Below are 56,333 nucleotides of genomic sequence, written 5' to 3'. Positions count from 1 at the left end.
TTGACCGCGTTCGTCTTGTCTCTGATGACACGATCGAAATTCGCTATACCGATGTTCCGCAACAAGGTGTTGTTTTGATGTATGGGCAAACGGGACAAATAGGTGATCCTAATGCCGCAGATGGTTCAGGTTTAGGTCGCACGCACGGTATGCGCGGGAATCTATGCGATACCGCAGGGAATAATGAAAAGATTTATGTGTCGGCAAGTGAACCGGAGTATCCGTTGCACAACTGGTGCTGGATGTTTACTGAAGATATGGGCGTAGGGAAATGAAAGAAATCCTTGGTCTGTATAAAGCGCAGTGCGTTACAGCTGATTCAGCATTGGCGCATATTCAACAGAATAATATGAGGTATCTTGGCATATACGGCAGACGCCAAGAAGCGTCGGTTAAAAAACGTCAAGTAAACAATAAGGGGGGCTTAATCAGTCCGGTTTACGAATATCAGTTGCAGGATATTGTATTTGGGAGGCATGTTTTTCATCCGATGGAGCATGCTCTAGTGGGGGCAGCGGTTATTTCCCGTGCGCATACGCTATAAAATCTGACTGGGCCGCCGTCAGCGGCCTTTTTCCTTGAGTGGAGATCGGCGCGAACAATCGTCGCTAGCGGAAGAACGAAGCAAGGTTCAATTCCGCCGGTCAATTTGTTAGGATCGCCTGACCTACATGACTATTGGTGCAGTACATTGAAAATTAAAGCGTTGTTATTTGTTGCGTTGGCCGCGTTGGCCGGCTGCAGCCAAGAGGGAACCTCGATGAATCAGCCCGCAAACGAGAAAGGCAGCCAAACGGAAGTGTTGCTGGTGAACAGTGCGCTGGTGGACTGCGTGGGCGTCGGCCCGATGAAGTGCATGCAGGTGCGCCGTTCCGCGCAGCAGCCGTGGGAGTTGTTCTATACCGGCATTGAAGGCTTTACCTTCGAGCCGGGTTATCAGTATCGGCTGAAGGTGCGCGTCACCCCGGTAGAGAACGTGCCGGCCGATGCCTCATCGCTGCGTTACACGCTGATCGAGCAGTTGGAAAAGAACAAGGCGTAATGATTATCAGGCCGGGCGAAGTGCGCCCGGCCTGCTGTTTTATAGCGTTAATCCCATCTCCGCTGCAACCTGCTCCAGCTGGTAGCGTGAGGTGCGCGTCAGCGAAGGTTCCTTATCGGCATAGTAGGCGTAAGCGATAACGCCAATCGACAGCGCCCAGGCGCGGCCGCGCCGCCAGGTCTCATCGTCCACCTTCACCGCCTGGCGGAAATGTTCGCGGGCTTCCGCTCCCATCAGGTTCCAGGCAACGATCATATCGACCGCAGGATCGCCGATGGCGATACCGCCCCAGTCGATCACCGCCGCCAGCTCACCGTTGTCGACCAGCAGATTGCCGGGCTGAATGTCCGTGTGCAGCCAGCATTCGCCGGCGGTGTTTTCCCGCACCTGGCTCACGCTGTCCCACGCTTGCAGCAGGGCGGCAGCGTCGAGGTGAGGGGCGCACTGGGCGATGGATTCGCGCGTGAGGGCGTCTCTGGCGCTGACCGGGCCGCCGCGATAAGCGCTGATCGCGTGGCCTGCGGTTGGGATGGCGTGGAGTGCGCGCACGAACTCACCCAATTGCGTCGCCAGCAGCGGGCTGCACTCGCCACTGGCGGGCGTGCGGCCGGTGATCCAGCGGCCGATGCTCCAGGCGAAAGGATAGTGGCCGTTCGGCTTGCCCTGGGCCAAGGGCGCGGAAATCGGCACTGGCAGATGAGGCGCCAGCAATGCCGGGTAGCGGTTCTCGCGCGCCAGCGCTTCGGCCGCCGAGGCGGTACGCGGCAGGCGAATGAACAGTTCGTCGCCGAGCCGCAGCATCACGTTGTCGGTGCCGCCGGTGGTGACGAGCTCGATGGGCCACGCCGCCCAGACCGGGAACTGTTCGGCGAGCATCGCTCGGACATGGGGGAGGGAAATCTCGGCCTCATCGGCATGTATTTTGGGAATGGCATTCACCCGGTACGGCTCCTTCACTGGCACGGGGTTGCGGCCCCGACTGGTCTGTTCACTGCGCTTGTTTTCGCACTTTCTTAAGTATATCGAGAAAATCAGGTATATTGTCCTTCGGTTTTTAGCTACCAAGAAAAAATTACTATGATTATCAAACCTAAAATTCGTGGTTTTATCTGCACCACCGCTCACCCGGCAGGCTGTGAAGCCAACGTCCGTGAGCAAATCGCCTACGTTAAGTCGCGCGGCGAACTGAAAAACGGGCCTAAAAAGGTGCTGGTCATTGGTGCATCCACCGGTTACGGTCTGGCCTCGCGCATCAACGCCGCTTTCGGCAGCGGTGCGGCCACCATCGGCGTATTTTTCGAGAAGCCTGGCAGCGAAGGCAAAACCGGTTCTGCCGGTTGGTACAACTCCGCCGGTTTCGACAAGGCAGCTAAAGAAGAAGGCCTGTACGCGAAAAGCATCAACGGCGACGCATTCTCCAACGAATGCCGTCAAACCGTGATCGATCTGATCAAAAAAGACCTGGGCCAGATTGACCTGGTGGTTTACTCGCTGGCTTCACCGGTGCGTAAAATGCCGGAAACCGGCGAAGTGGTGCGTTCCGCACTGAAGCCGATCGGCGAGCCGTACAAATCCGTCGCGTTGGACACCAACAAAGACGTGCTGGTTGAAGCCGTGGTCGAGCCGGCCAACGAGCAAGAAATCGCCGACACCGTGAAGGTGATGGGCGGCCAGGACTGGCAGCTGTGGATGGACGCGCTGGACGAAGCGGGCGTGCTGGCGGATAACGCGCAGTCTGTCGCTTACTCCTACATCGGTACCGATCTGACTTGGCCAATCTACTGGCACGGTACGCTGGGCAAGGCGAAAGAAGATCTGGATCGCGCGGCACACGCCATCAATCAGAAGCTGCAGGCCAAAGGCGGCGCGGCTTACGTTGCGGTGCTCAAGTCGGTGGTGACTCAGGCCTCCTCCGCCATTCCGGTCATGCCGCTGTATATCTCCATCGTGTTCAAGATCATGAAGGAGCAGGGCATTCACGAAGGCTGCATCGAGCAGATCCAGCGTCTGTTCGCCACCAAGCTGTTCAGCGGCGTGGCGCCGGACACCGACGAGAAACACCGTCTGCGTCTGGATGACTGGGAACTGCGCGACGCCGTGCAGGAAACCTGCCGTGAAATCTGGCAGCAGCTGAACGACAACAACATCAACGAACTGACGGATTACCAGGGCTACAAGGCAGAGTTCCTGCGCCTGTTCGGCTTTGGCCTCCAGGGCGTTGACTACGACGCCGATCTGAGCGGCGAAGCCAACTTCGACGTGATCGAACTGGTCTAAGCGCGTCGAGCGGTCAAACAAGGTCGGGTTATCCCGGCCTTTTTTATGCCTGCTATTTATCTGGCGGCGAACCAAAAATGTTTATTCCAGGTTAACAGATGAACCGAGAGATTAACATCGGCATCATGTCCATTAAATAATGGCGGTTTTTAAACTAAAGAAAGTCATTTTTTATTTACCCGCGCCGTCGGCTGCGGGTATTTTATTTCCTTTAAGGAGAAATCTATGACATGGCGTTGTTGGGTTCCGGTATCGTTATTTTTGTTGAGCGGCTGCGGCGCGATTCAGCCGACGTCGTCTTCCCCTGACTGGTCGCAGCCACAGCCTGCAACGCGGGAGCAGCGGCAGCGTATCATGGCGGGCGAGTCCGCTTCATCGGTATTAAATGAGGGCAACGTCGGCATTGGCGGCACTTTCGATTGGTCGAAAATATCAGATCGTTAAGCCGCTAAATATATTCTGCCAAATTAACGTGCTCGTTCTGTCTATATTGTCGGATGGTTTACCTTTCCTCCGTTATTCTGCTGTGGCCCGACTATTCTTGCGTTAACAAACAATTCGTTTTCCTTATAGGGAACTGCCGGTTTATTTCGGCGTAATTAAAGGAGTTGCCCATGGCGAAGGACATGGCCGCGATCTTTCTCTTGCTATTGCTGCCGGTGAGCCAACATGCCGGCGCGGCGCGCTACGACAGGCAGTGTGACGGGGTGTCGCCGGTGCTGTTTCAAAAACGGCTGAAAGCGCTGGCACAGGATCTGCGGCAGGAAATGAGCGAGGAAGCGCCGCCGACAGAGCGCGATGCGGAAGAGCTGGCGCGGCTGGCGGAGTGCGGCATTGAGCCCGGAAAAACGCCCGTCACCGGCGGGCAGCGTGAGCCGCGCTCGGAGGAAAAACCGGCGCCGAATGGCTGTTGAGGCGAGTTGGCACGGATTATAGCGATGTATAAGGAATCATTGATGAAAAGGATAGTGTTGGCCGGCGTGGCCCTGTGCTGCTCTTGTTTCGCACAGGCGCGGGTGGATTTGGAATACCACGCGGCGCCGCCGAAAGACAGTAAGGTCCCCGAGGAGTACCAAAAAAAGCGCGGTGCATTGCGCCACCAGGTGTGGAACGTCGATCACCTGACGCAGGCTAATGAACAGGCGCTGGCGCGAGAGCAGCAACGCGAGGCGGTAGAGAGCGCCAAGCGGCAGCAGCGTCATCTGGCGCAGCAGCAGAGAAAGCAGCACTGCCTGCGGATACACTCGAAGGATCCTCACCGCGAGGTGAAGTGTTACATTCCCAACTTCTAGTCTTCAACGTCCGGGCGCCGTCAGCGCCCGGCGTCGTTTATGCCGGGCGGCAGTGCTCTTTCAACATGGCGATCGCATCCGGTTTCAGCTGATACAAATAGACCGGCCGGCCGGTGGCGCCGTACAGAATGCGGGTGCCGAGAATGCCGCTCTCCGCCAGATAGATGAGGTATTTGCGGCAGGATACCCGTGAAATGCCGATGGCGTTGGCCAGGTTGTCGGTGGAGAACTCGCTGTCGCGCTGCTGTTCGATCCACTCGCAGACCGTGCTCAGGGTGATGCTGGTCAGCCCCTTCGGCAGCTTCTTGCTCTCCTGGCCGCCGGGCTGGCGGCGCAGCAGGCTATCGACGTCGGCCTGCGAAAACTCGCGCTGTGCTAGAATCTGCGACTGCTGCCGGTAGTGGCTCAGCGCCTCCTTGAAGCGGCTGAACTGGAACGGCTTGATCAGATAATCCACCACGCCGTAGTGCAGCGCTTTTTGCACCGTGTTCACGTCGCTGGCGGAGGAGATGATGATCACATCGGTTTTCTCGCCCAGCTCGCGCAGGCCGGGCAGCAGATCCAGCCCGTTCTCCTGCTGCATATAGATATCCAACAGCACCAGATCGATGCTGACGCTGGCGTCGGCCAGCAGGGCGCGCGCCTGGCTCAGGGTGGCGACCGTCGCCTGGCAGTGAAAACCGCTGACCTGGCTCAGGTAATACTTGTTCAGCTCTGCCACCATCGGGTCGTCGTCGACAATCAGTACGTTAATCATGGGTTCTGCTCTTGGCCTGATAGGGAAGGTGCACGAAAAATTGGGTCAGTTCGCCCGGTTCGGACTCGAAATCGATGCTGCCGCCCAGTTTCTCCAGATGGCTGCGGATCAGCGCCAGGCCGATGCCGCGTCCCGTTCCCTTGGTGGAAAATCCGTGTTCGAAGATGCGCGCGCCGATCGCCGGATCGATGCCGGGGCCGTCGTCGCTGACGATACAGTGTAATTGATCGTTGTGGTGATGGAAGCTCAGGCCGATCTCGTGGCCTTCAACGCCGTCGATGGCGTCGATGGCGTTTTCGATCAGATTGCCGAGCACGCTGATCAGCACGTGCGTGGTTTCTGCATCGTCGGTTTCCGGCAGCAGGCTGGTTTCCTCGATGGTCAGTTCGATGCCGGCTTCATGGGCGCGGCTGATCTTGCCGATGAAGAAGCCCGCCACTTCCGGCGAGTGGATCTTGCGCAGCAGCGCGCCGATCTCTTCCTGATAATTGCTGGCGGTGTTGATGATGTAGTTTTCCAACTGCTGATAGGCCTTCATGTGCAGCATGCCGAGTATCACGTGCAGCTTGTTCATAAATTCGTGCGACTGCACCCGCAGCGCGTCGGCATAGTGCGCCATGCCGCTCAGGCGTTGCAGCAGGCGGCTGACCTCGGTCTTGTCGCGGAAGGTGGCGATGGCGCCGGTCACCTGGCCGTTGACGATCACCGGCACGGTATTGGTCAGCAGTTCGCTGCCGTTGAAGCTGATCTGCCGATCGCGCAGCGGCTTGCCGCTGGCTAACACCTCCTCCAGGTGCAGCTGCGCCGGCCAATGTTTGCTGGCGGCTTCCAGCAGCAGGCTTTCCACCGGGCCGCTCTGGCGCAGCAGGCGCTTGGCCTCGTCGTTGACGATGGTGATGCGGGAATCATTATCGACCGCGATCACGCCTTCTTTAATCGATTGCAGCATGGCGTTGCGCTGCTCGAACAGGTTGGAGATTTCGTAAGGCTCGAAACCCAGCATGATGCGTTTGAGCGCGGAGACCAGGAAGAAGGTACCCAGGCTGCCGACCAACGCGGCGAAGGCGATGGTCCAATAGATGATCCAGCGGCTCTCCGCCACCACCCGCTGCACGGTGTCCAGCGCAATGCCGAGCGCCACCACGCCGATTTGTTGTTTCTGCGCGTCATACACAGGCACGAACACCCGCAGCGCCGGGGCCAGCGTGCCGCGGTTGATGGCGCTGTTGACGTTGCCCTGCAGCGCCGGTGCCAGATCGTCGCCGATAAAATGTTTGCCGATCAGCCAGGGTTTGGGGTGCGAATAGCGGATGCCCTGCATATCCACCACCACCACGAACAGCAGCTCGTTTTGATGGCGCACCTGCTCGGCGAAGCGCTGAATGGCACCGCTGTGATCGTGCTGCTGCAGGCCGTCGACCACGGTGCTGGAGAGCGCCAGCGTGTTGGCGACGGCGATGGCTTTCTGCTGCAGCTGATCTTGCCCCTCGCGGCTCATTTGCACGAAAAACAGCGCGAACACCACCAGCAGCACCGAAGCGATGATGGCGGACACCATCAGCGTGATGGAGGTGCTCAGCTTGAGCGGCACCCGTTGTTTTGGCATGGCGGTTCTCCGAATGGCGATATCACGGCGTATTCTAGCGAGGAATGAGGCAAGCTGCAGTTACCGGCAGCAGGTTATAGCATGCTGCCGGGGAACGGGGGGGTTATTTTAATTACAAAAGCGGGTCACTGCTGGTGGTAGATCTCCAGCGCCTGTTGGCCGCTGGCGCCCTGATGGATGATCGCCATCAGGGCGCGCACCACCTGCGACGGATTGCTGTGTTGATAGACGTTGCGGCCGTAGACCATGCCGGAGGCGCCCTGGGCCATCAGCGCGGCGGATTTCTCCAGCACCGGGCCCAGTTCCCCCTTGCCGCCGCCGCGCACCAGCGTCGGGCAGCGTGCCGCTTCCACCACGCGGTGGAAATCTTCCACCCGATCGGTCGGGTCGGCCTTGATGATGTCGGCGCCCAGTTCACGCGCCAGCCGCACCAGCGGCACGATCTTCTCCACATCGCCCAGGGAACCGTAGGCGGCGCCCTGGCCGGCCGGCGCCATCACCAGCGGTTCGATCATCAGCGGCATGGCGTATTGGTCGCAGGCGTGGCGCAGGCGGCCGATGTTCTCCACACACTGGCGGAAAATGCCGGGTTCATCCGGGATCATATACAAATTGACCACCACCGCGGCGGCGTCCATTTGCAGCGCCGCCAGGATCGGCGCTTCCGGGTTGTGCAGCACCGCCCACATTTCACGATGGCGCGCGGCGTTATACGCGTTGCCGACGTCGGTGCGCATTACCAGTGCCGGTTTTTCGCGCTGCGGCGCACGCTGCAGCAGATCCGCCTGGCCGTAGTTGACCTGAATGGCGTCGGGGCGCGCGGCGATCAGGTTGCCCATCACCCGTGCGATATCTTCCAGGCCGATTAAGAAATCCGGTTCGTTGGCGATGCCGTGATCGATCGCCACATCCAGGCACTTGCCGTTGTTGAACAGGCGGTTCATCCGCACCTTACTGCTGAGCTGCATGTCAGGTCCTCCTGAGATAGGGATATGTCCATTATTGCCGAGTAAGGATGGTCGGGAAACGCGGAAACCGCAAACTGCGCGCCCGTTCGCAGTTTTGCCGGCGCCCGGCGCGGCGCACGAAAGGGGGGCGCTCACCGGCGGCTTTCACTGCATTTGTTAGATCCGTGTCATGTTTTTGTTAATAAGCAATTCCAAAATGCATGTTTCGCTTGTTTGGGTTAAAAAGTTTCAATAATCTCAATTATGAAATAAACATTTAATAAAGCGATAAGGACGATGTCCGCCGCACCAGGGGTTTATTTCAATTAGTTGTTTTTAATCTGTTTTGAGATATCGATCAAAGTTTTGTTCACGGCCTTACTGCGGCGATAAAACGGTAAATTCGCCGTATCAAAGGGATAATACCGACCGTATTGTTGTTTGAATGTAAAAAATATTTTTCATTAGCTGTCAACCAACAGACCTCTTCATTCTAACGATTAAAGGGTAACGAACATGAAGCTGAAGAAACTGATCGCCGCCTCGGTACTGATGTGCATGCTGCCGGCCAGCGTGCTGGCGAAAGACATCAAGATCGGCGTTTCCATGGCTTATTTCGATGACAACTTCCTCACCATTCTGCGCCAGGCGATGCAGAGCAAAATGAAAGCCGACGGCAACGTCAGCGGCCAATTCGAAGACGCCAAGGGCGACATTGCACAGCAAATTCAACAAATCGAAAACTTCGTCAGCCAGGGCGTCGACGCCATCATCCTCAACCCGGTGGATACCCAGGGCGTCAAGCCGATGATCAAGCTGGCCGAGAACGCCAAGATCCCGCTGGTGTTCGTCAACCGCAAGCCGGAAGTGGCGCTGCCGGCCGGCATGGCCTACGTCGGCTCCGACTCCAAGCTGGCAGGCAAATTGCAGATGGAGGAGTTGGCCAGGCTGATGAACGGCAAGGGCAACGTGATGATCCTGATGGGGGAATTGTCGAATGAAGCGACCCGCGACCGTACCCGCGGCGTAGAAGAGGTGGCGGCCAAGTACCCCGGCATCAAGATCCTCGACAAGCAAACCGCCAAATGGGCGCGTAAAGATGCGGTCGATATCACCACCGACTGGGTGCTGACCGGCCAGCAGATCGACGCCATCGCCTCCAACAACGACGAAATGGCTATCGGCGCGATCCTGGCGCTCAAGCAGGCTAAAAAGCCCGGCGTGCTGGTGGCCGGCGTTGACGGTACGCCGGACGCGCTGGAGTTCATCAGAAAAGGCGATCTGGCGCTGAGCGTATTCCAGGACGCCAAAGGCCAGGGGGAAGGCGCGGTACAGACCGCTATCCAATTGGTGAAGGGCGAGAAAGTGGAGAGCAACGTGCTGATCCCTTATCAGCTGATCACCCAGGCCAATTACCAGCAATTCGCCGATAAAAACAAGAAATAAGCCTTGAAGCCTGCCGCGGGCGCCGGTGTGGCGCCCGCGGCAGAAAACGTGGGTCAGTGCGGAGGTAAGCGGTATGTACCCTTATGTTCTTGAGGCCGAAGGCATCAGCAAGCAGTTCCCCGGCGTCAAAGCGCTGGATAAGGTCTCGATTAAAATCAAACCCGGCAGCGTGCACGCGCTGATGGGGGAAAACGGCGCGGGTAAATCGACGCTGATGAAATGCCTGATCGGCATTTATCACCCGGATGAAGGTTCGATCAAAATCAAAGGTCGGCCGGTGTCCTTCAGCGATACGCTGCAGGCGTTGCATTCGGGCATTTCCATGATCCACCAGGAGCTGAACCTGGTGCCCTACATGACGGTGGCGGAAAACATCTGGCTGGGGCGTGAGCCGGCGCGGCTGGGATTCGTCAACCACGAGCAATTGAATGAGCAAACCCGCGAGCTGCTGGCGCGACTGAACATCAAACTGCAACCGGAAACGCTGGTGGGTGAGCTGAGCATCGCCAATCAGCAGATGGTGGAGATCGCCAAGGCGGTGTCCTACAACGCCGATGTGCTGATCATGGACGAGCCGACCTCGGCGTTGACCGAAGGCGAAGTGGTGCACCTGTTCGCCATCATTCGCGAACTGCGCCAGCAGGGCAAAGGCATCATCTATATCAGCCACAAGATGGACGAGATCTTCGCCATCACCGATGAAGTGAGCATCTTCCGCGACGGCACCTTCATCGCCTGCGACAAGACCGAAAACCTGACCAAGCAGTCGCTGATCACCATGATGGTGGGGCGCGAACTGACGCAGATGTTCCCCAAATTCAACAACAATATCGGCGAGGAAGTGCTGCGGGTGGCGGGGCTGCGCCGCAGCGGTTGGTTCCATGACGTGTCCTTCAGCGTCAAGCGCGGCGAGATCCTCGGCGTCGCCGGGTTGGTGGGGGCCGGGCGCAGCGAAGTAATGGAAAGCCTGTTCGGCATGCATCCGGCGGACGGCGGCGAGATCTTTATCGAAGGCAACGCGGTAAAGGTGGATTCCCCGGCCAAGGCGATCGAGAGCGGGCTGGCGTTCCTCACCGAAGACCGCAAAAAATCCGGCCTGTTTCTGGTGCTGTCGGTGGTCGAGAACATGAGCATCGTCAACCTGTCGGAATACATCGGCAAGAACGGTTTCGTCAGCCATGTGCAGATGGCCAAAGACTGCATGGAACAGATCAAGAAGCTCAACATCAAGACGCCGACCATGGATCAGATCATCAACAACCTCAGCGGCGGCAACCAGCAGAAAGTGCTGATCGCGCGCTGGCTGCTGGCGCAGCCGAAAATTCTGATCCTCGACGAGCCGACGCGCGGCATCGACGTGGGGGCAAAAGCGGAAATCTACCGCCTGATCAGCGAGCTGGCCAACCGCGGCGTCGCCATCATTCTGGTGTCCTCCGAGCTGCCGGAGATCCTCGGCATGAGCGACCGGGTGATGGTGATGCACGGCGGCCGCATCACCGGCATTTTGGACAAAGACGACGCGGACCAGGAAAAGATCCTGGCGCTGGCCTCGGAATAACGAAGGGTGAACATCATGAGTAACGTAAAGATTGAGAAGCCGCTCTCCGCCGATTCAACGGGCAAGGGAACGCTGTTTTCCGGGCTGAGCGGCAAAATGCCGAAGGATACCGGCATCTTCATCGTGATGATCGGCATCGCGCTGATCTTCGAAATTCTCGGCTGGTACATGCGCGATCAGTCGTTCCTGCTGAACCCGAACCGCCTGCTGCTGATCGTGCTGCAGGTAGCGATTATCGGCATCATCGCAGTGGGCGTCACCCAGGTGATCATCACCACCGGCATCGATCTCTCATCCGGCTCGCTGATTGCGCTGACCGCGGTGGTGGCGGCCAGCCTGGCGCAGACCTCGGACAGCATCTCGCCGATGTATCCAGGGCTGCTCGATCTGCCTGCGGCGATCCCGATCGGCGCGGGGATTGGGGTGGGCATCGTCTGCGGCTTTATCAACGGCTTCCTGATCACCCGCACCGGCATTCCACCGTTCATTGCCACGCTGGGGATGATGGTGTCGGCACGCGGTCTGGCGCAGTACTACACCAAGGGCAACCCGGTCAGCTTCCTGTCGGACGGTTTCACGGCGATCGGCCAGGGCGCGATGCCGGTGATTATCTTCCTGGTAATCGCGGTGATCTTCCATATCGCACTCAAGCACACCCGCTACGGCAAGTACATCTACGCCATCGGCGGCAACATGACCTCGGCGCGGGTCTCCGGCATCAACGTCAACAAGTATCTGGTAACGGTTTACACCATCGCCGGCGGCCTGGCAGGGTTGGCGGGCGTGGTACTGGCGGCGCGCGTAAGCAGTGGCCAGTCGAGCATGGGGATGTCCTATGAACTGGATGCCATCGCCGCGGCAGTGATCGGCGGCAGCAGCCTGATGGGCGGCGTCGGGCGTATCACCGGCACGCTGATCGGCGCGGTAATCCTCGGCCTGATCAAAAGCGGCTTCACCTTTATCGGCGTCGATTCTTACATTCAGGACATCATCAAAGGCGTGATTATCGTCGCCGCCGTGTCGATCGACATGCGGCGCAACCGCAAAAAACACTGATTGCCGTGAATTGCCGCCGGCGCCAGGTTGGCCGGCGGCGTTTTTTTATCCGGGGGACTCATCATGAACTACCTGAAAGGGCTGTGGCTGGCGGTGGCGCTGTGCGCGTCTACCCCGGCATGGGCGCAAACCATCGGCGTGTCGATGGCCTATTTCGACCAGAACTTCCTCACCATCATCCGCCAGGCGATCGACAAGGAAGCCAAGGCGCGCGGCATCACCGTGCAGTTCGAGGACGCACGTGGCGACGTCGGCCGCCAGACCGATCAGGTGCAGAGCTTTATCAGCGCCGGGGTGGACGCGATTATCGTCGATCCGGTCAACTCGGCCAGCACGCCGGTGATGACCAAAATGGTGCAGGCCGCCGGTGTGCCGCTGGTATACGTGAACCGCACGCCGGGCGACGCCAAATTGCCGCATGGCGTGGTGTTCGTCGGCTCCGACGAGCGGGAATCCGGTACGTTGCAGATGGAAGAGTTGGCGCGGTTGGCCAACTATCAGGGCAACGTGGCGGTGATGATCGGTAACCTGACTGACGCCGGCGCGCTGCAACGCACCAAAGACGTGGAGCAGGTGGTGGCCAAATACCCGAAGATGAAGGTGGTGCAGAAACAGAGCGCCAACTATTCACGCAGTGAAGGCATGGATCTGATGATGAACTGGCTGACCAACGGTGAAGCGATCGACATTGTTGCCGCCAACAACGACGAGATGGCGATCGGCGCGATCATGGCGCTGCAGCAGGCCGGCAAAGCGGACAAGAACGTGCTGATCGGCGGTATCGACGCCACGCCGGACGGCCTCAAGGCACTGGCCTCCGGCAAGATGCAGGTCACGGTGTTCCAGGACGCGGTCGGCCAGGGCAAAGCCTCGGTCGATGTGGCGCAGCGCATGATAAACGGTGAAAAGCCCGAGCCGTATTACTGGATCCCGTTCGAGCTGGTGACGCCGGCTAATAGCGCCAAATACGCGGCCAGGCCGTGAGGGCGTCACCGCATTCGCTTTGCCGAGGCGCTGCTTGCAGCGCCTTTCTTATTGGCGTCAGTTACATGTCCGCTTATGGCCAGCGCCGTACCGGGTCTTGCGTCACACTGGGTTTCTTTAAACCGTGTGAGGATGAGCGATGAACGCATTGAACGGCAAAGTGGCGGTGATCGGCGGCGCCAGTTCGGGGATCGGCAGAGCGGCGGCGTTGCTGTTCGCCCGGCAGGGTGCCGCGCTGGTGTTGGGCGCTCGGCGTGAGCGGCTGTTGGCTGAGCTGGTGGAGGACATTCGGCGCGAGGGCGGCCGGGCGCTCGCGGTGGCGGGCGACGTGCGCGACGAAGCCTTCGCTGAACGGCTGACGGCGACGGCGGTCGGCGAGTTCGGCGGGTTGGATATCGCCTTCAACAACGCCGGTACGCTGGGGCCGCTGGGGCCGTCGCTGGCGTTGAGTGCGCAAGAGTGGCGCGAGGTGCTGGAGACTAACCTGTCCAGCGCCTACTACGGCGCCAAATATCAAATCCCTGCCATGTTGGCGCGCGGCGCGGGTTCGGTGATCTTCACCTCCACCTTCGTCGGCCACACCGCGGCGTTTCCCGGCACGGCGGCCTATGCGGCCGGCAAATCGGGGCTGATCGGCCTGACGCAGGCGCTGGCGGTAGAGTTCGGCGGGCGCGGCATCCGGGTGAACGCGCTGCTGCCGGGCGGCACCGATACGGCGATGGGCCGGCAGATGAGCAATACCCCGGAAGCGTTGGCGCAGGTGGCCGATCTGCACGCGCTGAAGCGGCTGGCGATGCCGGAAGAGATCGCGCAGGCGGCGCTGTATTTGGCCTCTGACGCTTCCTCGTTCGTCACCGGCACCGCGATGCTGGTGGACGGCGGTGTTTCCATCCAACGCGGCTGAGAGCGTGGTGGCCCGTGGCCTGGCGCCACGGGTAGACGGGGGTGTTACCAGCCTTTGACGGCATCGCCCTTGTAGATGTCGGCGGCGCTGGCCGCCACTTCGTCGGTCTGATAGGCCTTGACCAGATCCTTCACTTTCTCGCTGTCTTTGTTGTCGATGCGGCTGGCGAAGATGTTGACGTACGGGGAGTTCTTGTCTTCGACAAACAGCCCGTCTTTGGCCGGCGACAGGCCGATCTGGCTGGAATAGTTGGTGTTGATGATCGCCAGCGTCACCTTTTGGTCGTCCAGCGCGTGCGGCAGCTGCGGTGCTTCAATCTCGACGATCTTCAGTTTTTTCGGGTTGCCGACGATGTCCAGCGTGGTCGGCAGCAGGCCGACGCCGTCTTTCAGGGTAATCAGCCCCTGTTTTTGCAACAGCAGCAGCGAACGACCCAGGTTGGTCGGATCGTTCGGCACCGCCACCTGCGCGCCGTCCGGCAGTTGGCTGAGTGAGGCTATCTTCTTCGAGTAGCCGGCGATCGGGTAGACGAAGGTGTTGCCTACCGCCGCCAGCTTGTAGCCGCGTTCCTGCATCTGTTTGTCCAGATACGGCTTGTGCTGGAAGGCATTGACGTCCAGATCGCCGTTGTTCAGCGCTTCGTTCGGCAGCACGTAGTCGTTGAAGGTCACCACTTCCACGTCCAGATCGTATTTCTGTTTGGCGACCTTTTGCACCACCGCCCACAGCGACTGATCGATGCCGGCGCTGATGCCGACCTTGATGTGGTGATCGTTCTGAGCGGTCGGGCCGCAGGCGGTCAGCAGCAGCGTGCCGGCGGCGGCCAGCGCCAGGGTGAGGCTTTTTAGCGTAAATGTCATTTTCCCAGGGTCCTTGTCAACATTGCCTGCTAATTTTGGCGGGCAGAATAGTGGCAGTGACTGTAGGTAATCGCTGGGCTAAAACAAAATACTGATTCACTATGACTAATAGCGATTGGCTATGAGCGGCCGCCGCCCGGCGCGGTGCGGATTGTTTTGACGGCGAATCGGCGGGCTTATTATGATAGCCGTTGGCCCGCGAGGGCAGACTGGGTACTGAAACGAAGGAAAAGACAATGCGATTGAACACTTGGAGCAAGGCGCTGCTGCCGCTGGTGGTGTTGGCCTGCGTCTCGGCGACTCAGGTTCGGGCGGCGGAGAGCGATACCGGACCGATCCCTAAACACCTGTTGGGCAACTGGCGCGTCAGCAAAATCTTGCCGACTCAGACCACCGGTTGCTGGGATCAGCAGCAGGCGCAGAGCCTGATCGGCGGCAAGATTAGCTACAAAGCGGATGCGTTCAGCTGGAACGGCACGGCGCTGAAAAGCGAAGGCGCCACCCTCAGCACCGTAGAAGCGCAGGAGTTCGTCGAGGATAACTCCGGCAGCTCCTCCTATATCGATTTTCCGATGCTGGGCATCAGCACGCCGTCGGTAGAGCGCGTGGCCATCCAGCACGCGGATACCCCCATCAAAGGCATCACCGATCAGGGCACCGATGGGGTGCCCGGCGATAACGTGCTGGTGAAAGACGCCAACACGCTGATCCTGTCGCTGTGCAACGTCTGGTTCGAGGCGCAGCGCGAGAAGTAATTTTTGCCTTCAGCCCCGGCGACGGGGCTTTTCCCCCGCTTCTACGCCCGCCGCGCGCGGCGTTTCTGAACTAAAATTAACCATAACGATATGACCCCGGCGTGATATCGGAGCCTCGGCTCAACCGAGTCCATGACAGGAGGCGCTATGTGTTACAACCATATTGTCATCGCCACCGATCTGAGCGATGACGGCAAACGGCTGGTCGAAAGGGGGGCGCTGCTGGCGGAAGCGCTGAAGGCCAAACTCTCGCTGATCTATGTGGACGTCCACTATGACACCTACCATGCGGCGATCGGCTTTTCGGAGCGCAGCTATGACGGCATGTCGTTCGAAGAAAAGATCCGCAAAGAGCTGGAGCCCACCACGCAAAACGTCAATTACCCGATCGCGGACGTGATAGTCGGGCGCGGTGGCTTCGTTGACGAGCTGCGCACGGCAATCGTGGATAAGGACATCGATCTGCTGGTACTCGGGCACCATCACGATCTGTGGAGCAAGCTGTTTTCGTCCACCCGCAACGCCATCAACCAACTGAGTATCGACGTGCTGGTGATCCCGATCCGTTCATAAACGCGGGCCACCGCCGGGCAGTGACGGCGGTGGCCGCTGGGGCTTATTGGGTGAAGAAATCGTTATACAGCATATACAGGTGCGCGGCGCTCCAGGAGAAGTTGGGCGCGCCTTGTTGTTTGCCGGTGAGCGGGTTGTAGTTCTCGCGGATTGGCCCGTCGGCGATCAGGCCGTCGGCGTGGCGGAAGAAGGCCTGCGCCATCGCCACTGCGTCGTCGCGATAGCCGTAGCGTTCCATCCCCTTGAGGCCGAAGTACAGTTGATCGACCCACACGCGGCCGCGCCAATAGATATCTGCACCGAACGCCGGGTTGGTTAGCGCCGCGGTGCCGAGCGGTACGTAGGTATTGAACTCGCGTGGATCCTTCATCACCTTGACCACTGCATCGGCGTGCGGCTGGCTGGCGGCGCCGTTGAACAGCGGCGACCAACCTTCCGGCCCTTTGCCGCGTTCGACGATCGGTTTACCGGCGCAGCCGTTGGCCAACGGCCGGCTTTCGATGCGGATGTCATAGAAGAAACCGCTCTGCCGATCGAACATGCAGGTGTTGATGTAGGCCGCCAGCTTATCGGCTTTGGCGCGGAAGGCGGCGGCTTCCGTGCCGTGGCCCAGAATATCGGCCATCTCCGCCAGGTAGCGGTTGTCGCTGTACATATAGCTGGCCTGATCCACCGATTCTTGCAGCAGCGAGTAGCCGAGCAGCGTGCCGTCCGGCGCGCGGTTTTCGGCGAATTTCACCTGCCAGTCTGCGCGTTTGCCGCCTTGCGCCACGTAGCGCGCCAATTGTTGCGGATCGATAAAACCGAACACCGCCGCGTCGTCGCGGCCCGACTCCCAGGAAGCGGCGGTCTGCGCCGGGATTTCGATACTGTCGTAATGCCCCTCGCGCACGATGCGATCGTAGTTGTCCAGTCCGGCCAGCGTTTGCTCGCGTTGCCCACGCTTGACGGTGAACAGCATGCGCCCGTCGGGGGTATTGTGCGCTTTGTCACGGGTGGCGCCGTACTCCGGCACGCCGTTGCCGTTGTGATCGCGGTTGCGCAGCCACCAGTCATGGTAGGTCACCAGCTTCGGGTACATCTCCGCCAGCCAACCTTTATCACCGGTGACGCGATACACCTCCATCACCGCCCAGGCCGCCAGGCTCGGCTTGGTGTTGCGTTCGTTCCAGTTGCCGCCGTCGCCGCCGCGCTCCGGGCTGGGGTTGTAGGCGATAAGATCGGGCAGAAAACCGGCGTCCCACGGGCGCAGGGCGTCGCCCGGTCGGATCTGGAAGGCGAACACCGCGCGAATGTTGTCCTTGGCCACGTCCGGGTTGAAGTGTGCCATGGCGTAGGCCTGTTTCCAGGTATCCCACGGCCAGGTCTGGTTGCCGGAGAACCAGCGCCCGGTGACCGACGGGGTGACCGAGTCGAACTTCATCGCCCCGGCGACGCCACGCCAGTTGCCGTTCAGCGTTTCCATCGCTTTGACCGCCACGCGGGTTTGTTCCGCCGTGGCGTGCGGGTTGTGGAGCCCGTCGGCGAGGTAGCGTTCCCAACGCTGCGCCGACGCGGCCATATAGCGCTGCGGGTGAGCGAGGATGTCGGCGATAGTGCGCTGTTCGCGCTGCACCTCTTCGGCGGTGAGCAGGTGCGAGTAGGTGGTATACAGGGTGGTGGAGCCGGCGATGTGCGCCGTAGCGCGGAAGCGGTGGCCGTCGACCGTGGTGCGCTGCGGCAGCGACTTGTGGATCTGATACTCGGACTGGCCGGAGGTCATCAGCTGCGACGGCGCTCGCACCTTGCCGAAGGTGACGCGCAGGCCGTCCGCCGTCGGCACCATGCGGCGCGTGTAGTCCGGGAACGCCTGATCGATGGTCGCCGGCGGCTGCGGCTGTTGCTCTTTGGCCGCGTAGCGCTCCAGCAGTTCACCGTCCCACACCAGCTCCAGCGGCGTGTCGGTCAGGATCTGGGTTTCCAGCAACGAGGTGCGCGCGCCGGCGAAGCGCAGCGTTAGGTTGACGGTCACGCCCGGCGCACTGAGCCTCTGCACCAGGGCACCGGGCAGGCTGTAGGCCGTCATGGTGAAATGCACCGGTTTGCCGTTGCGATAGATGCTGAGCCGATCGAAATTGTTGGCCATAAAGTTGATGTACTCTTCGGTCAGCAGCGCCGGGCCGGGGAAGCCGCCCATGCCTTCCGGCCCGCTCGGCAACAGGTGGCCGTGCCAGGCACCGAGATCGAAGAACGGATTGAAGCGTTGATGATCGTCGAAGTCGTAGTCGAGCATAAAATGCGGCGCGCCGCGGCGGTCGATGACGTTTTTATACTGTTCGGCCAGCGGGGCATCGGGCGCTTTCGGCGCGCAGCCCGCCAGCGTCAGCGCGAGGGTGAGGGCGGTGGCCAGCGGTGTCAGGGAAATCATGTTCATCGTAGGAGCCTCAACGGTTACCAATAGAAATATTGCATCAGAAACACCGAGTTGCTGGCGCCGGTGCTGTCGTTGCGCATAAAGAATTTGCTGTCCAGCGCGGTGGCCAGCTTGCCGCCGGCGTATTCGTACCAGACGCCGAACTGGGCGTATGAGGTAGCGGTATCCACCGCGCTGTCGCGCCGGTGGCGGGCGTAGCTGTAAGCGGTAGAGAGGTACAGCCCTTTGGCGGTTTCCGTCATCGCGCTGAGCATCAGGCCCGACTCGCTGCCGGGGTGGCCGCCGCTGTCGCCTTTGCCGGTGTGGTGCCAGACGCGGCCGGCCAAGTGCTTGCCGCGCAGCCCCAGCAGAAACAGCTGCCCCAGGCCGTCGGTCACTTCCAGACCGTTCAGCAGCGTCAGATTGTCCTGCAGATCGTACTGGGTGTAGCCGTTGATCATCGCCCGGTAGGTGTACTTATCGGAATAGCGGTCGTATTTGCCGAAGTGCAGCAGCGCCTTGCTCTCGCCGATGCGGCTTTCCGGTGCCGCCGTCACGCTGTAGCGAAAGCGCCCGGTCAGGTTTTGCAGCTTGGCGGCGTAGCTGAGATCGCGGGTGTTGGGGATCACGTAGCCGTACTCCGGCGTGAAGTCGCCCCACCATTGCAGATCGTCGAGCGACGAGTCGTTGCGCACGCTGAGCATCATCTCAGTGCCGTCGTCGGTGCGGTAACCGCCGTAAAAACGGTTCAGGCCGCCCTCGAAGCCGCCCCAGCTGTGCCCCGGCGTCCAGGCGTGGCCCTGGCTGTCCGCCTGAACGGTCCAGCCTTCGCCGTAAATCAGGCCGAACCAGTGGCCCTGTTTGATCTCAAGGCCACCTTCGATGTAGGTGCCGTCGCTGTATTTATGCTGATGTTCGCCGTTCAAATAGACGCTGCCGCCGATGCCGAGCTCGCCGTAAAACCGCAGGGCGGTCGCGGAGGCGGCGGGCAACGGCGGTGGCGGGAGCTGGTTGCGCTCCGCCGGGGTGACCGGCTCCTGGGCCGCACAGAGCGGCGCGCTGAGTGTCAGTAACAAGGGCAACAAGGCGTTATGGGTTATGAGTTTCATCGGGCATGTGCCTGGTGTTGGGTGGTTCGGAGCGTCAGCCGAGCGGCGGCTGACGCGAGGTCGCTCCCGGCTCCCTGGGAGAAGAGAAAAAGTCCGCCCTGACGGGGCGGTAAACGGCAGGTATATTAGTAAAATTTTTAGTAAAAAATACGCTTAAATCAGTAAATCGTTAACTTGATCACAGCGAGTGAAATGGGTATCTTTCGTTGTAGACGCCCGGCAACGGTGGGCATGAGCGTGCTCTGGCCCGGTCCGGGAAGGGGATGGCGCGGCGGCGCTGTACGCCGCGTCGCTATCCGATTAAGCTACCGTTTTTCGTCTGTGCATTGGGACTCTATGGCCACTCTGAAGGAAATTGCTGAAGCCGCTAATGTGTCCGTCGCTACCGTCTCGCGCGTGTTGAATGACGACCCCACCCTGAGCGTGAAGGCGCAAACCCGCCAGAAGATCCTGGAAGCGGCGGAGCGCCTCGAATACAAGATTGCGCCCTCTAAACGGCAAAGCGGGCATCGCCTGCATTTCGCCGCGCTGTTCACCTATACCCAGGGCGTGGAGATCAACGATCCCTATTACCTGGCGATGCGTTACGGCATTGAAACGCAGTGTGAAAAACTGGGTGTGGTGCTGACCGCCGGTTACGATTTCAACGGCGACAAGGCGCTGCCGGCGGCCGACGGCCTGCTGGTGATCGGCCGGCCACAGCCTGCGTTGTATGAGCAGCTCGGGCAGCAGGAGGCGCCGGTAGTGTTCATCGACGGCGTGGTGGACGACGAACGCTTCGACTGCGTCAATGTCGACCTGTACAAGATCAGCCGCAAGGTGATCGACTACTTCATCGGCCGCGGCTATCAACGCATCGGCTTTATCGGCGGGCGCGACGATCCGGCCGGTATCGACCAGCGCGAACAGGCGTTCGTCGAGTATGGTCGGCAGCAAAATGTGGTGCGGCCGCAGGATATTTACCACGGCGATTTCAGCAGCCAATCGGGCTATCTGTGCGCCAAAGCGATGTTGCAGAGCAAGGCCGGTTATCCGCCGGCGCTGCTGGTGGCGACCGACTCGATCGCTATCGGCGTGCTGCGCGCGCTGCACGAACACGGCATCCAGGTGCCGGGGCAGATCGCGCTGATCAGCGTCAACGACATTCCCACCGCCCGCTTTATTTTCCCCGCCTTGTCCACGGTGCGCATCCCTTCGGAAACCATGGGCGCACAGGCCGTCAACCTGTTGGCGGAGCGGCTGCGCGATGAGCGTGCCGTCCCGCTGTCGATCTTCGTTCCCAGCTCGCTGCAGCTGCGCGACACCACCGTCGCCTGACCGGCCCCCCGCCTCGGCGGGGGGCGTTGGCGCTCAAAATTAACGTCATGATTAAAAAAGGCATTTGAGATTTATTGTGATCCTGTCGTCATTTGGTAAATATCAGCTGTAGTTTTTACTAAATATTTACTATCGTTTCCGCATTGCACAGGTGTCGGGAGACGTGACGTGAATAATTGGGAAAACATTGAAAAACAGTCGGAGCATCGGTTGGCGCCGCGCGCGAGCTTCTTCAGCTATGCGGACGCCGGGCAGGCGCTGAGCTTCGATCGCAACGCCAGCCGGCGTTTCCAGCTGCTGAGTGGCCGCTGGCGCTTTCGCTTCTTCGAGCACCCGGCACAGGTACCGCCGGCGTTTTACCGTGAGCCGATGGGCGACTGGGGCGATATGGCGGTGCCGGGCATGTGGCAGTTGGAAGGGCACGGCCACCTGCAGTACACCGACGAGGGCTTCCCGTTCCCGATCGACGTGCCTTATGTGCCGACCAACAACCCCACCGGCGCCTATCAGCGCCACTTTACGCTCGACGCCGACTGGCAAGATCAACAAGTGCTGATCAAATTCGACGGCGTGGAAACCTACTTCGAGGTGTACGTCAACGGCGGCTATGTCGGCTTCAGCAAGGGCAGCCGGCTGTGCGCCGAGTTCGACATCAGCCCCTATGTGCGGCAGGGCGAGAACCTGCTGTCGGTGCGGGTGATGCAGTGGGCCGATTCCACCTACATCGAAGATCAGGACATGTGGTGGATGGCCGGCATCTTCCGCGACGTCTACCTGATCGGCCAGAGCGTCACCCACATTCACGACCTGACGCTAGTCACCACCTTCGACGAGCGCTATTGCGACGCGCAGTTGGCGATCGACGCCGAATTACGCCATCTCGGTACGCTGGCCGCCGAGGGCTGCCGCCTGCAGGCACAGCTGTTCGACGGCGATCGCTGCGTGGCGGAGCAGTGGCGCGACGATCTGCACGTCGAGCGGGCGCTGAGCTGCCGTTTCGAACTGCCGGTCAGCCGCCCACAGCAGTGGAATGCGGAAAGTCCCTATCTGTATCAGCTGCTGCTCAGCCTGTATGACGGCGCCGGCAACCTGCTGGGCGTGGTGCCGCAGCGAGTGGGGTTCCGCGAGATCGCGGTGCGCGACGGGCTGATGTACGTCAACGGGCGCTACCTCAAGTTGCACGGCGTCAACCGCCACGATCACGATCACCGCAAAGGGCGCGCCGTCGATATGGCTCGGGTGGAGCGCGACATCGTGCTGATGAAACAGCACAACATCAACTCGGTGCGCACCGCCCATTACCCCAACGATCCGCGCTTTTACGAGCTGTGCGATCTCTATGGCCTGTTCGTGATGGCGGAGACCGATCTGGAAAGCCACGGCTTCGCCAACGTCGGCGATCTCAGCCGCATCACCGACGATCCGCGCTGGGAGCATGCCTACGTCGAACGCATCGAACGCCATGTGGCGGCGCAGAAAAACCACCCGTCGATCATCATCTGGTCGCTGGGCAACGAGTCCGGCTACGGTTGCAACATTCGCGCCATGGCCCGGCGCTGCAAGGCGCTGGATCCGACGCGCCTGATCCACTATGAAGAAGATCGCGACGCCGAAGTGACCGATGTGATCAGCACCATGTATTCCCGCGTGGCGATGATGAACGCCTTCGGCGAATACCCGCACCCCAAACCGCGCATCCTGTGCGAATACGCCCACGCGATGGGCAACGGCCCCGGCGGGCTGTTCGAATACCAGTCGGTGTTCAACCGCCACGCCAGTTTGCAGGGGCACTACATCTGGGAGTGGTGCGATCACGGCCTGCTGAGCCACGACGAGCAGGGGCGCGAGCGCTACCAGTACGGCGGCGATTACGGCGACTACCCGAACAACTACAACTTCTGCATGGACGGCCTGATCTACCCGGACCAGCGCCCCGGCCCCGGCCTGCGTGAATATCAGCAGGTGCTGTGCCCGGTGGAGGTGACGGCGGAAGAAGGCGCGGGCGACGTGCTGCGGGTGAAAAACCGCTATTGGTTCAGCTCGCTGGCGGACATCACGCTGAAGGTCAGCGTCAAGACCGACGGCCACCAGGTGGCGAGTTACGAATTCAAACTGCCGCACCTGCAGCCGGGCGAGAGCGAAGACATGCACCTGCCGGTGTTGGCGCTGGGGCAGGGGGAAACGCTGATCGACGTGGCGGTGCATAAGGACTGCGCCACCCGCTATAGCGAGAGCGGCCAGCGGCTGGGGCATTACCAGCATCTGCGCCAGGCGGCGACGCGGCTGCCGGCTCCGTCGCCGGCCGATGCCCCGGCGCTGCAATGCCGCGAGGAGGAGCACCAGCTGATCGTCAGCGGCAGCCGATTCCAGCTGACATTTTCGCTGCTGAGCGGCGAACTGCTGTCGTGGCGGGTAGACGATGAAGACGTGGTGGGGCGCGCGCCGCGCATCACCTTCTTCAAACCGGTGATCGATAACCATAAACAGGAATATGAGGGCATTTGGCTGCCGCATCACTTCCCCATCATGCAGCAGCATTTCCGCCGCCTCAGCCGGCAATGGCAGGGGGACGATCTGCTGATCGAGGTGCACAGCCTGATCGCGCCGCCGGTGTTCGACTTTGGCATGCGCTGTACCTACCGCTGGCGCATCTCCCCGCAGGGCTACGTCAGCCTGGATCTGTCCGGTGAGCCTTACGGCGATTTCCGGCAGGTGATCCCGAAAATCGGTCTCGATTTCGGCATCAGCCGCCGCTTCGAGCAGGTGGAATACTACGGCCGCGGGCCGGGCGAGAACTACCGCGACAGCTGCCGGGCCAACCTTATCGGCCACTACCGGCAGCGCGCCGACGCGCTGTTCGAACACTATCCGTTCCCGCAGGACAACGGCAATCGGCAGGACGTACGCTGGCTGAGCCTGCAGGACGCGGCGGGCAAGGGGATCTTTATCCAGCCGCGGCGGCCGATCAATTTCAGCCTGTGGCCCTACAGCGCCGAGATGCTGCATCAGGCCCAACACATCAACGAGCTGGAACCGAGCGACTGCCTGACGCTGAACCTGGACGACCAGATCCTCGGCCTCGGCTCCAACTCCTGGGGCTCCGAAGTGCTGGATACTCACCGGGTCTATCTGGCGCCGTTCAGCTACGGCTTCACGCTGGTGCCGTTCGACGGTCGGCAAACGCAGGGCGCTACGCTCGCCGGTTATGACTTCGCGCCGGCCCATCACCACCCGCAGTCTGCGGAGGAAAACGCATGATCATTCTCGAATCCCTGGCGGAGTTTCAGCGCATTTATCACAGCGGCAAGAAGTGGCTGCGCTGCATGGAGGCGATCGCCAATGTCGATCGCATCAACCCGAACGTGTGCCATTCGATCGGCGACTCGCTGACGTATCGGCTGAGCGTCGGCACCGGGCGGCAGCATGGCTGGCTGGAGGGCAACCGCCGCTATTTTGACGTGCACTATTACCTCGAGGGGGAAGAGACCGTCGAAATCGCCGATAAGCGGGCGCTGGCGTCGGTGGCGCCCTATCAGGACGAAACCGACCGCGAGTTTTTCAGCGGCGAAGGCGAGGTGCGCCGGGTCGGCAAAGGCAACGTGGTGATCTTCGAAAACCACCAGGCTCACCGCTTCAAAGAAAGCGGCAAGGTAAAAAAAGTCATTTTAAAAGTGACGGTGGAAGACAGCTATTTCGTCAATAAATAGCGCGCCCGCCCATCGATAACAACAAACCGAAGTCCCCTACAATATTCGGAGAATCTCTATGGCTGCGTCGAACAGAAACACCATCGGCAAGTTTGGCCTGCTGTCGATGACGTTTGCGGCAGTGTTCAGCTTCAACAACGTGATTAACAACAATATTCAGCTCGGGATCGCCTCGTCGCCGGTGTTCCTGGTGGCGACGATCATTTACTTCATTCCCTTTTGCCTGATCATCGCCGAGTTCGTCTCGCTCAACCGCAACTCCGAAGCCGGCGTTTATGCCTGGGTGAAAAGCGCGCTCGGCGGGCGCTGGGCGTTTATCACCGCCTACACCTATTGGTTTGTGAATCTGTTTTTCTTCACCGCGTTGTTGCCGCGCGTCATCGCCTACGCTTCTTACGCGTTTTTAGGCTATGACTACGTGTTTACCCCGCTGACCACGGCGATCATCAGTATCTTCCTGTTCGCCTTCTCGACCTACATTTCCAACAGCGGCGCGAAACTGCTGGGGCCGATGACCTCGGTGACCTCGTCGTTGATGCTGTTGCTGACGTTTTCCTACATCATCCTGGCGGGTGCGGCGGTGCTGGGCGGCATCGAGCCGGCCGATCCGATCAACGTGCAGGCGATGACGCCGAACTTCAACTGGGCATTCCTCGGCATTACCGCCTGGATCTTCCAGGCGGCGGGCGGGGCGGAATCCGTGGCGGTGTACGTGAACGATGTGAAAGGCGGCAGCCGCGCCTTCGTGAAGGTGATCATCGTTTCCGGGTTGTTCATCGGCGTGCTGTATTCGGTGTCTTCGCTGCTGATTAACGTGTTCGTGCACCGCACCGATCTGCACTTTACCGGCGGCACGGTGCAGGTGTTCGAAGGCCTGTCGGCGCACTTCGGCCTGCCGACGGTGCTGATGAACCGCTTCGTCGGCATTGTCTCCTTCACCGCCATGTTCGGCTCGCTGCTGATGTGGACGGCGGCGCCGGTGAAGATTTTCTTCACCGAGATCCCGAAGGGCATTTTCGGCGAGAAAACCATTCGCCTGAACCGGCACGGCGTGCCGACGCGCGCCGCCTGGATCCAGTTCGTCATCGTCATCCCGCTGATGCTGATCCCGACGTTGGGTTCCAGCAGCGTGCAGGATTTGATGAACACGCTGATCAACATGACCGCCGCCGCCTCGATGCTGCCGCCGCTGTTCATCATGCTGGCCTACCTGAATCTGCGGCTGAAGTACGACCGAGTGGCGCGCGATTTCAAAATGGGCTCGCGCCTGCAGGGCATCGCCATCGTCAGCGTGCTGATTGCCATCTTCACCGTCGGCTTCTTCGCCTCGACGTTCCCGACCGGCGCCAGCATCATGACCATCGTGTTCTATAACGTCGGCGGGCTGGTGGTGTTCCTCGGCTACGCCTGGTGGAAGTACAACCGCTACTCGAAGAGCCTGGACGCCGAGGCGCGCTACCACGAGGACATGCCGCTGGCGCGCCTGGCGCTGGAAGCGCAGGAAGGGGCGCCGGCCGGTCAACCCGCGCTGGCGACGCCCGCTTGCAATAAACCGCTGTAATTTCTCACCTATCGACTCCGCGCCCCGGCGCGGAGTATCGCTTTACACAAAAAATCCTGCCCCGGCGTTTGCATAATACATAAGTGAATACTAATGTGTTTGTATGAACGAGAATGACATCTTCAAGGCGCTGGCCGATCCGACCCGCCGCACCATCTTCGACAAACTCGCCGCCGGCAGTATGAACGCCAGCGCGCTGCGCGAAGGGCTGCCCATCAGCCAGTCGGCGATGTCGCAACACCTGGCGGTGCTGCGCAACGCCGGGTTGGTGCGCGAGGCGAAACAGGGGCGCTACGTCAATTATCAGGTCGACCCGGAAGGGCTGGCGCAGATCGCCCAATGGCTGGCGAAGTACCGCACCTACTGGCCGGCGCGCATCGACGCGCTACAAACCTTGCTGAAGGACATGGATCAATGAACAAACGGGTTGAGCAACCACCGCGCGACCGGCTGATGCTGGAGTATGCGCTCGAGGCACCGCCGGAAAAAGTGTGGCGAGCGCTCAGCATTCCTGAGCTGCGTGAACAGTGGCTGCCGACGGGGGACCTGGCGCAGGCCGAGCCGCTGGCCAGCACGCCGGGCGAAGCGGTGAGCTACCGCCTGCGCGACGCCCAACCGCCGTTCCTCGAAAGCGTGGTAACGCTGCAGATCGTGCCGGACGCGAGCGGCGGCAGCCTGCTGAGGATTGTCCACCAGCTTGGTGCCGCCAACGACGGCCCGGCGACGGTGATGCGCGCCGCCTGACGCGTTAAATTCGCTTCCCTTTTTTGCCAACCCAGGAGTTCACCGATGCGTGAGAAGATGATGCTCGTTCCAATGGTGGTGGAACAGACCAGCCGGGGAGAACGTTCTTTTGATATTTTTTCGCGCCTGCTGCGCGACCGGATTGTGTTCCTCAATGGCGAAGTCAACGACGACGTGGCCGAAATGCTGTGCGCCCAGCTGCTGTTTCTGGAGGCGGAAAACCCGGAAAAACCGATCCACCTGTACATCAACTCGTCGGGTGGGGCGATCACCAGCGGGCTGGCGATTTACGACACCATGCAGTACCTGCGCGCGCCGGTGCATACGCTGTGCATGGGCACCGCGCGCTCGATGGGCTCGTTCCTGCTGATGGCTGGTGAACCGGGGCACCGCATGGCGCTGCCCAACGCCAGCCTGCACGTGCACCAGCCGCTGGGCGGCTTTCAGGGGCAGGCCTCCGACATTTTGATCCACGCCGAAGAGATGAAGCGCACCAAAGACACGGTGATCCGGCTGTACGCCAAACATTGCGGCCTGGGTTATGAGGCGGTGGAGCAAGCGCTGGATCGCGATCGCTTTATGACCGCCGACGAAGCGGCGGCCTGGGGGTTAATTGATAACGTGTTGCGGGCGCGGTGATCCCGCAGTGCGGATCGGCGCACTCACCGGTGACGATGGCGATTTTTTCCCTCTTCCTGCGAATACCCTCCTGAGTTGATCCGCACTTTTTAAAAAATGAGCTTGGCGCACCTGCGAGAGTGCGAGAGTAGATTGCCCGTTTCCTCTGCTCGCTCACTCTCCGGCCGGTCATCCTGCCGGCGTCTTCTGCGACAGGCGAAGCTGTTGGCTGCGCCGTTGCCGATCACAAATACGGCAAAATCATCTTGCCTTTCACTTGTCTATACAACTATAGGTATCACGGGAAGTGACCTGCGCCCCGTGTTTTTGCGGCGCATTATGACGTGTTGCCAGAGAGAATTGCGGGATCCCGAGATCCTAAGCTCGGGCATCGGTGCTCCTGTTAATGAGACGGAAATTCATGATGAGAAATGCAAGGCGGTTTCGCGGTTGGCATATGGTCGGCGCCGTTCATCTCTTGCTGGCGGTTATCTTCGGCGCAGCTTACTCATTCGGCGCATTCTTTACGGCATTACAGACAAATTTTGACGCTGGGCGATTCTCTACCGCCTCGATCTTCTCGCTGACGGCGTTGATTTACTATGTCGTCGGGGTGTTTTCCGGTGCCTGGAGCGATCGCACTTCGGTGCGAACGGTGACCTGCATCGGTATTTTGCTGCTTTCATTGGGATTTCTGGTGAGTAGCCTGCTGTCGTCGTCGCTGATGGCGTTTTTGCTCACCTTTTGCTTATTGGTCGGGTTGGGCGTCGGGCTGGTTTATGTTCCGGCCGTTTCGACCATTCAACGCTGGTTTGTTGTTTATCGCAGTTCGGCCTCCGGCCTGGCGCTGGCAGGCACCGGTTTGGGCACCCTGGTGGGGCCAATGGTCGCCGGTTGGCTGATGCGACATCTGTCCTGGCAAAGCACCCTGCAAGTTTACGCGGTCGCTATCGCCGCGCTGGGGCTGGCCGCCGCCTGCCGTCTGCGAGGCCGGCCTGAGGAGGTGGGGCAGCATCCCGATGGGCTTCGCCCTGTTGAAAGCACCGTCATGCCGAACGCCGTCAACGGAAGCGTCACCTTGCGAGAAGCGGCGAAGCGGGCACAATTTTGGTGGTTTTTCATCGCGATTTTCTTCGGTTCAATCGGGCTGTTCCTGGCATTGGTTCATATTAATCCCTATGCGCAACAACAGGGGCTGGAGGCAACGCAGGCTAACCTGCTCATCGGTCTGATTGGCGTGGGCAATATCGGCGGCCGTCTGGTTTTGGGACGCATAGGCGATCGTATGGGCGCGCGGCGTTTTCTGGTTATCGTCACGTTGAGTCTGGCCGTGCTGTGCGGTTTTTGGAGCGTGGCGCACAGTTTTACCGCGCTGGCGATTTTCGCGCTGCTGTTCGGTGCGGCCAACGGCGGGTGTATTGCGCTGTATCCGGCGGTTGCCAGTACGTGGTTCGGCACCGCCAATTTGGGCGCTATTCTGGGGGCGCTGTATATCGCCGTGGGCATCGCCGCCGTTGGCGGAGGCAGCGTCGCCGGTTGGCTGTATGATCTGTACCAGAATTACACCTTATCCATTGCGTGGGCGGGCGTTTCGGCAGCGTTATCCGCCGGGTGCGTCGTGTTAGCCGCACGCGGTGATCGCCTGCGGGACAGGGATGGGGGCTGAAATAGCATCCCGCCAGGATGTTGGGTGCGATCACCACGTTGTTGGCAGGGGGTTACGGGGCGTTATCCTGGCTTATTTTCCACGTTGACTGATGGCCAGCCGCCATTGGGTTATCTCGTCGGCGCCGGGCCCAGCGGCCAACGCCAGGTTTTTCGGCGGCAGCGTTTCGCCGGTCACGGCATCCACCACGCGCAGGATAGCGGGGTGGCCGGTCACGCGGTCAACCACGCGCAGCGGCGGCCCGGCCAGCTCGGACAGGTTCCATTTGTCGCCAATCTGAATCATCGCCATCACCAGCAACCCGAGATCTTTTCCCTTCTCCGTCGGCAGATACTCGTAGCGATCGGGGCGCGCCTGGTATTGCCGCTTCTCGATGAGGCCGCTGCCTTCCAGCGCCTTGAGCCGATCGGCCAACGTATTGTTGGTGATACCGGTCGATTGGCGCAAATCGTCATAGCGCGAGAGCCCCAGCAGCAGATCGCGCATCAGGATAGCGCCCCAGCGATCGCCCAATGCCGACAGCACGTGGGCCACCGAACACGTCATGCCTTCAAACCCTTTTGCTTTCACCTTCTGTGCCTCCGCTTGCCACCTGAATGCGGATAATTTTATCGCCTCGGCTTGATCACTTCAATAATTGGAGTTATTACTCTTATTATTGGAGTTTATTTTTTGACGCCGGATTATGGCCTGAACGCTGGCCGGAAACTCACGCCTTTACCGAGGAGACAACGCGATGCCACTGTGGCAGATTTACCACCCAGAACCGGCCTTCAGCGCCACCGATAAACGAGCGATCGCGCAGAAGGTCACCGCCTTATACCAGGACTTCTTGCCGCGCTTCTACGTCAACGTCTTCTTCCACGCGCTGCCGCCCGGCACGGCGTACCTCGGCGGCGAACCGGCCGATGACTTCGTGCGGGTGACCATCGACCATATCGCGCGCGCCATGGGCAACGACGCGGAGCAGCAGCTGTTCCTGGCGGGCTGCACCCGCATCCTGCAACCCTACATCGCCGCGCGCGGGCTGAGCTGGGAGCTGCACGTGGACGAAACGCCGTTCTCGCTGTGGACGATAGGCGGTTTGAAGCCGCCGGCGCCGGGGACGGCGGCGGGGGAGAAATGGCGCAGCGAGAACCGGCCTTCGGTGTGGGAGGGAAGTTGATGGGGTGAGTCTGGGGATATAAGGACAAAAAAATCCACGCCGAAGCGTGGATTTTTCCGTTTCCGGCAGCGGAGAAAAACGCTGCGGGGAGAGGCTTAGACGTTAAACAAGAAGTTCATCACGTCGCCGTCTTTGACGATGTAGTCTTTACCTTCGGAACGCATCTTGCCGGCTTCTTTGGCGCCTTGCTCACCCTTGTAGGTAATGAAGTCGTCAAAGGCGATGGTTTGCGCGCGGATAAAGCCTTTCTCGAAGTCGGTGTGGATCTTGCCGGCTGCCTGCGGGGCGGTGGCGCCGACCGGGATGGTCCAAGCGCGCACTTCTTTCACGCCGGCGGTGAAGTAGGTCTGCAGATTCAGCAGTTCATAACCGGCGCGGATCACGCGGTTCAGGCCCGGCTCTTCCAGACCCAGCTCGGCCATGAATTCGTCGCGCTCTTCGTCTTCCAGCTCGGCGATGTCGGATTCCACGGCGGCGCACACGGCAACCACTACGGAGCCTTCGGCGTCGGCGATTTTACGCACGGTGTCCAGGTACGGGTTGTTCTCGAAGCCGTCTTCGTTGACGTTGGCGATGTACATGGTCGGCTTCAGCGTCAGGAAGCTCAGGTATTTGATCGCCGCTTTGTCTTCCGCAGTCAGATCCAGCGCGCGCAGCATGCCGGCGTTTTCCAGGTGCGGCAGGCATTTCTCCAGCGCAGCCAGCTCGGCCTTGGCGTCTTTGTCGCCGCCTTTGGCTTTCTTCTGCACGCGGTGGATGGCGCGCTCGCAGGTGTCCAGGTCAGACAGCGCCAGCTCGGTGTTGATGACGTCGATGTCTTCGGCCGGATCGACCTTGTTGTTGACGTGAATGATGTTGTCGTTCTCGAAGCAGCGCACCACGTGGCCGATGGCTTCGGTTTCACGGATGTTGGTCAGGAACTGGTTGCCCAGGCCTTCACCTTTGGAAGCGCCTTTCACCAGGCCGGCGATGTCGACGAATTCCATGGTGGTCGGCAGAATGCGCTGCGGCTTGACGATCTCGGCCAGCTTATCCAGACGCGGATCGGGCATCGGCACCACACCGGTGTTCGGTTCAATGGTGCAGAACGGGAAGTTGGCTGCTTCAATGCCCGCTTTGGTCAACGCGTTGAACAGGGTGGATTTGCCTACGTTAGGCAGGCCGACGATACCGCATTTGAATCCCATGTTGTAATCACCTTAAATATCTTATCTATCAGCCGGTTAGATTTAATCGACCGCATAAAGGGCAAAATAATGCCGCCATTATACACGTAATGGGCGTTTATCTCGATCTGACTGTGCCGTAAGAGTTGCGATAGGGCGCGCGGAAGATGAAAGGGGTTAGTGTCCGGCAGGCAGCGGGCAGGGCGCCCGCTGCGGCAAGATTCAGGCCTGTGCCTTGAAGCTGTGCAGGCGCTGAACGGTTTTTTCCAGCCCGTCCTTCATCAGCATCTCGGTGCAGCGCAGCGATTCGTCGATCGCGTCGTCAATCATCTTCTGTTCGCCGGCCGGTGGTTTGCCGAGCACGAAGCCCACCACCTTGTTCTTGTCACCCGGATGGCCGATGCCGATGCGCAGGCGATAGAAGTTCGGGTTGTTGCCGAACTTGTTCTGGATGTCCTTCAGGCCGTTGTGGCCGCCGTTGCCGCCGCCGAGCTTGATTTTGGCCACGCCGGGTGGCAGATCCAGCTCGTCGTGCGCCACCAGGATCTCGTTCGGTTCAATGCGGTAGAAGTTGGCCATTGCCAGCACTGCTTTGCCGCTTAGGTTCATGAAGGTAGTCGGCACCAGCAGGCGCACGTCGTTGCCCGCCAGGTTCAAACGGGCGGTGTAGCCGAAGAACTTGCTCTCTTCTTTCAACTGCTGATTGTGGCGCTGGGCCAGCAGATCGACGTACCAGGCACCGGCGTTGTGGCGCGTCTGGGCGTATTCCGCGCCCGGGTTCGCCAGGCCGACTATCAATTTAATACTGCTCACTGGGAGATTCGCTATGATCAGGGTAATGGAAAGGGCCTTAGTCTACCTGTCGGGGCGGCGAATGACAAAATCCGATCTCTGCCGTCGTCGTGGGTAAAAAAGACGAGTGATTCATTAGCTGAATAATTCAATTTGTCCGCTAGTTTTCAGATTGGTGTTAAGAAGTGTCAATAATTCTTTACCATTTGTGATCGCCTCCGCAATCCCCTTATCGCAGCAAGGGCTATACTTAACTTATCAAAGTGGGTTAACAGGTTGCAGCGTTATCCCGGTGGGCACATGGCAATCATGGAGGTGGCATATGAAACGTAGAAACGCGGACAGAATGGGCAACTTTTTTATGGGGCTGGGCCTGGTCGTCATGATCGGTGGCGTCGGATACTCCATTATTGCTGAAGTATCCCAGTTCAATTTACCGCAATTTTTCGCCCACGGCGCTATCATGAGCATCTTCGTCGGCGCGTTGTTGTGGCTGGTGGGCGCGCGTATCGGCGGGCGCGAGCAGGTGGCGGATCGCTATTGGTGGGTAAAACACTTTGATAAACGGTGCCGCAACGATCAACATCGTTCGTCACATTGATTAAGAAACCAGAAGGGAAGCAAGAGCAGGGCAAGGGAATATCTGCCGTGCATTAAGGTCTGAGGTCATGTTGGACTACGAGTAGAAAACCCGTTGTTGCTCACGCACCAACGGGTTTTTCTTTTTCTGCTGTCGGGCACGTTATCTTTCCGGCACGGTGGGCGCCGCACCGGAAAGACGACGAATCAATGCTCGAACATCGCAGAGATCGACTCTTCGTTGCTGATGCGGCGGATGGCTTCAGCCAGCATGCCGGACAGGGTCAGAGTGCGAACGTTTTTCAGTGCCTTGATTTCCGGCGACAGCGGAATGGTGTCGCAGACGATCACTTCATCAATCACCGAGTTCTTGATGTTGTCCACGGCGTTGCCGGAGAAGATCGGGTGCGTCGCGTAGGCGAATACGCGCTTGGCACCGCGTTCTTTCAACGCTTCAGCCGCTTTACACAAGGTACCGCCGGTGTCGATCATGTCATCGACCAGCACGCAGTCGCGGCCTGCCACGTCACCGATGATGTGCATCACCTGAGAAACGTTCGCGCGCGGGCGGCGTTTGTCGATGATGGCCATGTCGGTGTCGTTCAGCAGTTTGGCGATGGCGCGAGCACGCACTACGCCGCCGATGTCCGGAGAAACCACGATCGGGTTTTCCAGGTTCTGCTGCAGCATGTCTTCCAGCAGGATCGGGCTGCCGAACACGTTGTCTACCGGTACGTCGAAGAAGCCTTGAATCTGCTCAGCATGCAGATCCACCGTCAGAACGCGGTCAACCCCTACGCTGGAGAGGAAATCGGCGACAACCTTGGCGGTGATTGGCACCCGCGCGGAACGCACGCGGCGATCCTGGCGGGCATAGCCGAAGTAAGGGATAACGGCGGTAATACGACCTGCGGAGGCGCGGCGCAGGGCGTCGACCATCACAACCAGTTCCATCAGGTTGTCGTTGGTCGGTGCACAGGTGGACTGGATGATGAAAATATCACCGCCGCGTACATTTTCGTTGATTTGCACGCTCACTTCGCCGTCGCTAAAACGACCTACAGCGGCGTCACCAAGGCTGGTGTACAAACGGTTGGCAATACGTTGTGCTAGTTCCGGGGTGGCGTTACCAGCAAAAAGCTTCATATCAGGCACGAGAAGAACCTCAGGCTTGCGTCCAGAGAAGATATTGTCATACGACATCGCCAAGGGGCAGTCGGCGACGCCGGCGCAATATACATACGGGTATGTAAAACTAAAATTGAGACCGCAGGCAGCGCAGGGATAACAGGGCCAGGTGTGCATGACCCTGCGCAGCGAAACGTTGAGCTACGACTCAAACCGCCCGGAACGAATGCGATGTAGTGGGGAGACGTTAACGCCGCGCGCTACAAAACCACGCAACCACTCCGGGGCTTGATTTAACACCTGACGGGCGGCGATTTCTGTGTCGAATTCAGCAAACACACAAGCACCTGTGCCAGTCAGGCGTGACGGGGCGTATTCTAACAGCCATGAAAGAAGCTGTTCAACCTCGCGAAAACGTTTTCTTGCGATCGGTTCGCAATCATTTGCGTACGGCGCCTGCAACAGCTCACTTAAGGAGCGAACCGGGGTGTCTCTTTTCAATTCGGCGTCGCCGAAGATAAGCGGCGTCGGGATGCCGACGCCGGGATGCGCCACCAGATACCATTTTTCCTGCGGTTCGGCCGGCTGCAGGCGCTCGCCGATGCCTTCGGCGAAGGCGGCATGGCCGCGCACGAACACCGGCACGTCGGCGCCGAGGCTCAGCCCCAACTCCGCCAGTTGGTCGTCGCTGAGATCGCAGCGCCACAGTTCGTTCAGCGCTACCAGCACAGTGGCAGCGTTGGAGGAGCCGCCGCCCAAACCGCCGCCCATCGGCAGGCGCTTGTCGATGCTGATGTCGGCGCCGCGCGGTGCGGTGTGCAGAGCGTGTTCATCGCAATAGCGTTGCAGCAGGCGGGCGGCGCGCACGATCAGGTTCTGCTCGTCCGGCACGCCGTCGACCGGCGTCAGCAGATGAATGCGGTCGTCCTGGCGCGGATCGATGGTCAGGGTGTCGCCGTAGTCTAAAAACTGGAACAGCGTCTGCAGCAGGTGATAGCCGTCTTCACGACGGCCGGTGATGTACAGAAACAGGTTGAGTTTCGCGGGGGAGGGCCACTGGCGGATCATTTGAGCGTCCAGTTATCCATTTTCAGCTTGATGCGCTGGTCGCCCTGCTGCAGCTCCAGGCGGTTCGGCAGCGTTGGCTGCACCTCGTTGCTGTAGCTCTGGTAATCCACCTTCCAGGTCTGGCCGCCTTGCTGATAGGTCAGCTTGCTCAGGCGGTATTGGTCGTCCAGCGCGAAGTCGTTGGCTTCGCCCGGCAGGCCAAGCATCCACTGGCGCAGGTTATTCAGCGGGATCGCCATGCCGGTCAGCTTGCGGATCATCTCTTCCGGGTTGTCGCTGACGTAGCGTTTGCCCTGGTTGTCGGTCAACTGCACCACGTTTTTCTGCACGTTGAGATCCATTTCCGTGCTGCCCAGCGGGTTGGTCAACAGCAGGCGGTAGCGCTCCGGTGAGAACTGCTGCCAGAAGAAGCGGGCGTAGACTTTTTTCTGATCAGACAAGTAGGCGAAAGAGCCGCGGGTCTGATAGGTGCTGAGCTGCTGCACCGCCTGCTCATGGGCGCGCCACTGCGGCGAGGTCGGGCTGGTGGCCGGGCCGGTCGGCTTGGTGGTGGTACAGGCGGCCAGTACCAGGCTGGCCAGCGGGATCAGACGGAGCAAACTAACTTTGCGTATTGGCATAACTTTCTCTTGTCCTTTTGTCCTTGCGGGCCTGTGCGACGAAACCCGGATTCAGCGCTCACGCTAACGGGGCGGCGGCGGCGCGTCAATTTTTTGCTGCATCGCGTTGAATCTTGCCGCTTTTACCGGCGCAATGCCAACCCGGCACGCGCGTCGGGGGCGCTATTAAGCGTAACACAATCGCCTGAAGGCGGGGGAGGTGCACCCGATAAGTGGCGCAGAGTTGCGCAAACGCCGGCGTCGTGTACGCCGAATAGCGTGCGCGCCATCGCAAACTGCGCTAAAATTTAGGCTATTAGCCCATCCAATGATTATTTATCCTGCTGTATTTATTACTGATTCATTAATTGATGCCGTCTATGGCAACGATTGAACGGAAGATGCGGTTGTTGCTTTTATTGATCCCGCGCATCAAGTAGAATGCCGTTCAACGAGAACCCGTACCAAGATAAGTATTACTCGAAGCAATGACCCTGCTGGCGTTAGGTATAAATCACAAAACCGCTCCGGTTTCTCTGCGTGAAAGGGTGACCTTCTCGCCAGAGTCTATCGATCAGGCGCTGACCAGCTTGCTCCAACAACCGTTGGTGCAGGGCGGCGTCGTGTTGTCCACTTGCAACCGCACCGAGCTGTACCTCAGCGTGGAGCAGCAGGAACACATGCACGAGCAGCTGGTCGCCTGGCTGTGCGCCTACCACAACCTGCGCCCGGAAGAGGTGAAGAAAAGCCTGTACTGGCATCAAGGCAATGACGCGGTCAGCCATCTGATGCGGGTGGCCAGCGGGTTGGACTCATTGGTACTGGGCGAACCGCAAATCCTCGGCCAGGTGAAAAAGGCCTTCGCCGAATCCCAACGCGGCCAGTCGCTGTCCGGCGAGCTGGAGCGTCTGTTCCAGAAATCCTTCTCCGTCGCCAAGCGTGTGCGCACCGAAACCGAAATCGGCGCCAGCGCGGTTTCCGTGGCTTTCGCCGCCTGTACGCTGGCGCGGCAGATTTTCGAATCGCTGGCCGATCTCAACGTCTTGCTGGTGGGCGCCGGTGAAACCATCGAGCTGGTGGCGCGCCATCTGCGCGAACACAAAGTGCGGCATATGATCATCGCCAACCGTACCCGCGAGCGCGCGCAGCTGCTGGCGGACGAGGTCGGCGCGGAAGTGATCACCCTGCCGGAGATCGACGAACGTCTGGCGGATGCCGACATCATCATCAGTTCCACCGCCAGCCCGCTGCCGATCATCGGCAAGGGGATGGTGGAGCGGGCGCTGAAGGCGCGCCGCAACCAGCCGATGCTGCTGGTGGATATCGCCGTACCGCGCGATATTGAGCCGGAAGTCGGCAAACTGGCCAACGCCTATCTGTACAGCGTGGACGATCTGCACGCCATCATTCAAAGCAACCTGGCGCAGCGCAAAGCGGCGGCGGTGCAGGCGGAGTCGATCGTGCAGCAGGAAAGCACCAACTTCATGGCCTGGCTGCGCTCGCAGGGCGCGGTGGAAACCATCCGCGACTACCGTTCGCAGGCCGACCAAATCCGCGCAGAAATGGAAGCCAAAGCGCTGGCCGCCATCGCGCAGGGCGCCAACGTGGAGCAGGTTATTCACGAGCTGGCCCATAAACTGACCAACCGTCTTATTCATGCCCCCACCAAATCCCTCCAGCAGGCCGCCGGCGACGGCGACGTGGAGCGGTTGCAGTTATTACGCGACAGCCTCGGGCTGGATCAGCATTAGTTTTCTCTATTAACAGGGTTTATTACCACGCATGAAGCCTTCTATTGTTGCCAAACTGGAAGCGTTACAAGAGCGCCATGAAGAAGTGCAGGCGCTGCTCGGCGATGCCGGCGTTATCGCCGACCAAGACCGGTTCCGCGCGCTGTCGCGAGAATACGCGCAGCTGACCGACGTCAGCCGCTGCTTCCTGGAATGGCGTCAGGTGCAGGAGGATCTGGAGACGGCGGAAATGATGCTGGACGATCCGGAAATGCGCGAGATGGCGCAGGAAGAGCTGAAACAGGCGCGGGCAGCCAGCGAAGAGCTGGAGCAGCAGCTGCAGGTTTTGCTGCTGCCGAAAGATCCGGACGATGAGCGCAGCTGCTTCCTCGAAGTGCGCGCCGGCACCGGCGGCGATGAGGCGGCGATCTTCGCCGGCGATCTGTTCCGCATGTACAGCCGCTACGCCGAAAGCCGCCGCTGGCGCGTCGAGGTGATGAGCGCCAACGAGGGCGAGCACGGCGGCTTCAAGGAAGTGATCGCTAAAGTCTCCGGCGACGGCGTGTACGGCCAGCTGAAGTTTGAATCCGGCGGCCACCGCGTGCAGCGTGTGCCGGAAACCGAATCCCAGGGGCGCATCCACACCTCCGCCTGCACCGTGGCGGTGATGCCGGAAGTGCCGGAAGCCGAGTTGCCGGACATCAACCCGGGCGACCTGAAAATCGACACCTTCCGTTCCTCCGGCGCCGGCGGCCAGCACGTTAACACCACCGACTCGGCGATCCGCATCACCCACCTGCCGACTGGCATCGTGGTGGAATGCCAGGACGAACGTTCACAGCACAAAAACAAGGCCAAGGCGATGTCGGTGCTGGGCGCGCGCATTCGCGCCGCCGAGATGGCCAAACGCCAGCAGGCCGAGGCATCCACCCGCCGCAACCTGCTGGGCAGCGGCGATCGTTCCGACCGCAACCGCACTTACAACTTCCCGCAGGGGCGGGTGACCGACCACCGCATCAACCTGACGCTCTACCGTCTGGACGAGGTGATGGAAGGCAAACTGGACATGCTGATCCAGCCGATCGTGCAGGAGTATCAGGCCGATCAGTTGGCTGCGCTGTCCGCCGAGCAAGAGTGATGGACTATCAACACTGGCTGAAAACCGCCGCCGCGCGTTTGACCCACAGCGAGAGCGCCCGGCGCGACGCGGAAATCCTGTTGGGTTTCGTGACCGGCAAGGCCAGAACCTTCCTGATGGCGTTCGGCGAAACCGTGCTGACGCCGCCTCAGCAACAGCAGCTGGAGACGCTGCTGGCGCGCCGCGAACGCGGTGAGCCGGTGGCCTATCTGGTGGGCGAGCGCGAGTTTTGGTCGCTGCCGCTGTCGGTCTCGCCCGCGACGCTGATCCCGCGTCCGGATACCGAATGCCTGGTGGAGCTGGCGCTGGCACGCCTGCCGCCGCAACCTTGCCACTTCCTCGATCTCGGCACCGGCACCGGCGCCATCGCGCTGGCGTTGGCCAGCGAGCGCCCGGATTGTTCGGCTATCGGCGTCGATGTGCAGCCGGAAGCGGTTGCGCTGGCGCAGCACAATGCGCACAAGCTGAAGATCGACAATGTCCGCTTTTTGCCGGGCAGCTGGTTTGCGCCGGTGGCGGGACAGCGTTTCGCGCTGATCGCCAGCAATCCGCCCTATATCGACGCCGCCGATCCGCATTTGTCGCAGGGCGATGTGCGCTTCGAGCCGGGCAGCGCGCTGGTCGCCGCCGATCATGGGCTGGCGGATCTGGCCGCCATCGTGCGCCAGGCGCCGCACTATCTGCTACCGCAGGGCTGGCTGCTGCTGGAGCATGGCTGGCAGCAAGGTGAGAGCGTGCGCGCGCTGCTGCAGGCCGCCGGATTTTCCGCTGTCGCCACCTACCGCGATTACGGCGACAACGACCGCGTGACGCTCGGCCAATGGCCGGGGTAAGCGCCCCTCATAATAACGACGCCCGAGCCATTTAAGGGAGCATCATGACTGCATACACCGCGTTGAAACATTTCCATTTGCTGACGGTCGCCATCAGTATTACCTTGTTTGTGCTGCGTTTCTATTGGCAGTGGCGCAGTTCGCCGATCATGGGCCGCCGCTGGATCAAGATCGCGCCGCACCTGAACGATACGCTGCTGTTCGTCAGCGGCATCGCGCTGGTGGTGACGTTCGGGTTTTATCCGCTGCTGGGTATGGACTCATGGCTGACCGAGAAGCTGTTTGGCGTTATTATCTATATCCTGCTTGGCTACGTCGCATTGGGCAAGAAGACCAAAAGTCAGCGGCTGCGAACCGTGGCGTTCGTGCTGGCGTTGGGCTGCCTGTACCTGATAATTAAACTTGCCACGACGAAAATACCGTTTCTGATGGGATACTTATGAGTAGCATTGCTGATTTTGAATTTAACACCTCGCCGCTGAGCGAAGGGGTGATCCTGGTGTCGCAGTCGGTGCGGCGCGATTTCCCGGCTGCCGACGTGGAGCGCAAGCTGCAACAGCTGGTGGACGAAGCGCGCGCGGTGGTGCCGGAAGATATCACTCAGGAGCAGCAACTGGATGCGCTCATCGAACTGTTCTACAAGACTTGGGGATTCGGCGGTGCCAGCGGCGTGTACCGCCTGTCGGACGCCATCTGGCTGGACAAGGTGCTGGAGGGGCGGCAGGGCACGCCGGTCTCGCTGGGCACCATCTTCCTGCATATCGCCAACGCGCTGGATCTGCCTTTGTTGCCGGTGATTTTCCCCACTCAGCTGATCCTGCGCGCCGATTGGCTGGATGAAGAACTGTGGCTGATCAACCCGCTGAACGGCGAAACCCTGAGCGAGCATCAGCTGGAAGTGTGGATCAAGGGCAACCTGGGGCTGGGGGCCGAGCTGGAAGACGACGACCTCGACGAGTCGGAGAACATCATGGTGGTGCGCAAGATGCTGGATACGCTGAAGGCCGCCCTGATGGAAGAAAAGCAGCTGGAAATGGCGCTGCGCACCAGCGAAACGGTGCTGTGTTTCGATCCGGAAGATCCGTACGAGATCCGCGATCGCGGGCTGATTTACGCCCAGTTGGAGTGCAACCATATCGCGATTTCCGACCTCAACTATTTTGTCGAGCAGTGTCCGGAAGATCCGGTCAGCGAAGTGATCAAAGTGCAGATCCATTCGATTGAGCCGAAACAGGTAACGCTGCATTAATTCAATGACTCCGTGCAGTTTGCAAGGCGACGGTTACAACCTTAACAAAGGCGAAAGCATGAAACAGAAAGTGGTTAGCATTGGCGACATCGACGTAGCAAACGATCTGCCGTTTGTGCTGTTTGGCGGTATGAACGTGCTGGAATCGCGCGATCTGGCGATGAGCATCTGCGAGCACTACGTCACCGTGACGCAAAAACTGGGCATCCCTTACGTATTCAAAGCCTCTTTCGACAAGGCCAACCGTTCTTCCATCCACTCGTACCGCGGTCCGGGCCTGGAAGAAGGGATGAAGATCTTCGAAGAGCTGAAAAAAACCTTCGGCGTGAAAATCATCACCGACGTTCACGAAGCGGCGCAGGCTCAGCCGGTTTCTGAAGTGGTTGACGTGATCCAGCTGCCGGCCTTCCTGGCGCGCCAGACCGATCTGGTGGAAGCGATGGCGAAAACCGGCGCGGTGATCAACGTCAAGAAACCGCAGTTCGTCAGCCCGGGTCAGATGGGCAACATCGTCGACAAGTTCAAAGAGGGCGGCAACGACCAGGTGATCCTGTGCGATCGCGGCAGCAACTTTGGCTATGACAACCTGGTGGTCGACATGCTGGGCATCAACGTGATGAAGAACGTGACCGGCGGCCATCCGGTGATCTTCGACGTAACTCACGCGCTGCAGACCCGCGATCCGTTCGGCGCCGCATCCGGCGGCCGTCGTGCGCAGGTGGCCGAGCTGGCACGCGCCGGCATGGCGGTCGGCCTGGCCGGCTTGTTCCTCGAAGCGCACCCGGATCCGAAAAACGCCAAGTGCGACGGCCCGTCCGCGCTGCCGTTGGACAAGCTGGAGCCGTTCCTGGCGCAGATGAAAGCCATCGACGACCTGGTGAAGAGCTTCCCGGAGCTGGATACCAGCAACTAAGCGCTCATCGCCATAAAAAAAGCCCGACTCGTCGGGCTTTTTTACGTTTAGACGCCGGTGGCCGCCAGCGCTTCCGGCAGCGTCGGATAGAACTGCAAGCGGCCCGCGATCGGCTGCACCCGCGCGCGCGCCAGGGTTTTCAGCGGCTGGAACGGCACGTCGGTGATCACCAGCTTCTTGCCCGCCGGCAGCACGTCGATAAAACGCTGCAGGGCGCTCAGGCCGCCGGCGTCCAGCACCGGCACCGCATCCCACTGCAGCACGATCGTTCGGTAGCCCTCGCTGCGCGCCAGCAATTCAGTAAAGATGCGCTCGGCAGCCGCGAAGAACAGCGGGCCGTTCACCCGCAGCACCAGGCGGCCGTCGTCGGCGCTCAGCTCGCTCAGTTTTGTCATCCGGGCGATACGGCGCATAAACAGCAGCGAAGCCAGCACGATGCCCACGGTAATGGCGATCACCATGTCGAACAGCACCGTCAGCGACATGCACAGCAGCAGCACCAGAATGTCGTCTTTCGGTGCCCGGCGCAGCAGATAGACCACCTTGTGCGCCTCGCTCATGTTCCAGGCGACCATCAGCAGCAGCGCCGCCATCGCCGCCAGCGGCAGATAAGAGAGCCACGGCGCCAATACCAGCAGTGCCAACAGCACCAGCAGCGCGTGGATGATGGCGGACACCGGCGAAGTGGCACCGGCGCGCACGTTGGCCGCCGAACGGGCGATGGCGGCGGTGGCGGTGATGCCGCCAAAGAACGGCGCGATGATGTTGCCAGCACCCTGGCCGATCAGCTCGCTGTTGGAGTTATGCTTCTTGCCGGTCATACCGTCGAGCACCACCGCGCACAGCAGCGATTCGATCGCGCCGAGCATCGCCATCGAGAACGCCGCCGGCAACAGGGCGGAAACGGTTTGCCAGCTCAGGGTGAACGGCTGCCCGCCGCCCCCCGGCAGATCCCAGGGCAGCAGCAGCTGCGGCAGGATCGGCGGAATGCCGTGGCCGCTGCTGCCGTCGGCCAGCAGGTAGCTGAAGCGGGAGCCGATGGTCGCCACCGGGTGGTCAAACAGCGTCAGCAGCCCCATCAGCGCGGTGCCCGCCAGCAGTGCCGGCAGGTGGCCGGGTACCCGCAGACCGAGTTTGGGCCAGAAGATCAGGATCAGCAGCGTCACCGCGCCGATCAGGGTATCGCCGAAATCCAGCGTCGGCAGCGCCTGCAGCAGGGCGTACAGCTTGCCGACGTAATTTTCCGGCGTGTGCGCCAGCTGCAGGCCGAAGAAGTCCTTGATCTGCATGGTGGCGATGGTGATGGCGATACCGGAGGTAAAGCCGAGCGTCACCGGCAGCGGAATGTATTCGATCAACCGGCCAAAGCGCGCCAGCCCCATCAGCAGCAGAAATACTCCGGAGATCAGCGTGGCAACCAGCAGGCCGGCCAGGCCGAACTGCTGCGAAACCGGATAGAGGATCACCACGAAGGCGGCGGTGGGGCCGGAGACGCTGTAGCGCGAGCCACCGCTGACGGCGATGACGATACCGGCGATGGCGGCGGTATACAGGCCGTACTGCGGCGGCACGCCGCTGGCGATAGCCAGCGCCATCGCCAGCGGAATGGCGATAATGCCGACCGTCACCCCGGCGATGGCGTCTTTCAGTAAGCGCGTCAGGTTGTAAGGTTCCCGCCAGCAGGCGTCTATCAGCGCGCTGAAGGGGCGAATTTTGCTTATTTCATGCGTTTTCATCTACGGTGCGTACCAAATCTTCAAAAGTGAAAGGAATGGCGGGCCCGATGAGGTCCGTCTTGTCACGTGACAGATACCATACGCCTTTTGTTCAGCGGATTACCAGACCTGCATCAATTTGGCGCAGGAAATCGGAGAGTCGCTATTTTCTCTGGCGCTAAATGCCATGAGTGGATAAGTCAGCCGCAGATTCTGCGGCTGCAATGGAAAGGAATAATCAGGGTTTTACCGGCTAGCTGAGGGCGGGGAGGGATAAGCCGAGAAAGTGGGCTAAAGTGCTCACCAGCAGCTGGTGATCTTCCTTCTGCGGCGCACCGGAGATGCTGATGCTGCCGATGCAGCCGCTGCCGGCCAGGCTGAGCGGGAAGGCGCCGCCGTGCACCGAATAGTCGCGCACGCTCAGCCCGTAACGCTCCTCCAGTGAGGTTTGGCGCTGTTGCAGGCGCAGGCCAATGGCGTAAGAGCTTTTGTGAAAATGGTTCACCAGATTGCGTTTTCGCCGCACCCAGTCGGCGATGTCCGGCGTCGCGCCCGGCATGGCGTAATAGAACAGCGTTTGCCCGGCCAGTTGGATCTCGATGGCGATGCTCAGACCGCGCCGCTCGGCGGCGGTTTTTAGCGCGGCGCCCAGCTCCCAGGCGGTGGCGGCGTCAAAATGCGTAAAGGTCAGCGTCGCTTCCTGTTCGCTGAGCGCGTGCAGTTCATCGTCGATATTCATGCGGTTCTCCCTCCGATAACAGACAGGACAGAGTAGCCCGAAGCGTCCACAGTGAGATAGACGGCTTGGCGATAAGATAGAACTGCTACTCTATTAATAGACTGTGCAAAAATAGCCGCCGCCGAAGCGGAGACGACAGGGATGGGTGATTCAACGTCTGCACATCAATCCCCTGCGAGCCCGAGGAGCGCGCTGACTATTTATGACTTACATTGCGTCCATTCCCGCCATTTACAGCGACGCCTGCATCACCTACGCCACGCTGTCGGTAAGCTATTTCGTTCTCAGCAAGAACGCGCCTTTCTCCTACCGCTCCGCATTGTGGAAGCGCGTCGTTTTCGGCCTGCTGGCCGGGGTGGCGGTGCTCTATTTAAGCCAGGACCGGCTGGAGTTGACCGACAAGGTGCACTACAGCTTTTCGATGATCCCGATGGTTTTGGTGACCTTTTTCGGCGGCGGCGTCAGTGGGCTGGTGAGCTATCTGTTCGCTATGGCGCTGACCGGCGGTTTCACCGTCGATAACCTGTTTATCGCCTCGATCCTCGTGCCGCTGCTGCTGTCGCGGGTGTGGCTCAAGAAATCACACTGGGTGTTTTACCTGACGATCGGCGCCATCGCGCTGTATCGCATCGCGGTGGTGTGGCTGCTGGTGGATATGAACGGGCTGTGGCTGGACGTGCTGTTATACCAGGCGGTTTCCGCGCTCTGCCTGGCGATTTGCTACCATGCGCTGAATTTCAAAGAACGCCATATCTACGCCTATTTCGCGATGCGCGCACGCGCTACCACCGATAGCCTGACCCACATCAACAACCGCGCCAGCGTCGACTACCACCTGATGCTGCAGCGCGCCGAACGCCGCCCGTGCGGGCTGATGATCCTCGATCTGGATGATTTTAAAAAGATCAACGACACCTACGGCCATCCGGCCGGCGACGTGCTGTTGGCCAGCGTCGGCCGGCTGCTGCAAAACAGCGTGCGCAACGAGGACTTCGTCGGGCGCTATGGCGGCGAGGAGTTTATGGTGATCACCGCCAGCTACGATCCGCAGGTCATCGGCGGGGTGGCGGAGCGCATTCGCAGCGCGGTGGAGAGCTCGACATTCTTGCTGAATGCCCACGATGAAGCGCACATCACGATGTCGATCGGCGTGTCGTTGTATCTGCCCGGCATGACGCTGGACAAGGCGATCGCCATGACCGACGACGCGTTGTATGAGGCGAAGCGCAGCGGTAAAAACCGCGTGGTGGCCAGCCGCGTAATGCAGCTGGCACCGTTGGGGGCCGGTTTCCCGCGCGAATAAGCCGCCTCCCGCCGTTGCCGCGGGAGGCGTTGTTTCAGGCTGCCAGCGTGTGTTCGCGGAAGGCGTTCAGCAGTTCTTCGGTGAACGTCAGGCGCTTCTGGCGATCGGCCAGGTCGAGCGTGAACTTCAGCTTGCTCGGCCCGTCCAGACGGTACACCTGCGGATTGCCTTGCAACAGGCCGATCAGATAACCGGGATCGACGCGGTTGTTGTCGCCGAACTCGATAAAGCCGCCGCGCTCGTTGCTCTCGATGCGTTTGATGCCCAGCTTCTGCGCATGCAGGCGCAGCGCCGCGCACTGCAACAGGTTGCGCGCCGCGTCCGGCAACTGGCCGAAGCGGTCGATCAGCTCCACCTTCAGCTCATCCAGCTCGCCGTCGTTCTTGGCGCTGGCGATGCGTTTGTACAGCGACAGGCGGGTGTTGACGTCAGGAATGAAATCTTCCGGCAGCAGCGCCGGCATACGCAGCTCCACTTCGGTCTGGCTGCTGGTGAGATCCTCCAGCGACGGCTCGCGACCGTTTTTCAACGCATCGACGGCGCTTTCCAGCAGCTCCATGTAGAGCGAGAAGCCGACGGTGGTCATCTGGCCGCTCTGGTCTTCGCCCAGCAGCTCGCCGGCGCCGCGGATCTCCAGATCGTGGGTTGCCAGCGCGAAACCGGCGCCGAGATCTTCCAGCGACGCGATGGCCTCCAGCCGCTTATGGGCGTCGGTGCCCATGGCTTTCGGGTTCGGCGTCAACAGGTAGGCGTAAGCCTGGTGGTGCGAACGCCCGACGCGGCCGCGCAGTTGGTGCAGCTGCGCCAGGCCGAAGCGATCGGCGCGCTCGATGATGATGGTGTTGGCGCTGGGGATATCGATGCCGGTCTCGATGATGGTGGTGCACACCAGCACGTTGAAGCGCTGGTGGTGGAAATCGTTCATCACCCGTTCCAGATCGCGTTCGCGCATCTGGCCGTGGCCGATGGCAATACGCGCTTCCGGCACCAGTTCCGCCAGGCGCTGCGCCGCTTTCTCGATGTTTTCCACGTCGTTGTAGAGGTAGTAAACCTGGCCGCCGCGCAGCACTTCGCGCAGGATCGCCTCGCGCACCACCAGGCTGTCGTATTCGCGCACGAAGGTCTTCACCGCCAGCCGGCGCGCCGGTGGGGTGGCGATGATCGACAGATCGCGCATGCCGCTCATTGCCATGTTCAGGGTACGCGGGATCGGCGTGGCGGTCAGCGTCAGGATATCGACGTCGGCGCGCATCGCCTTGATGCGCTCTTTGTGGCGCACGCCGAAGCGGTGCTCTTCATCGACGATCAGCAGCCCCAAATCTTTCCAGCGCAGATCGCTTTGCAACAGCTTGTGGGTGCCGATGATGATGTCTACCTTGCCTTCGGCCGCGTCGTCCAGCACCTGCTGCTGCTCTTTGGCGCTGCGGAAGCGCGACATCATCTCGATGCGGATCGGCCAGGTGGCGAAGCGATCGCGGAAGTTGTCGAAGTGCTGTTGCGCCAGCAGGGTGGTCGGCACCAGCACCGCCACCTGCTTGCCGTTTTCCACCGCCAGGAAAGCGGCGCGCATCGCCACTTCGGTTTTGCCGAAGCCGACGTCGCCGCACACCAGGCGATCCATCGCCAGCGGCTGGCACATGTCGCTCAGCACCGCATTGATCGCCTGTTCCTGGTCCGGCGTGGTTTCGAACGGGAAGCTCTGGCAGAACAGCTGGTACTGTTCGCGGTTGTGTTTGAAGGCAAAACCGGCCTTGGCGGCGCGCTGGGCGTAAATATCCAGTAGCTCCGCCGCCACGTCGCGCACCCGCTCGGCCGCTTTCTGCCGCGCGCGCGTCCAGGCGTCACCGCCCAGTTTGTGCAGCGGGGCGTTTTCGTCCGCGCCGCCGGCGTAACGGCTGATCAGATGCAGCGAAGAAACCGGCACGTACAGTTTGTCCTCACCGGCGTAGGAGAGGATCAGGTACTCGGCCTTGATGCCGCCCGCTTCCAGCGTGGTCAGGCCGACGTAGCGGCCAACGCCGTGCTCCAGGTGCACCACCGGCTGGCCGGGATGCAGCTCCGCCAGGTTGCGGATCAGGGTATCGGTGTTGATGGTACGCCGGTTGTCCTGCCGGCGGCGGCTGACGCGCTCGCCGAGCAGATCGCTTTCGCAGATCAGCGCCCGCTGGCGCAGGCCGTCGAGGAAGCCGTGTTCGGCGGCGCCGACCATCATGTAACGGCCCGTGGCTTCCGCCTGATCGAGACGCTGAATCAACGCCGGTGCCAGCTTGATGCGGCCGAGCAGATCCTGCAGCGTTTCACGCCGCCCCTCGCTCTCGACGGAGAAAATCACGCTGCCGTCGAAGCCTTCGATAAAGCGCCGCAGGTTATCCAGCGGGGATTTATGCTGCGCCTGTACCGCCAGATCGGGCAGGGCATGGTAGTCCAGATTGGTATTGCCGGCCTTGGCCGGCAGCTCATCGGTTTTCAGCGCGATGCGCGGCCAGGCCTTCAGCTCGCCAAACAGCGCGTCGACGCGCAGCCACAGCGTATCCGGCGCCAACAGCGGGCGCATCGGATCGATGCGGCGGCTTTCGTAACGCTGGTTGACGTCCTGCCAGAAGCGCTCGGCGGCGCTCTCCAGATCGCCGGTGTTGACGATCAGCGTATTGGTCGGCAGGTAGCTGAACAGCGATGGCAGCGGCTGGCTGAAGAACAGCGGTTGCCAGTATTCGATACCGGCCGGCCAGGCGCTTTTGCTGACCTGCTGATAGATGTGCTCGGCGTCGCGGCGCACCTCAAACTGCTCGCGCCACTGGCTGCGGAACAGCTCGATGGCGTTCTTGTCGGTGGGGAACTCGTGGGCCGGCAGCAGATTGATGGCCTCGACTTCGCTCAGCGTGCGCTGGGTATCGACGTCGAAGATGCGCAGGCTGTCGATTTCGTCATCGAAGAAGTCGATACGGTAAGGTTCTTCGCTACCCATCGGGTAAAGATCGAGCAACGCGCCGCGGGTGGCGAATTCGCCGTGCTCCATCACCTGATCGACGCTGCGGTAGCCGGCCTGTTCCAGCTGCGCGCGCAGCGTGTCGCGCGACAGGCGCTGGCCTTTCTTCATCACCAGCGCATGGCCGTGCAGGAACTCGTGCGGGCAGACGCGCTGCATCAGGGTGTTGACCGGCAGAATGATCACGCCGCGCGCCATGGTCGGCAGATGATACAGACTCGACAGGCGGGCGGAGATGATCTCTTGGTGCGGCGAGAAGCTGTCGTACGGCAGGGTTTCCCAGTCGGACAGCGTGGTGACCATCTGGTCGGTGAACTGCTGGATCTCGTCGCGCAGCCGCAGGGCGTTTTGCATGTCCGGCGCGATCAGCATCACCGGGCCATTGTGGCGCTCGACGATCTCGGCGTACTCCACGGCGCAGGCCGCGCCGGTCAGTTGCCCCAGCTGGCGCAGATCGCCCGCGCGATCGGGCAGAGAATAACGGGGGGATGAGGAACGGTTATGGCTATCGGAAGTGCTCATTCAGGTATCTTTAATCAATGTGTTAGATTGCGCCCCGGCACGGATAACCCAGCGCCTTTATGCTGTTTATAGTAGCCCAGCGGCCGCCAAACTGACACAGCTAAAAGCGCTACACCCTGATGTTCCGCCTGAAATTTAACCGGTTGGCTGCGTTAATTTTCGCCGGCCAGGGCGAGATATTGCGCAATCTTGTCGACGTCGAGGTTGCCGCCGCTCACGATAACGCCGACCTTTTTACCGCGCAGATCGAGCAGGCCGTTCATCGCCGCCGCGGCCGCCAGGCAGCCGGTCGGCTCAACCACCATTTTCATCCGTTCCATAAAGAAGCGCATTTGCCGGCATAGCTGGGCGTCACTGACCGTCAGGATGCCTTCGACATAGGTTTGAATGATCGGGAAGGTCAACCGCCCGACCTGCTGGATCTGCGCGCCGTCGGCGATGGTTTTCGGCACCGGGATATGTACCGGTTCGCCGCGCTGAAAGGCTTGCTGAACGTCGTTACCGGCTTCGGGTTCGACGCCGAACACCCGGCAGCCCGGCGACCAGTGATGCGCCGCGACCGCGCTGCCGGCCAACAGGCCGCCGCCGCCGGTGCACACCAACAGCAGGTCCAACGGCCCGGTTTCTTCAAACAGCTCTTTGGCGGCGGTGCCCTGGCCGGCGATCACCTGCGGGTAATCATAAGGCGGCACCAGTGTCAGGCCCCGCTCTGCGGCCAGACGCCGGGTGATTTCTTCACGATCTTCGCTGTGGCGCTGATAGATGACCACGTTAGCGCCGTAGCCGCGCGTCGCCGCCAGCTTGGCCGCCGGTGCGTCATGGGGCATCACGATAGTGACGCTAACGCCCAATTCGCGCGCCGCCAGCGCCATCGCCTGCGCATGGTTGCCGGATGAAAAGGCGATCACCCCGGCCCGGCGCTGCGCCGCGCTGAGTTGAGCGATGGCGTTATAGGCACCGCGAAATTTGAAGGCGCCGATACGCTGAAAATTCTCACACTTGAAGAACAGCTGCGCGCCGACGATCTGGTCGGCCTGGCGCGAGGTCATGACCGGCGTGCGCAGGGCATGCCCGGCGATAACGTCGGCGGCGGTGGCAATATCGGCGGCGGTGATGCAGTGTGGGGCTGAACTCATGACGACCTCGCGCAGGTAAGTGATGGACGATGCATTGCTTGATACGGATTTTTAATTTACTCTTTGTAAAGTTATTGTCAAATGGTTAACTCAATGAGCGATCTCAGGCAGGAAAATGCGCTGTTGCTGCGCGAAGCGGAAAAAATTGTTCAGGCGCTGGGCACGATGTTCGCGCCCGGTTGCGAAGTGGTGCTGCACGATCTGACTCAGCCCGATCGCGCCATCGTCGCCATCGCCAACAACCTGTCCAATCGCCGCATCGGCGACGCCGCGACGGAAATGGGGCTGGAGCGTATCGCGTCGCCGGAGTTTCCTGACGTGGTGCAGAACTACGCCAGCGTGTTTCCGGACGGGCGCCCGGCCAAGAGCACCTCGATCGGCCTGCGCAATAGCCAGGGCCGCTTTGTGGCGGCGATTTGCCTCAATCTGGATGTGTCCATCTTCAACAGCGTCACCGCTATCCTGCAGCAGCTGACGGCGGTGGTGCAAAGCGCCGCGCCGCAGGCGGCAGAGAGTGCCCGCTCGCTGTCGGACATCGCCGCGGCGATCAACGCGTTTGCCGCATCGCACGCCACCCAGCCGCGCGCGCTGTCTTCGGAACAGCGGTTTCAGGTGGTGCAACAGCTGAAGCAGCAGGGGTATTTACAGCTGCGCGGCGCGGCCACCATGGTGGCCGAAGCGCTCGGCATCTCGCGGGTGTCGGTCTATAACCTGCTCAAGCGTGATGCTGGGTGAGGCAGCGCCCGGCGCAATAAAAGGCCGCCGGGTGTTCCCTAAATGAGGTAGAGCCTTTATTATCCATGATCACTTTGCTTAAGCCACGGCTATCAAACGGATTTCATGTATCAACCTGTCGCGTTATTCATTGGCCTGCGCTACATGCGCGGGCGAGCCTCAGACCGCTTCGGGCGGTTTGTTTCCTGGCTTTCCACCATCGGCATTACGCTGGGGGTAATGGCGTTGGTCACCGTGCTGTCGGTGATGAACGGTTTCGAAAAGGATCTGGAGGACAACATCCTCGGCCTGATGCCGCAGGCGTTGGTCACCAGTCCGCAAGGATCGGTCAACCCGCAGCAGCTGCCGGCCTCCGAGGTGCAGAAACTGCAGGGCGTCACGCGCGTCGCGCCGCTGACCACCGGTGACGTGGTGCTGCAAAGCGCCCGCAGCGTGGCGGTCGGGGTGATGCTCGGCGTGAATCCCGATGAAGCCGATCCGCTGACGCCGTATCTGGTCAACGTCAAGCAGCAACAGCTGCAGCCGGGCCAGTACAACATCATCATCGGCGAACAGCTGGCGGGGCAACTCGGCGTCAAACGCGGCGACTCGCTGCGCATGATGGTGCCGAGCGCCAGCCAGTTCACGCCAATGGGCCGCATTCCCAGCCAGCGTCTATTCACCCTCATCGGCACCTTCCACGCCAACAGCGAGGTGGACGGCTATCAGCTGCTGGTCAACCAACAAGACGCTTCGCGCCTGATGCGCTACCCGGCCGGCAATATCACCGGCTGGCGCCTGTTCCTGCAACAGCCGCTGGCGGTCGATACCCTCAGCCAACAGGCGCTGCCGGCGGGCACCGTCTGGAAAGACTGGCGCGATCGCAAGGGCGAACTGTTCCAGGCGGTGCGCATGGAGAAAAACATGATGGGGCTGCTGCTCAGCCTGATCGTGGCGGTGGCAGCGTTTAACATCATTACTTCGCTCGGCCTGCTGGTGATGGAGAAACAGGGCGAGGTCGCCATTCTGCAAACCCAGGGGCTGACCCGCCGCCAGATCATGTCGGTGTTCATGGTGCAGGGCGCCAGCGCCGGCATCATCGGTTCGCTGCTCGGCACGTTGCTTGGCGTGCTGCTGGCCAGCAACCTGAATAACCTGATGCCGATCCTCGGCGCGCTGATCGACGGCGCTTCACTGCCGGTGGCGGTCGATCCGCTGCAGGTGACGATCATCGCCGTGGTGGCGATGGCGGTATCTCTGTTGTCCACGCTTTATCCTTCATGGCGCGCTGCCGCCGTACAACCCGCTGAGGCTTTACGTTATGAGTAACCATCTTTTGCTGCAGTGTGACAACCTGTGCAAGACCTATCAGGAAGGCAATCTGCACACCGATGTGCTGCGCAATGTCAGCTTTGCCATGCAGCAGGGCGAGATGATGGCGATCGTCGGCAGCTCGGGTTCCGGCAAGAGTACCCTGTTGCACCTGCTGGGCGGGCTGGACTCACCGACCTCCGGCGAGGTGATTTTCAAGGGCGAATCGCTGAACGCCATGTCTTCGGCGGCCAAGGCCGAGCTGCGCAACCGCCAGCTGGGCTTCATCTATCAGTTCCACCATCTGCTGCCGGACTTCACTGCGCTGGAAAACGCCGCCATGCCGCTGCTGATCGGCGGCGCCAAGCCGGCGCAGGCGCAGGAGAAGGCGCGGGAGATGCTGGCGGCGGTCGGGCTGGAAAAACGCAGCAAACACCGCCCGTCCGAACTCTCCGGCGGCGAGCGTCAGCGCGTGGCGATCGCGCGCGCGCTGGTCAACAACCCGGCGCTGGTGCTGGCGGACGAACCGACCGGTAACCTGGACAAACGCACCGCGGACAGCATCTTCGATCTGCTGGGCGAGCTGAACGTGCGCCAGGGCACCGCTTTCCTGGTGGTGACGCACGATCTGCAGCTGGCCAAGCGCCTGAGCCGCCAGCTGGAAATGGCCGACGGCCACCTGCAGGCGCAGCTGACCCTGATGGGGGCTGAGTAATGGCGGGAGCCTCACTGTCCTTCCTGACGGCCCTGCGTTTCAGCCGCGGCCGTAAACGCGGCGGCATGGTGTCGCTGATTTCGGTCATCTCCACCATCGGCATCGCGCTGGGGGTGGCGGTGCTGATCGTCGGCCTGAGCGCAATGAACGGTTTTGAGCGCGAGCTGAAGAACCGCATTCTGGCGGTGGTGCCGCACGGCGAACTCGAACCGGTCAATCAGCCGTTCAACGGCTGGCCGTCGATTCTGCAACGGGTGGAAAAGGTGCCGGGCATTTTGGCCGCCGCGCCGTACATCAACTTTACCGGCCTGATGGAGAACGGCGCGCAGCTGCGCGCGGTGGAAGTCAAAGGCGTTGATCCGCAGCAGGAGAGCCGGCTGAGCGCGCTGCCGCAGTATGTGCAGGGCGACGCCTGGGCCAACTTCAAGCCCGGCGAGCAGCAGGTGATCCTCGGTAAGGGCGTGGCCGACGCGCTGGGCGTCAAGCAGGGCGACTATGTGACGGTGATGATCCCCAACAGCGATCCTGAGATGAAGCTGCTGCAGCCGAAGCGCATTCGCCTGCACGTGACCGGCATTTTGCAGCTCAGCGGCCAGCTCGATCACAGCCTGGCGCTGGTACCGCTGGCCGACGCGCAGCAGTATCTCGACATGGGTGACAGTGTCACGGGTATCGCCCTCAAGATGAACGACGTGTTCGCCGCCAACAAACTGGTGCGCGACGCCGGCGAGGTGACCAACTCTTACATTTACATCAAGAGCTGGATCGGCAAGTACGGCTACATGTACCGCGATATCCAGATGATCCGCGCCATCATGTACCTGGCGATGGTGCTGGTGATCGGCGTGGCCTGCTTCAACATCGTCTCCACGCTGGTGATGGCGGTGAAAGACAAAAGCGCCGACATCGCGGTGCTGCGCACCTTGGGCGCCAAAGACGGCTTTATCCGCGCCATCTTCATCTGGTACGGGCTGCTGGCCGGGCTGCTGGGCAGCCTGAGCGGCGTAGTGTTCGGTGTGATCGCCTCGTTGCAGCTGACCAACATCATTCGGGGCATCGAGAAACTGGTCGGCCATTCCTTCCTGTCGGGCGATATCTACTTCATTGACTTCCTGCCTTCCGAGCTGCACTGGCTGGACGTGCTGATCGTGCTGGCGACCGCCATCGTGCTTAGCCTGCTGGCCAGTTGGTATCCGGCCAGGCGCGCCAGCCGCATCGATCCGGCGCGGGTGCTGAGCGGACAATAAAACCCACGGGGAGGCAGCGATGCCGCCCCGTTTTTTTAGCCTGGGGATGGGTTATGTACTACGGTTTCGATATGGGCGGCACCAAGATTGAGCTGGGGGTATTCGACGACAACCTGCAGCGTATCTGGCAAAAACGGGTGCCGACGCCGCGAGAAGATTACCGGCAGTTGCTGGGCACGCTGCGCGATTTGACCTTTGAAGCGGATGCGTTTTGCGGCCGGCGCGGCAGCGTCGGCATCGGCATTCCGGGCCTGCCTAACGACGATGACGGCACGCTGTTTACCGCCAACGTGCCGGCAGCGATGGGGCGGCCGTTGCCGCACGATCTGGCGGCGCTGATCGGGCGCGAGGTGCGGGTCGACAACGACGCCAACTGCTTTGCGCTGTCGGAGGCCTGGGACGAAGAGTTTCGCCGCTACCCGACGGTGCTGGGCATCATCCTCGGTACCGGCGTGGGCGGCGGCCTGATCGTCGACGGCAAGACGGTGCCAGGGCGTAACTATATCGCCGGCGAATTCGGCCATCTGCGTTTGCCGGTGGATGCGCTGGAGGTGCTGGGGCGTGATGTGCCTCGCGTCGCCTGCGGGTGTGGCCATCAGGGTTGCATTGAAAATTACATATCGGGCCGCGGTTTCGAATGGATGTACGCCCATTTCTATGGCCGGCACTTGCCCGCTACCGAGATCATTGCCCATTATCAGGCGGGCGAGCCGCAGGCGGTGGCTCACGTCGACCGCTTTATGGACGTGCTGGCGATCTGCCTGGGCAACCTGCTGACGGTGCTGGATCCGCACCTGGTGGTGATCGGCGGCGGGCTGTCGAACTTCGACGCCATTTACCAGGCGTTGCCGCAGCGGCTGCCGGCGCATCTGCTGCGGGTGGCCCGGCTGCCGCGCATCGAGAAGGCGCGCTATGGCGACGCCGGCGGCGTGCGCGGCGCCGCGTTCCTCAATTTGGCTCGCCCAAAGTAATTGGCGTTGCCGTCTGGCCGCAACGTCAAGTAAGAAGGGTAAACAGGGAAAAGTAAGGAGAGAGTTAATGCACACTCGCCATCGGCTGTGTCAGTTTCGCAAGAGTAAGCATGTGCTGCATCAGCGCTTTCGTTCACGCATTTTTCATCGTGACACCATGGCGGCGGCTGAGTTGAAAAAGCCGTTTGTGGTGGTGTTGACCGGGGCCGGCATTTCCGCCGAGTCGGGCATTCGCACCTTCCGTGCCGCAGATGGGCTGTGGGAAGAGCATCCGGTGGAGGACGTCGCCACGCCGGAAGGTTTTCAGCGCGATCCTGCGCTGGTGCAGGCGTTTTACAACGAACGCCGCCGTCAGTTGCAGACGGAGGAAGTCGCCCCCAATGCCGCGCACCGCGCGCTGGCGGATCTGGAAGCGTGGCTGGGGGACAACTTCCTGCTGGTCACGCAAAACATCGATAACCTGCATGAACGCGCCGGCAGTAAGCGGGTGCTGCACATGCACGGCGAATTGCTGAAGGTGCGCTGTACCCAGTCGGGCCAGGTGTTCGCATGGCCCGGCGATCTCAGCGTCGACGATCGCTGCCACTGCTGCCAGTTCCCGGCGCCGCTGCGGCCGCACGTGGTATGGTTCGGCGAGATGCCGCTGGGCATGGACGACATCTACCAGGCGCTGAGCAAAGCCGATTTCTTCGTCGCTATCGGTACTTCCGGCCATGTTTATCCGGCTGCCGGTTTTGTGCATGAGGCGCGGCTGGGCGGCGCTTACGCCATGGAGCTGAATCTGGAACCGAGCCAGGTGGAGAGCCAGTTCGACGAGAAACACTACGGCCTGGCCAGCGAAGTGGTGCCGCGTTTTGTGCACAAGTTCTTGGTGGGCAAGGTAGAGCGGGCCGATCGGCCCTGAGAAAGGCATCAGGGCGCTAAGCGCGCCCTGATGAGATGGCGAGGCGTGTCAGCGCCCGGCCTTCAGCTTTTGGAAATAGCTTTCGTACAGCGTGCTGGCATCGCCGACATCGTTTTGCCACTCGCCGTGCTCAATCACCGCTTTATCCGGGTAGAGCGACTTGTCGTTGGCGATCTCCGGCGACAACAGCTTCTTCGCCGCCAGGTTCGGCGTCGGGTAACCGATGGTTTCCGCCACTTGCACCGCGATTTCCGGCCGCAGCAGGAAGTCGATCAGCTTCAGCGCCCCTTCGACGTTGCGCGCGTTGGCCGGAATGGCCAGGCTGTCCATCCAGAAGATCCCGCCTTCCTTCGGCCAGACGATCTCGAGCGGCGTGCCGGCCTGGCGCGCCACGAAGGCGGAACCGTTCCACACCATGCCGACGTTGACTTCCCCTTCCATAAACGGGTTGCCCGGGTTGTCGGAGTTGAAGGCCAGCACGTTCGGCATCAATTTCTGCAGTTCGTGGTAGGCGGCCTCGATCTCTTTCGGGTCGGTGG

55 protein-coding genes (1 of these 55 running past the window's edge) are annotated in these 56,333 nt (G+C 60.8%); 37 read left to right on the top strand and 18 right to left on the bottom strand.

The genetic code is table 11. The annotated features are described in order from the left end of the window. The 3 genes from BHU62_RS19880 to BHU62_RS19870 all read left to right on the top strand — a co-directional run. A protein-coding gene (locus tag BHU62_RS19880) for a hypothetical protein (RefSeq protein ID WP_139282301.1) crosses the window boundary here: on the top strand, positions 1–275 show its final stretch. The gene continues 1,591 nt to the left of window position 1, outside the view; only the last 275 of its 1,866 coding nucleotides appear in the window; its start codon lies beyond the left edge, outside the window; it ends in the stop codon at positions 273–275. Next, positions 272–544: a hypothetical protein gene (locus tag BHU62_RS19875; protein ID WP_073533854.1), complete on the top strand. Its 273-nt coding sequence runs from the start codon at positions 272–274 to the stop codon at positions 542–544. Before BHU62_RS19880 ends, BHU62_RS19875 begins: the two co-directional genes overlap by 4 nt. A 147-nt stretch (positions 545–691) precedes the next feature. Next, a complete protein-coding gene (locus BHU62_RS19870) occupies positions 692–1,042 on the top strand; it encodes a DUF4377 domain-containing protein (protein ID WP_073533851.1) in 351 nt (116 codons plus the stop codon). A gap of 39 nt (positions 1,043–1,081) precedes the next feature. On the opposite strand, the gene BHU62_RS19865 is transcribed toward BHU62_RS19870, so the two are convergent. Beyond that, entirely contained in the window at positions 1,082–1,981 is a 900-nt protein-coding gene (locus BHU62_RS19865; protein WP_078062087.1) for an aminoglycoside phosphotransferase family protein, read from the bottom strand. Between the two features lie 138 nt (positions 1,982–2,119). On the opposite strand from BHU62_RS19865, the gene fabV reads away from it, so the two are divergent. The 4 genes from fabV (at position 2,120) to BHU62_RS19845 (ending at position 4,611) form a co-directional block, all read left to right on the top strand. Next, positions 2,120–3,319: an enoyl-ACP reductase FabV gene (fabV, locus tag BHU62_RS19860; RefSeq protein WP_073533846.1), complete on the top strand. Its 1,200-nt coding sequence runs from the start codon at positions 2,120–2,122 to the stop codon at positions 3,317–3,319. 225 nt (positions 3,320–3,544) lie between these two features. Further along, a complete protein-coding gene (locus BHU62_RS19855; RefSeq protein ID WP_073533845.1) occupies positions 3,545–3,763 on the top strand; it encodes a hypothetical protein in 219 nt (72 codons plus the stop codon). Positions 3,764–3,933: 170 nt separating this feature from the next. Next, the gene (locus BHU62_RS19850; RefSeq protein WP_073533844.1) at positions 3,934–4,233 is read left to right on the top strand and encodes a hypothetical protein; all 300 of its coding nucleotides are present in this window, start codon (positions 3,934–3,936) and stop codon (positions 4,231–4,233) included. 42 nt (positions 4,234–4,275) lie between these two features. Continuing rightward, positions 4,276–4,611, top strand: coding sequence for a hypothetical protein (locus BHU62_RS19845; protein ID WP_073533843.1), 336 nt, complete (start codon positions 4,276–4,278; stop codon positions 4,609–4,611). 37 nt (positions 4,612–4,648) lie between these two features. Here BHU62_RS19845 and dcuR read toward each other — a convergent pair whose 3' ends face one another. The 3 genes from dcuR to BHU62_RS19830 all read right to left on the bottom strand — a co-directional run bounded on the left by dcuR (position 4,649) and on the right by BHU62_RS19830 (position 7,942). Then, complete coding sequence (gene dcuR, locus BHU62_RS19840; protein WP_073533842.1) at positions 4,649–5,368, bottom strand: two-component system response regulator DcuR; 720 nt, start codon at positions 5,366–5,368, stop codon at positions 4,649–4,651. Further along, the gene (locus tag BHU62_RS19835; RefSeq protein ID WP_073533841.1) at positions 5,361–6,974 is read right to left on the bottom strand and encodes a sensor histidine kinase; all 1,614 of its coding nucleotides are present in this window, start codon (positions 6,972–6,974) and stop codon (positions 5,361–5,363) included. Before BHU62_RS19835 ends, dcuR begins: the two co-directional genes overlap by 8 nt. Positions 6,975–7,099: 125 nt before the next feature. Then, positions 7,100–7,942, bottom strand: coding sequence for a class I fructose-bisphosphate aldolase (locus BHU62_RS19830; RefSeq protein WP_073533840.1), 843 nt, complete (start codon positions 7,940–7,942; stop codon positions 7,100–7,102). A 495-nt stretch (positions 7,943–8,437) separates the two neighbouring features. On the opposite strand from BHU62_RS19830, the gene BHU62_RS19825 reads away from it, so the two are divergent. The 5 genes from BHU62_RS19825 to BHU62_RS19805 all read left to right on the top strand — a co-directional run bounded on the left by BHU62_RS19825 (position 8,438) and on the right by BHU62_RS19805 (position 13,869). Then, the gene (locus BHU62_RS19825) at positions 8,438–9,367 is read left to right on the top strand and encodes a sugar ABC transporter substrate-binding protein (protein WP_073533838.1); all 930 of its coding nucleotides are present in this window, start codon (positions 8,438–8,440) and stop codon (positions 9,365–9,367) included. Positions 9,368–9,440: 73 nt separating this feature from the next. Then, on the top strand, positions 9,441–10,925 hold the full coding sequence (locus BHU62_RS19820; protein WP_073533837.1) for a sugar ABC transporter ATP-binding protein: 1,485 nt from the start codon (positions 9,441–9,443) through the stop codon (positions 10,923–10,925). Positions 10,926–10,940: 15 nt separating this feature from the next. Then, complete coding sequence (locus tag BHU62_RS19815; RefSeq protein WP_073533894.1) at positions 10,941–11,981, top strand: ABC transporter permease; 1,041 nt, start codon at positions 10,941–10,943, stop codon at positions 11,979–11,981. Positions 11,982–12,044: 63 nt separating this feature from the next. Further along, positions 12,045–12,965, top strand: coding sequence for a sugar ABC transporter substrate-binding protein (locus BHU62_RS19810; RefSeq protein WP_073533835.1), 921 nt, complete (start codon positions 12,045–12,047; stop codon positions 12,963–12,965). 139 nt (positions 12,966–13,104) lie between these two features. Then, the gene (locus tag BHU62_RS19805) at positions 13,105–13,869 is read left to right on the top strand and encodes an SDR family oxidoreductase (RefSeq protein ID WP_073533833.1); all 765 of its coding nucleotides are present in this window, start codon (positions 13,105–13,107) and stop codon (positions 13,867–13,869) included. A 44-nt stretch (positions 13,870–13,913) separates the two neighbouring features. On the opposite strand, the gene metQ is transcribed toward BHU62_RS19805, so the two are convergent. Next, positions 13,914–14,729, bottom strand: a complete 816-nt coding sequence (gene metQ / locus BHU62_RS19800) for a methionine ABC transporter substrate-binding lipoprotein MetQ (protein WP_073533831.1) — start codon at positions 14,727–14,729, stop codon at positions 13,914–13,916. A 236-nt stretch (positions 14,730–14,965) separates the two neighbouring features. Here metQ and BHU62_RS19795 point away from each other — a divergent pair, with 236 nt between their 5' ends. Beyond that, positions 14,966–15,484: a hypothetical protein gene (locus BHU62_RS19795; RefSeq protein WP_073533829.1), complete on the top strand. Its 519-nt coding sequence runs from the start codon at positions 14,966–14,968 to the stop codon at positions 15,482–15,484. A 147-nt stretch (positions 15,485–15,631) separates the two neighbouring features. After that, positions 15,632–16,057, top strand: coding sequence for a universal stress protein (locus BHU62_RS19790; protein ID WP_073533827.1), 426 nt, complete (start codon positions 15,632–15,634; stop codon positions 16,055–16,057). 43 nt (positions 16,058–16,100) lie between these two features. Here the strand turns inward: BHU62_RS19790 and ygjK are convergent, their stop codons facing one another. Both ygjK and ygjJ read right to left on the bottom strand, forming a co-directional pair. Continuing rightward, complete coding sequence (ygjK, locus tag BHU62_RS19785) at positions 16,101–18,470, bottom strand: alpha-glucosidase (protein WP_073533825.1); 2,370 nt, start codon at positions 18,468–18,470, stop codon at positions 16,101–16,103. A gap of 17 nt (positions 18,471–18,487) precedes the next feature. Continuing rightward, a complete protein-coding gene (gene ygjJ / locus BHU62_RS19780) occupies positions 18,488–19,558 on the bottom strand; it encodes a protein YgjJ (RefSeq protein WP_073533823.1) in 1,071 nt (356 codons plus the stop codon). 336 nt (positions 19,559–19,894) lie between these two features. Here ygjJ and ebgR point away from each other — a divergent pair, with 336 nt between their 5' ends. The 8 genes from ebgR (at position 19,895) to BHU62_RS19740 (ending at position 29,171) form a co-directional block, all read left to right on the top strand. Then, positions 19,895–20,875 (top strand): transcriptional regulator EbgR, encoded by a 981-nt coding sequence (ebgR, locus tag BHU62_RS19775; protein WP_073533822.1) that lies wholly within the window; start codon positions 19,895–19,897, stop codon positions 20,873–20,875. A gap of 168 nt (positions 20,876–21,043) precedes the next feature. Then, entirely contained in the window at positions 21,044–24,133 is a 3,090-nt protein-coding gene (ebgA, locus tag BHU62_RS19770; RefSeq protein WP_073533821.1) for a beta-galactosidase subunit alpha, read from the top strand. Next, a complete protein-coding gene (locus BHU62_RS19765) occupies positions 24,130–24,582 on the top strand; it encodes a beta-galactosidase subunit beta (protein WP_073533818.1) in 453 nt (150 codons plus the stop codon). The genes ebgA and BHU62_RS19765 overlap by 4 nt, the downstream gene beginning before the upstream one ends. A gap of 58 nt (positions 24,583–24,640) precedes the next feature. Continuing rightward, entirely contained in the window at positions 24,641–26,143 is a 1,503-nt protein-coding gene (locus BHU62_RS19760; RefSeq protein ID WP_073533815.1) for an amino acid permease, read from the top strand. A 103-nt stretch (positions 26,144–26,246) separates the two neighbouring features. Next, positions 26,247–26,561, top strand: a complete 315-nt coding sequence (locus BHU62_RS19755) for an ArsR/SmtB family transcription factor (RefSeq protein WP_073533814.1) — start codon at positions 26,247–26,249, stop codon at positions 26,559–26,561. Further along, entirely contained in the window at positions 26,558–26,887 is a 330-nt protein-coding gene (locus BHU62_RS19750; RefSeq protein WP_073533813.1) for an SRPBCC family protein, read from the top strand. The genes BHU62_RS19755 and BHU62_RS19750 overlap by 4 nt, the downstream gene beginning before the upstream one ends. Before the next feature lie 45 nt (positions 26,888–26,932). Further along, positions 26,933–27,526, top strand: a complete 594-nt coding sequence (locus BHU62_RS19745) for an ATP-dependent Clp protease proteolytic subunit (protein ID WP_073533812.1) — start codon at positions 26,933–26,935, stop codon at positions 27,524–27,526. Between the two features lie 400 nt (positions 27,527–27,926). Further along, complete coding sequence (locus BHU62_RS19740) at positions 27,927–29,171, top strand: MFS transporter (RefSeq protein ID WP_201788373.1); 1,245 nt, start codon at positions 27,927–27,929, stop codon at positions 29,169–29,171. A gap of 72 nt (positions 29,172–29,243) precedes the next feature. Here BHU62_RS19740 and BHU62_RS19735 read toward each other — a convergent pair whose 3' ends face one another. Then, positions 29,244–29,741, bottom strand: coding sequence for a winged helix-turn-helix transcriptional regulator (locus tag BHU62_RS19735; protein ID WP_073533810.1), 498 nt, complete (start codon positions 29,739–29,741; stop codon positions 29,244–29,246). Between the two features lie 166 nt (positions 29,742–29,907). Between BHU62_RS19735 and BHU62_RS19730 the strand changes: the two genes are divergently transcribed. After that, on the top strand, positions 29,908–30,336 hold the full coding sequence (locus tag BHU62_RS19730) for a tautomerase family protein (protein ID WP_073533809.1): 429 nt from the start codon (positions 29,908–29,910) through the stop codon (positions 30,334–30,336). 95 nt (positions 30,337–30,431) lie between these two features. On the opposite strand, the gene ychF is transcribed toward BHU62_RS19730, so the two are convergent. Further along, positions 30,432–31,523, bottom strand: coding sequence for a redox-regulated ATPase YchF (gene ychF, locus BHU62_RS19725; protein ID WP_004941048.1), 1,092 nt, complete (start codon positions 31,521–31,523; stop codon positions 30,432–30,434). A 201-nt stretch (positions 31,524–31,724) separates the two neighbouring features. Next, positions 31,725–32,315, bottom strand: coding sequence for an aminoacyl-tRNA hydrolase (gene pth / locus BHU62_RS19720; protein ID WP_073533808.1), 591 nt, complete (start codon positions 32,313–32,315; stop codon positions 31,725–31,727). A gap of 301 nt (positions 32,316–32,616) precedes the next feature. On the opposite strand from pth, the gene ychH reads away from it, so the two are divergent. Next, on the top strand, positions 32,617–32,895 hold the full coding sequence (ychH, locus tag BHU62_RS19715; protein ID WP_043147272.1) for a stress-induced protein YchH: 279 nt from the start codon (positions 32,617–32,619) through the stop codon (positions 32,893–32,895). A 185-nt stretch (positions 32,896–33,080) separates the two neighbouring features. Here the strand turns inward: ychH and prs are convergent, their stop codons facing one another. The 3 genes from prs to lolB all read right to left on the bottom strand — a co-directional run bounded on the left by prs (position 33,081) and on the right by lolB (position 35,689). Next, positions 33,081–34,028 (bottom strand): ribose-phosphate diphosphokinase, encoded by a 948-nt coding sequence (gene prs, locus BHU62_RS19710; protein WP_004941061.1) that lies wholly within the window; start codon positions 34,026–34,028, stop codon positions 33,081–33,083. A gap of 174 nt (positions 34,029–34,202) precedes the next feature. Beyond that, a complete protein-coding gene (gene ispE, locus BHU62_RS19705) occupies positions 34,203–35,069 on the bottom strand; it encodes a 4-(cytidine 5'-diphospho)-2-C-methyl-D-erythritol kinase (RefSeq protein ID WP_073533805.1) in 867 nt (288 codons plus the stop codon). Further along, entirely contained in the window at positions 35,066–35,689 is a 624-nt protein-coding gene (gene lolB, locus BHU62_RS19700) for a lipoprotein insertase outer membrane protein LolB (protein WP_073533803.1), read from the bottom strand. Before lolB ends, ispE begins: the two co-directional genes overlap by 4 nt. A gap of 467 nt (positions 35,690–36,156) precedes the next feature. Here lolB and hemA point away from each other — a divergent pair, with 467 nt between their 5' ends. From hemA to kdsA, 6 genes are read left to right on the top strand one after another with little or no spacing between them, the layout of a single operon-like run. Continuing rightward, complete coding sequence (gene hemA / locus BHU62_RS19695) at positions 36,157–37,419, top strand: glutamyl-tRNA reductase (protein WP_073533800.1); 1,263 nt, start codon at positions 36,157–36,159, stop codon at positions 37,417–37,419. Positions 37,420–37,450: 31 nt separating this feature from the next. Then, entirely contained in the window at positions 37,451–38,536 is a 1,086-nt protein-coding gene (gene prfA / locus BHU62_RS19690; protein WP_033638166.1) for a peptide chain release factor 1, read from the top strand. After that, positions 38,536–39,369 carry a peptide chain release factor N(5)-glutamine methyltransferase gene (gene prmC / locus BHU62_RS19685; protein WP_073533798.1) on the top strand — a complete coding sequence of 278 codons (834 nt, stop codon included), beginning with the start codon at positions 38,536–38,538 and terminating at the stop codon, positions 39,367–39,369. Before prfA ends, prmC begins: the two co-directional genes overlap by 1 nt. A gap of 41 nt (positions 39,370–39,410) precedes the next feature. After that, positions 39,411–39,812, top strand: a complete 402-nt coding sequence (locus tag BHU62_RS19680) for a SirB2 family protein (RefSeq protein WP_171971336.1) — start codon at positions 39,411–39,413, stop codon at positions 39,810–39,812. Continuing rightward, on the top strand, positions 39,809–40,618 hold the full coding sequence (sirB1, locus tag BHU62_RS19675) for an invasion regulator SirB1 (RefSeq protein ID WP_073533792.1): 810 nt from the start codon (positions 39,809–39,811) through the stop codon (positions 40,616–40,618). Before BHU62_RS19680 ends, sirB1 begins: the two co-directional genes overlap by 4 nt. Before the next feature lie 58 nt (positions 40,619–40,676). Continuing rightward, positions 40,677–41,531: a 3-deoxy-8-phosphooctulonate synthase gene (gene kdsA / locus BHU62_RS19670; RefSeq protein ID WP_038872048.1), complete on the top strand. Its 855-nt coding sequence runs from the start codon at positions 40,677–40,679 to the stop codon at positions 41,529–41,531. Between the two features lie 47 nt (positions 41,532–41,578). On the opposite strand, the gene dauA is transcribed toward kdsA, so the two are convergent. Beyond that, positions 41,579–43,267: a C4-dicarboxylic acid transporter DauA gene (gene dauA, locus BHU62_RS19665; RefSeq protein ID WP_073533791.1), complete on the bottom strand. Its 1,689-nt coding sequence runs from the start codon at positions 43,265–43,267 to the stop codon at positions 41,579–41,581. 232 nt (positions 43,268–43,499) lie between these two features. Continuing rightward, on the bottom strand, positions 43,500–43,985 hold the full coding sequence (locus BHU62_RS19660; protein WP_073533790.1) for a heme-degrading domain-containing protein: 486 nt from the start codon (positions 43,983–43,985) through the stop codon (positions 43,500–43,502). A gap of 202 nt (positions 43,986–44,187) precedes the next feature. On the opposite strand from BHU62_RS19660, the gene BHU62_RS19655 reads away from it, so the two are divergent. Continuing rightward, positions 44,188–45,288, top strand: coding sequence for a GGDEF domain-containing protein (locus tag BHU62_RS19655; RefSeq protein WP_073533789.1), 1,101 nt, complete (start codon positions 44,188–44,190; stop codon positions 45,286–45,288). Positions 45,289–45,322: 34 nt separating this feature from the next. On the opposite strand, the gene mfd is transcribed toward BHU62_RS19655, so the two are convergent. After that, complete coding sequence (gene mfd / locus BHU62_RS19650; RefSeq protein ID WP_073533788.1) at positions 45,323–48,796, bottom strand: transcription-repair coupling factor; 3,474 nt, start codon at positions 48,794–48,796, stop codon at positions 45,323–45,325. 152 nt (positions 48,797–48,948) lie between these two features. Then, positions 48,949–49,932: a threo-3-hydroxy-L-aspartate ammonia-lyase gene (locus tag BHU62_RS19645; RefSeq protein ID WP_073533787.1), complete on the bottom strand. Its 984-nt coding sequence runs from the start codon at positions 49,930–49,932 to the stop codon at positions 48,949–48,951. Between the two features lie 93 nt (positions 49,933–50,025). Between BHU62_RS19645 and BHU62_RS19640 the strand changes: the two genes are divergently transcribed. The 6 genes from BHU62_RS19640 (at position 50,026) to cobB (ending at position 55,794) form a co-directional block, all read left to right on the top strand. Then, positions 50,026–50,667: a transcriptional regulator gene (locus tag BHU62_RS19640; RefSeq protein ID WP_073533786.1), complete on the top strand. Its 642-nt coding sequence runs from the start codon at positions 50,026–50,028 to the stop codon at positions 50,665–50,667. A gap of 105 nt (positions 50,668–50,772) precedes the next feature. Then, entirely contained in the window at positions 50,773–51,975 is a 1,203-nt protein-coding gene (gene lolC, locus BHU62_RS19635; protein WP_073533785.1) for a lipoprotein-releasing ABC transporter permease subunit LolC, read from the top strand. Then, positions 51,968–52,672 (top strand): lipoprotein-releasing ABC transporter ATP-binding protein LolD, encoded by a 705-nt coding sequence (gene lolD, locus BHU62_RS19630; RefSeq protein ID WP_004941120.1) that lies wholly within the window; start codon positions 51,968–51,970, stop codon positions 52,670–52,672. The genes lolC and lolD overlap by 8 nt, the downstream gene beginning before the upstream one ends. Next, the gene (gene lolE / locus BHU62_RS19625; RefSeq protein WP_073533784.1) at positions 52,672–53,919 is read left to right on the top strand and encodes a lipoprotein-releasing ABC transporter permease subunit LolE; all 1,248 of its coding nucleotides are present in this window, start codon (positions 52,672–52,674) and stop codon (positions 53,917–53,919) included. The genes lolD and lolE overlap by 1 nt, the downstream gene beginning before the upstream one ends. A gap of 53 nt (positions 53,920–53,972) precedes the next feature. After that, a complete protein-coding gene (gene nagK / locus BHU62_RS19620; protein WP_073533782.1) occupies positions 53,973–54,890 on the top strand; it encodes an N-acetylglucosamine kinase in 918 nt (305 codons plus the stop codon). 67 nt (positions 54,891–54,957) lie between these two features. Further along, entirely contained in the window at positions 54,958–55,794 is an 837-nt protein-coding gene (gene cobB, locus BHU62_RS19615; RefSeq protein WP_073533780.1) for a Sir2 family NAD+-dependent deacetylase, read from the top strand. A 48-nt stretch (positions 55,795–55,842) separates the two neighbouring features. Here the strand turns inward: cobB and BHU62_RS19610 are convergent. After that, positions 55,843–56,333, bottom strand: a 491-nt coding sequence (locus tag BHU62_RS19610) for an extracellular solute-binding protein (protein ID WP_139282300.1), incomplete at its 5' end; no start/stop codon positions are given.

This window comes from Serratia marcescens (genome assembly GCF_001902635.1).
GTDB classification, from domain to species: Bacteria; Pseudomonadota; Gammaproteobacteria; order Enterobacterales; family Enterobacteriaceae; genus Serratia; species Serratia marcescens_F.
The sequence above is the reverse complement of the archived record's forward strand: the minus strand, read 5'-3'. Positions and strand labels throughout refer to the sequence as shown.

Excerpts from the sequence above, each read along its gene's own strand:
- BHU62_RS19845 (WP_073533843.1), top strand. The coding sequence starts at position 4,276 with ATGAAAAGGATAGTGTTGGCCGGCGTGGCCCTGTGCTGCTCTTGTTTC.
- BHU62_RS19660 (WP_073533790.1), bottom strand. The coding sequence starts at position 43,985 with ATGAATATCGACGATGAACTGCACGCGCTCAGCGAACAGGAAGCGACG.
- BHU62_RS19835 (WP_073533841.1), bottom strand. The coding sequence starts at position 6,974 with ATGCCAAAACAACGGGTGCCGCTCAAGCTGAGCACCTCCATCACGCTG.
- BHU62_RS19645 (WP_073533787.1), bottom strand. The coding sequence starts at position 49,932 with ATGAGTTCAGCCCCACACTGCATCACCGCCGCCGATATTGCCACCGCC.
- BHU62_RS19740 (WP_201788373.1), top strand. The coding sequence starts at position 27,927 with ATGATGAGAAATGCAAGGCGGTTTCGCGGTTGGCATATGGTCGGCGCC.
- lolB (WP_073533803.1), bottom strand. The coding sequence starts at position 35,689 with ATGCCAATACGCAAAGTTAGTTTGCTCCGTCTGATCCCGCTGGCCAGC.
- BHU62_RS19805 (WP_073533833.1), top strand. The coding sequence starts at position 13,105 with ATGAACGCATTGAACGGCAAAGTGGCGGTGATCGGCGGCGCCAGTTCG.
- cobB (WP_073533780.1), top strand. The coding sequence starts at position 54,958 with ATGCACACTCGCCATCGGCTGTGTCAGTTTCGCAAGAGTAAGCATGTG.
- BHU62_RS19790 (WP_073533827.1), top strand. The coding sequence starts at position 15,632 with ATGTGTTACAACCATATTGTCATCGCCACCGATCTGAGCGATGACGGC.
- BHU62_RS19765 (WP_073533818.1), top strand. The coding sequence starts at position 24,130 with ATGATCATTCTCGAATCCCTGGCGGAGTTTCAGCGCATTTATCACAGC.
- BHU62_RS19745 (WP_073533812.1), top strand. The coding sequence starts at position 26,933 with ATGCGTGAGAAGATGATGCTCGTTCCAATGGTGGTGGAACAGACCAGC.
- ygjJ (WP_073533823.1), bottom strand. The coding sequence starts at position 19,558 with ATGAAACTCATAACCCATAACGCCTTGTTGCCCTTGTTACTGACACTC.
- ychH (WP_043147272.1), top strand. The coding sequence starts at position 32,617 with ATGAAACGTAGAAACGCGGACAGAATGGGCAACTTTTTTATGGGGCTG.
- BHU62_RS19815 (WP_073533894.1), top strand. The coding sequence starts at position 10,941 with ATGAGTAACGTAAAGATTGAGAAGCCGCTCTCCGCCGATTCAACGGGC.
- ebgR (WP_073533822.1), top strand. The coding sequence starts at position 19,895 with ATGGCCACTCTGAAGGAAATTGCTGAAGCCGCTAATGTGTCCGTCGCT.
- BHU62_RS19730 (WP_073533809.1), top strand. The coding sequence starts at position 29,908 with ATGCCACTGTGGCAGATTTACCACCCAGAACCGGCCTTCAGCGCCACC.
- ychF (WP_004941048.1), bottom strand. The coding sequence starts at position 31,523 with ATGGGATTCAAATGCGGTATCGTCGGCCTGCCTAACGTAGGCAAATCC.
- BHU62_RS19810 (WP_073533835.1), top strand. The coding sequence starts at position 12,045 with ATGAACTACCTGAAAGGGCTGTGGCTGGCGGTGGCGCTGTGCGCGTCT.
- BHU62_RS19640 (WP_073533786.1), top strand. The coding sequence starts at position 50,026 with ATGAGCGATCTCAGGCAGGAAAATGCGCTGTTGCTGCGCGAAGCGGAA.
- BHU62_RS19855 (WP_073533845.1), top strand. The coding sequence starts at position 3,545 with ATGACATGGCGTTGTTGGGTTCCGGTATCGTTATTTTTGTTGAGCGGC.
- nagK (WP_073533782.1), top strand. The coding sequence starts at position 53,973 with ATGTACTACGGTTTCGATATGGGCGGCACCAAGATTGAGCTGGGGGTA.
- fabV (WP_073533846.1), top strand. The coding sequence starts at position 2,120 with ATGATTATCAAACCTAAAATTCGTGGTTTTATCTGCACCACCGCTCAC.
- BHU62_RS19755 (WP_073533814.1), top strand. The coding sequence starts at position 26,247 with ATGAACGAGAATGACATCTTCAAGGCGCTGGCCGATCCGACCCGCCGC.
- BHU62_RS19875 (WP_073533854.1), top strand. The coding sequence starts at position 272 with ATGAAAGAAATCCTTGGTCTGTATAAAGCGCAGTGCGTTACAGCTGAT.
- prfA (WP_033638166.1), top strand. The coding sequence starts at position 37,451 with ATGAAGCCTTCTATTGTTGCCAAACTGGAAGCGTTACAAGAGCGCCAT.
- lolD (WP_004941120.1), top strand. The coding sequence starts at position 51,968 with ATGAGTAACCATCTTTTGCTGCAGTGTGACAACCTGTGCAAGACCTAT.
- mfd (WP_073533788.1), bottom strand. The coding sequence starts at position 48,796 with ATGAGCACTTCCGATAGCCATAACCGTTCCTCATCCCCCCGTTATTCT.
- metQ (WP_073533831.1), bottom strand. The coding sequence starts at position 14,729 with ATGACATTTACGCTAAAAAGCCTCACCCTGGCGCTGGCCGCCGCCGGC.
- BHU62_RS19655 (WP_073533789.1), top strand. The coding sequence starts at position 44,188 with ATGACTTACATTGCGTCCATTCCCGCCATTTACAGCGACGCCTGCATC.
- BHU62_RS19820 (WP_073533837.1), top strand. The coding sequence starts at position 9,441 with ATGTACCCTTATGTTCTTGAGGCCGAAGGCATCAGCAAGCAGTTCCCC.
- BHU62_RS19830 (WP_073533840.1), bottom strand. The coding sequence starts at position 7,942 with ATGCAGCTCAGCAGTAAGGTGCGGATGAACCGCCTGTTCAACAACGGC.
- dauA (WP_073533791.1), bottom strand. The coding sequence starts at position 43,267 with ATGAAAACGCATGAAATAAGCAAAATTCGCCCCTTCAGCGCGCTGATA.
- BHU62_RS19850 (WP_073533844.1), top strand. The coding sequence starts at position 3,934 with ATGGCGAAGGACATGGCCGCGATCTTTCTCTTGCTATTGCTGCCGGTG.
- sirB1 (WP_073533792.1), top strand. The coding sequence starts at position 39,809 with ATGAGTAGCATTGCTGATTTTGAATTTAACACCTCGCCGCTGAGCGAA.
- ispE (WP_073533805.1), bottom strand. The coding sequence starts at position 35,069 with ATGATCCGCCAGTGGCCCTCCCCCGCGAAACTCAACCTGTTTCTGTAC.
- dcuR (WP_073533842.1), bottom strand. The coding sequence starts at position 5,368 with ATGATTAACGTACTGATTGTCGACGACGACCCGATGGTGGCAGAGCTG.
- kdsA (WP_038872048.1), top strand. The coding sequence starts at position 40,677 with ATGAAACAGAAAGTGGTTAGCATTGGCGACATCGACGTAGCAAACGAT.
- ygjK (WP_073533825.1), bottom strand. The coding sequence starts at position 18,470 with ATGAACATGATTTCCCTGACACCGCTGGCCACCGCCCTCACCCTCGCG.
- BHU62_RS19760 (WP_073533815.1), top strand. The coding sequence starts at position 24,641 with ATGGCTGCGTCGAACAGAAACACCATCGGCAAGTTTGGCCTGCTGTCG.
- hemA (WP_073533800.1), top strand. The coding sequence starts at position 36,157 with ATGACCCTGCTGGCGTTAGGTATAAATCACAAAACCGCTCCGGTTTCT.
- BHU62_RS19750 (WP_073533813.1), top strand. The coding sequence starts at position 26,558 with ATGAACAAACGGGTTGAGCAACCACCGCGCGACCGGCTGATGCTGGAG.
- lolC (WP_073533785.1), top strand. The coding sequence starts at position 50,773 with ATGTATCAACCTGTCGCGTTATTCATTGGCCTGCGCTACATGCGCGGG.
- BHU62_RS19795 (WP_073533829.1), top strand. The coding sequence starts at position 14,966 with ATGCGATTGAACACTTGGAGCAAGGCGCTGCTGCCGCTGGTGGTGTTG.
- BHU62_RS19825 (WP_073533838.1), top strand. The coding sequence starts at position 8,438 with ATGAAGCTGAAGAAACTGATCGCCGCCTCGGTACTGATGTGCATGCTG.
- lolE (WP_073533784.1), top strand. The coding sequence starts at position 52,672 with ATGGCGGGAGCCTCACTGTCCTTCCTGACGGCCCTGCGTTTCAGCCGC.
- prmC (WP_073533798.1), top strand. The coding sequence starts at position 38,536 with ATGGACTATCAACACTGGCTGAAAACCGCCGCCGCGCGTTTGACCCAC.